We start from the raw sequence: 57,010 nt of genomic DNA, 5'->3' as shown, positions 1-57,010 counted from the left end.
CTTCGCGRCTGCCGCCGACGATACGCGGGAAAGTCTTGAAGCACTCGAAAACCTGCCGGTCGCCGACGAAGTCATGGCGATCGTCGAAGCTGGCCCCGTCACCATCCCTTCCGGGCTGACCGTTCTCTCGGAAGGCAAGCTGGTACAGATGATCGCCGAGCGGCCTTACGAGCGCGTGTCCGACAGCCGGCTGCAACTGCTGACCTCTGATGATGCGGAGGAAATGCTTGATTTGGCGATGCTGACCAAACCTGGCCCTTTCACCCTGCGCGCGCAAAGCCTTGGAACCTTCTGGGGTGTGAAGATCGATGGCCGTCTCGTCGCCATGGCCGGACAGCGCTTGCGCCACCCGGGATTTGGCGAGCTCAGCGGCCTTTGCACCCATCCCGATTTTCAGGGGCGCGGCCTCGGCACCCTGCTCTTCCGCTTCGTCGCCGGTGAAATTTCCGCCAGGGGCGACACCGTCTTCCTGCATGCCTATTACACGAACACGCCTGCCATCACGCTTTACAAGGCTCTCGGCTTCAAGCTGCGGTCGGAAATGAACCTGCGCGTCGTCAAGCGCCGCGCATAGGCTGGCCAAAACGCCACAGGTCGGTACTTTCGCCGTTTGCGCCATGATAGTGTCCCATTTGCATGATGTTGACGGCTCGGCAGTCAATTGGGGACCGCGCAGACATGCATTGGATCAATCGCTACATCGACCAACCGTTGCTCGACGGTGCGGCCAGTTCCTTGCGGGCCTGGCACATCCGGACCGGCCTGTCGCCGGAACGGCTGGAGCCGCTCTGGAACATCGCCGTGACGGGCTTGCTGATCTTTGCGACCAGCCATTTCCTCGCCGGCCCGACACTCCTTCTGTGTTACGGCGGCCTCGTTATGCTCGCCCTCCCCTCGGCCTGGACGCTGTTCACCGGCCGCGATGCGGACGGCTACAACGTCGCCGCCTACAAAAGGCTCAGAACCAGGGCCTTCATGAAGCGTGAGACAGAATGGGCCGTCCGGCTCGCCATCCTCTTCACAGCTGGCTGCCTTCCCTTCCTCACTCGCTCGGGCGATCCGTCCGCGGCCTATTTCATGATCGGCGCCAGCCTCTGGTTCGTGCTGACGGGACCAGCAAGATCCTATCTGGCGGCAGCAGAACCACCGATGCCGCGCGATGGCGACCGGTCTTTCAAGACCGATCTGCAGTTCGGCTGAACAAATTTAAATCAGCACGCAATTCAATTGTCGTAGCGGCAATGGAACGAACGGCTCACGCTTCCGTTATCCTTGCCAGCAGCAGACAAAGGAGATCGCGATGCTGTACTATGCTCTGGTATTTCTCGTCGTAGCCCTGATTGCAGGCGTCCTTGGATTTGGCGGCATCGCCGGTGCGTCCGCTTCGATAGCCCAGGTTCTGTTCTTCATCTTCCTGGTGCTGTTCGTAGTATCCATCGTCGCCCGGCTTATGCGGCGCGTATAGACGGACACTCCAACGCACATGAAAAACCCGCCTTCTCCGGCGGGTTTTTTATTGCTTATGCCTCTGACATCAGGCCGCCTTGGTTTTGGCCCGCCGCGCTAGATGCGCCACCACATTCTCGATCATCCGCATGCCTGCATCGCCGCCCAGCGTCATGATCGATTCCGGATGAAACTGCACGGCCGCGATCGGCTCCTTGGCATGCTCGATGCCCATGATCGTGCCGTCCTCACTCTCGGCGGTGATGATGAACTCCCGCGGCAGCGTCGAAGGATCGGCAAAGATCGAGTGATAGCGCCCAACCGTCACTTCCTTGGCAAGGCCCGAGAAGACGATGCCCGGCTCCAGCACGCGGATACGCGACGGCTTGCCATGCATCGGTAGCGCCAGATGGCGAAGCTCACCGCCATAGGCTTCCGCTAGCGCCTGCAGGCCGAGGCAGACGCCGAAGATCGGCAGGTTACGCGCCCGAGCCTTCTTGATCGTCGCCTTGCAATCGAAATCCTTCGGGTTGCCGGGTCCGGGCGACAACACGACAAGGTCAGGATTCAGCCGGTCGAAGATCTCTTCCGGCACTGGCGTCCGTACGGTCGAGACCGTCGCGCCAGTCTGGCGGAAATAATTTGCCAGCGTATGCACGAAGCTGTCTTCATGGTCGATCAGCAGGATGTTGACGCCCTTGCCAACAGAGGCGACATCGCGCTGGGTCTTACCGGAATTGCCCGTCTTGGCGTCACGGATAGCGGAAAGCATGGCAGAGGCCTTCAGTTCGGTTTCGGCTTCTTCTTCCTCGGGAATGGAATCGTTGAGCAGCGTCGCACCGGCGCGTACTTCGGCAATACCATCCTTGATACGCACCGTGCGCAGCGTCAGGCCGGTATTCATGTCGCCATTGAAGCCGACCATGCCGATCGCGCCACCATACCATGCACGCGGGCTCTTCTCATGGGCTTCGATGAAACGCATGGCCCAGAGCTTCGGCGCGCCAGTGACAGTCACGGCCCAGGCATGGCTGAGGAAACCGTCGAAGGCATCCATATCGTCACGCAGACGGCCTTCGATGTGATCGACCGTGTGGATCAAGCGGGAATACATCTCGATCTGACGGCGGCCAATGACCTTGACCGAACCCGGCTCGCAGACGCGGCTCTTGTCGTTGCGATCGACGTCAGAGCACATGGTCAGCTCGGACTCGTCTTTCTTGGAATTCAGGAGCTTCAGGATCTGCTCGCTGTCGGCGATCGGATCGTCGCCACGCTTGATGGTGCCCGAGATCGGGCATGTCTCGATGCGGCGGCCGGAGACACGCACGAACATTTCCGGCGAGGCGCCGACGAGATATTCCTGGTTTCCGAGATTGATGAAGAAGGAATAGGGCGACGGATTGATCGCCTTCAGCCGCTTGGAAATGTCGGAAGGCTTGCTTTCGCAGCGCTCCATGAACTTCTGGCCCGGCACCACTTCGAAGAGATCGCCCTTGCGGAAACTCTCCTTCGCCTTGACGACGAGTTCGGCATATTCGCCCGGGCGGTGATCGCTCTTCGGCGGGATGGTATTCGTGCGGATGAACGGCTCAGCGGCGATATCGCCCGCCTTGCCTTCTGTCGTCTTGCCGTCCCTGGCGAAGTCGTAACGATCGACCCATGCCTTTGCGGCGTAGTTGTCGACGACGAGAATTTCGTCCGGCAGATAGAGCACCATGTCCCGCTGATCGGAAGGACGCTGAAGCTTCAGATTGATCGCGTCGAACTGGAAGGCGAGGTCGTAACCGAAGGCGCCGTAGAAGCCGATGCTGGCATCTGCCTGCGAATAGAAGAGATCGGTGATGGCACGAAGAACGGTAAAGACCGTCGGCATCTTCGAGCGCTCTTCTTCGGTGAAGACACGGTCCGGCATCTTGACCGTCAGGTCGAGCCGGCGCGCTGTCAATGTGCCGAGTTCAAGCTCATGAACCGTCTTCAATCGCTCGACGACGAAACCAAGGATAACCTCGCCCCGCTCGTTGTAGGCTTCGATCCAGACATTGCGGCCGAAGGAGGAAATACCGAGCGGCGGATCGACAACAGCCGTATCCCAACGCGTATAACGACCCGGATATTCGTAGTTCGAGGAGAAGACGGCGCCGCGACGCTCGTCGAGCTTGTCGATATAGGAGGAGACCGCGTCGGCATAGGGAATGGCCCGCCTTTGCCGGGTGACGGTGATGCCGCCCTTGGTCTCGTAGATTTCCGCACCATCATCCCGCAGGATCGTTACCATAGTTCCACTCCGTTATCGGGCCCGGACGAAAGGCGGCCTTTGAAACAAAAAAAGCCGCCTCGAAGTTTCGGGCGGCTCGTTCGTCGTCTTTGGACACGATTGGTCGAGGCCGCCTCAGCGAGCCCACCACCAAACTGCAATGTTTACAGACTTCTTCATGGGCGAAATTGTTAGCCTGAGATTAAGCCAAGCGCAAGAGGCCATTGGCCCACGAAAAAGGGCGGCCCGAAAGCCGCCCCACCCCAGCCTTGAAAGGCTGATTTGTAATTAGAAGGTCTTGGTGACCGAGATCTTGAAGGTGCGGCCCGGCTCCGAATACCACTCCTTCGGTTGCGAAGCGGTTGCACTCAGATTGACCTCACGAACAGCGAGCGCGTTGTAGTACTCCTGGTCAAAGATGTTGTAGATCCCGCCCTGGATACGCAGACCCTTGACTTGTTCCGGCGTCCACCATGCGGTCAGGTCGACGATGCCGTAACCGGGCGCATCGAACGACGTCAGGGCATTGTCGTTGCCGGTCATCTGCGACGAGAGCGTTGAGGAGAGGTCGAAACCGTATTCGTCATTGCTCCAACCACCGCCGACGATGGCCTTGAACGGCGCGACAGAGCGCAGCCGCTCCTGCGTATCGTCGTTCCGGCCATAGGTGTAGGCAAGCGAGGTATGAAGATTGATGCCGTTGTCGAACGTCTTGATCACATTCGCTTCAAGGCCCGAGATGGAAGCAGAGGACACGTTCGTGTAGTTGAACGTCATGAAGCCAGTGGTGGGATTCCTTGTCGTCACGGTTTCGATGAAGTTCTGATACCGGGTATGGAATGCAGCTACGCGACCCTGCAGACCGCCAGTATCGAAGTTAGCGCCGATCTCAATGCCGCGGCCGATTTCCGGATCCAGATTCGGATTGCCAAGCTGCGCATAACCCTGCGTCGCATTGTAGAAGCGGCTGTAGAGTTCATCGACGGTCGGGGCACGGAAGCCGACTGCAAGCTGGGCATAGAGCTGAACATCAGGTGTCAGGTCGTAGCTTGCAAGCAGCTTCGGCGACATCCCGGCTTCCGTACGATCGTAAACCGCACCGAAGCGGGGAAGCGCCGGGTTGTTCTCGAAACCGCCGCCCGTCGACGGTCGATAGTTGAACCAATCAAAGCGGAAGCCGGGCGTCAGCGCAAAGCCGCTATTGCCGATTTCGATCTTGTCTTCGAATGTCACGCCGAGGTTCGTGCTGTCGACGTTGGGTACTTCGGACTGGTTGTTGAGCGTCGGGCAGGTTGTCGGCGTCGGGCAAAGCGCCGAACTGAATTGGTTCCAGCTCGAGACTCCGACGTCGAGGCCGACGCGAACGGAGTGGCTGAGGCCGGAATATTCGAAGTCCTTCGTTGCTGTGCCGCTGAAGCCCCAGGTTTCGTTTTCGATGCTGTTATTGCGGCCATAGGCGACATTGGCTGCAGTGCGGCCTTGGGTGCCGGATTCTTTCTTCAGATCCTGCCAGTAGAGGGTAGCTCGGGCGGTGCTGAAGAATGCATCGGAAGACTGCGCCTCGTAATCATAATCCAGCGAAACACGGTCACGATCGCCCAGTTCCCGACCGTCGTAGTCGCCGACGAGATAGCTGCGGATGGGAGGCGTGCCCTGCAGGTCCCGCAGATCGGTCTTCAGGTCGCGCCGGAAACGCTCCGCCGTCAAGCCGATGCGATGGCCGCCTTCGAGATCTTGACGCACCTTGAAGAGCAGGTTGTGCTGATCGAAATCAGCCGGATCCGCCTCGGTGCGCAAACGGCCATAGCTGTCGTTATCGCCCTTGTTGTCGCGCTCGTGACCCTTGCGATAGGCGCCCTGAAAAAGGATCGACGTATTGCCGACCCTCTTGGCGGCGGCGGCGGAGCCGGCAATGCTGCGGTCTTCGCTGTCATAGGTCGACTTGACGATCGCGCCCCAGTCGCGATCTTCCGGAATCAGGTCCTCGGGCTCGAGCGTATTGAGGACGAAGGCGCCGCCGAGCATGCCCGAACCGCCCTTGCTTGAATCTGCACCGCGCACGATGTCGAGAGAGGAAAGTGAATCGAAATCAAAGGTGTCGCCGCCGCCATTGGCGTTAGCCGGGGCAAAAGCGCCCTGGCGCGAGCTGTTGGAAATATACGGGATAGGGATGCCGTCGATGGTCGTCAGGATACGCGGGCCGGAAAGGCCGCGCAGGTTGAAGCCAGCGTCAGCGCGCGAATAGTTCACCGTCGCGTCGACGCTGCGACCGAGATCGTCGTAATTCGTGACCTGCTTCTGTTCCAGCTCCTTCTTGTCGATCTGGGTGGCAAGCGGCGTATCGGCAACACTGCCGGGCGCCACGCGATTTCCCTTGACGACGATTTTCTGAAGGACAGTTGCGCCTTCGGCATTCGTGGCTGGCGTTGCCGCCGGAGCGCTCTGTGCGAAAGACTCTGAAACTGGAAGAACAAGTGCGGCTGCTGTGCAGACCATTAGAACCGAGCGCCAATGCCGGACGATCATAACCTACCCTCAAATGGAAATTACCGGGCTGGCTGGTCGTGGCGTTTCTGGCGCTCGAGGGGCTGGCTAGGTTGCGAACGACTGCGGAGATTTCCGCCTTCTTTTTGCCGCATAAAAAACATGAGTTTTATTGTCAATATATTCGGGCGATTTATGTTGAATAATATCGTCAAGTTTTAAGGATCTCAGGAAACGTTGCGCAATTGCAACGAATTCGCCGCTCTCGCGTTTCCTCTCCGCTCGATCAACGACGGGAAACGACGTGTGAGAGAATTTCGGAAGATGGCGGTCATTCTGGCCGCACTCGCCCTGCTCCCCGGCGCAAGTCTGCCGCGAACCGGTCCGGTGCCTCAGGCAAAGCCAGAAGCAGCAATCGAAGCGCCTGCGGCCCCTCAACCAGAAAAGAAACAGGAAACCGAGCAAGCCCCCCAGCCTCAGCCTGAGGCTGCATCCGAACTGACGCCCGAAACGCCGCCGGCAGCGTCCGACGTTCCGACGCCTCAGCCTAAACCCGGCGAAACCCCTGCCACCCCACCAAGCGGAAAGGATGACTTGCCTCCTGTTCCGCCGGAAGATCAGGAGCCAGCGAAACCGGGGGAACGGACACTTGAGGAACAGCATCTCACCATCGAACGCGAAAGCGATGCGGACCATGCGGAATGTACCAAAGAGCTGCAGAGCCTCGGTGTTGTCTTCAAAGAAACGCCCCGCGTCGATGGTGGCAACGGATGCGGCATCGACAAACCGATCATCGTCTCTGAGGCCCTGCCCGGCATCGCACTGAAGCCCGAAGCAACACTACGCTGCCCGACCGCACTGGCGCTCGCACGATGGATGAAGGGAAGCGTCATTCCCGCTGCCTCGGTCGCCTTGCCGGAAAGCGGCGGCATCACCACCATCAATCAGGCCTCAGCCTACATCTGCCGGCTGCGAAACAACGCTGAGGCCGGCAAGATCTCAGAACATGCCCGCGGCAATGCCATCGATATCGCAAGCTTCAGCTTCAAGAAGGGCGAGGATATCGCCATTCGCTCACGCCGTGAGGATTCGACGCTGACAGGCGCATTCCAGCGCACGGTGAGCGCGGCAGGCTGCCTCTATTTCATGACAGTGCTCGATCCCGAGAGTGATGCCGCCCATGAGACCCACTTCCATCTGGACGTATTGCAGAGAAAGGGTGGTTATCGCTATTGCCATTAATCATTTCAGGCGCTTGCGACTGTGGCTTGAATCAGTTCCTCACATCCCCAAATCAAAGTCTGAGAATAACGAACGCGAAGTTAGGAAAGTGAATGAAGGCTATTGCAGCCTGTATCATCCTCGGGCTGCTTTTAGCTGCCATAGCCTTGCTGTTTACGGGCCACATTCTCTGGCTCATACCCATAGGTATATTGCTGAGCGGCAGCCTTGAGAGGCTCTTCATTTGGCTATTCATCGACCCTGAATTTGGGAACCGCCAACGTCATCGCCTGATCCGCGGTGTGAAAGCTGCTCCGGATCAGAACAATCCTTCGATATAACCTTGATCATTGAGGTAAATCCGCTCCGCCGACGGCGACTTCGGCAGACCCGGCATGGTCATGATCTCACCGGTGATGACGACGACGAATCCGGCGCCTGCCGACAGGCGTACCTCGCGCACCGACACCACATGCCCCTCCGGCGCCCCACGAAGATTTGGGTCGGTAGAGAAAGAATACTGCGTCTTCGCCATGCAGACCGGCAGCTTGCCGTAGCCTTGCTCTTCCCAGGCCGTGAGCTGGTCGCGCACAGACTTGTCAGCGGTGACCTCTCCGGCATGGTAGATCTTCGAAGCGACGATCTCGATCTTTTCGAGCAGCGGCAGGTCGTCGCCATAGAGGGGCTCGAACTTCGCCTGTCCGGATTCGGCAAGCTCCACTACCTTATAGGCCAGATCCTCGATACCGGCCGAACCTTCCGCCCAGTGACGGCAGAGGATGGCTTCCGCGCCGTGACGCGCGACGAAATCTTTGACGGCAGCGATTTCCGCGTCCGTATCCGAGGTGAAATGGTTGATCGCGACGACGACAGGCACACCGAAGCGGCGCACATTGGCGATGTGGCGGCCGAGATTGGAGCAACCGCGCACCAGCGCCTCCACATTCTCCGTGCCGAGATCGTCCTTCTTCACGCCACCATTCATCTTCAGCGCCCGGACGGTCGCAACGATCACCGCAGCACTCGGCTTCAGCCCCGCCTTGCGGCACTTGATGTTGAAGAACTTCTCTGCGCCGAGATCTGCCCCGAAGCCCGCTTCCGTCACGACATATTCGCCGAGCTTCAGTGCGGTCTTCGTTGCAATCACCGAGTTGCAGCCATGGGCGATATTGGCAAAAGGCCCGCCATGCACGAAGGCCGGATTGTTCTCCAGCGTCTGCACGAGGTTCGGCTGCATGGCATCCTTCAGGAGAACGGCCATAGCCCCATCCGCCTTGAGATCGCGGGCGTAGACCGGTGTCTTGTCGAAGCGGTAACCGATAATGATGTCGCCGAGCCGACGCTCCAGATCCTTGAGATCGCTCGCAAGGCAGAGGATCGCCATGACTTCGGAGGCGACAGTGATATCGAAGCCGTTCTGCCGGGGGAAGCCGTTGGACACGCCGCCGAGCGAGGACACCATGCTGCGCAGCGCCCGGTCGTTCATGTCCATCACCCGCCGCCAGGTGATGCGGCGCAGGTCGATATTCTCTTCGTTGCCCCAGTAAATGTGATTATCGATCATCGCGGCGAGCAGGTTGTGCGCCGAGGTGATCGCGTGAAAATCGCCGGTGAAATGCAGGTTGATGTCTTCCATCGGCACGACCTGCGCATAGCCGCCGCCTGCCGCCCCTCCCTTCACGCCGAAGCAAGGGCCGAGCGAGGCCTCACGTACGCAGACGATTGCCTTTTTGCCGATACGGTTCAGTCCGTCGCCGAGACCGACCGTCGTCGTCGTCTTGCCCTCGCCCGCCGGCGTCGGGTTGATGGCGGTAACAAGGATCAGCTTTCCATCCCTCTTGCCCTCCTGCGCAGCAATGAACTCGGCGCTGATCTTCGCCTTGTCGTGACCATAGGGAACAAGCTGCTCCGGCGGTATGCCGAGCTTGGCACCGATGTCGTAGATCGGCTTCTTGGTTGCCGCACGCGCGATTTCGATATCGGATTTAATGGCAGCCATGGATCAGGTTCCCGTTTGTCTGAGCGCGCGCCGGACTTGGCGTTTATTTCAATCGGATAGCGAAATATGCCTAAGCTGTGAATAGCACTGCGCCTTGCCGTCAGCCTATTCCATTGTTTATTAGGGATCAGCGATTCTAGGATTTACGGGGTAGACTATGAAATCACTCGAGCTTCTCGTCGAGCGCATCATTCTTTCCAGCCGTTGGTTGCTGGTTGTCTTCTATATCGGCCTCGTGCTGGCACTTGCCGTCTATGCCGTTTCTTTCGCTTTCAAATTCCTGAAGGTCGCCAAAAGCGTATTCGAACTCGGCGAAGCGGAAATGATCCTCGCCATGCTTGGGCTTATCGATGCGGCGCTGGTCGCAAGCCTCATCGTCATGGTGATGATCTCCGGCTATGAGAACTTCGTCAGCCGCTTCGACGAGGCCGAAGCCGATGCGGAAAACGAGGTCTCCTTCCTCGGCAAGCTGGATTCCGGCAGCTTGAAGATCAAGGTCGCCTCCTCGATCGTCGCCATCTCCTCCATCCATCTGCTGCAGGTCTTTCTCAATGTTGAACAATATACCGACGGCAGGATCATGTGGCTGACCCTCATGCACCTCGCCTTCGTGGTTTCGGCAGTCATGCTCGGCTTCCTCGAGAAGCTGATGAGCGTGACCTCGAAGAATGATTTGAAGGACAAGGCGTAAGGCGGCGTCAAGCCGGACACATCCGGCGAACGATAGCAGTGCGAAGCAACAGCGCCGCGTCGTTACGGCTTTTCACATCTGGGCATCAGTTAACCGATGCCGCAGCAGGTACGATTGCCGCCTCGGATTTTCTGGGGCATCGGACACTTTCCTTCGCATTCGGCCCGCAGAAATGAGCGCCCGGTTCTTCATCGTAAGGGATGACACCATTGATAATACCAAGCCCGATCGCCTGGGGATCAAGGATGTCCCCTCTGCCATTTGGCGGCGTGATCATCATTGTTTCGAATGTGTCGGGACTGACGCCCATTTCTTTGAAATAGGTATAAAAATCTTCACGATCAGTGTCTGTAAGCTTGTTCATCGGTCGGCTGAGGCCAAGCGCCGAATTTCCTAGAAGCCGCAACTCTCCGCCCATGAAAGCAAGAGTACAGCTCGAAAAACAGTACGCACCGCCGGCAAAGACCTCCCCTTCGGTCGGCCCGTCTTTTGCCATGCTTGATATGCAGCGCGGATCCATCATCGGACAATTCGGCAATCTCGCCCTGCCAATTGAGGTATCAAGACCCGCAGCACGGATCATGCGCCCCATCGCAAAAGCGGCATCCCTGTCGCCGCCATAGGACTGAAAGACGACGGGCAGCTTTTTTCCTCCGAGCGCCTTCAAGATCGCGCCCAGCTGAGCCGGGGTATCCGGCATAATATAGCCATCCGCAGAAATCCACTGCGTACACTCGTCCTGGCAATCGCCATGGTACATCACGAGAAAATCCATGGGATGGGTTTTAATCAGACCGCCGCCTGCATAAACCGTCGCACTCTTCACCGGGGCCTCTGCCACAGGCGCCTGCGTTACAGCTACCTCCGCCACAGGATGGCGATAGCAGACGGCGCTCGCCGCGGCGTCTTTAGGACAGAGCGGCATACCGGGCCACTCACTGAATGTCAGCACATCAGTGAGAAGACCCATTCGAACTGCGTCTTCAGGCGGTATGACTGCGATGCTTGCAGGGGTGGTCGCCATCATCACATCGACCAGATCACCACTGACGCCCATTTCCTTCAAATAGCCCGTAAGGGCAGCGGTGGCCTTCTTGCCCAGCTTGGTGGAGCTGCGCTGCCCAGCCGCCTTTCGCCCAACCTCCTTGCGGGAGACTTCCGTCTTCTTGCCGTTCACCATCTTGTATTCGATCCGGTAAGAGATACGCACCTTCTGATAGACAGTCGTGATCTGGTGGACGCCGATATAGGCCCACTGCGACGAAGCACGCGACGTGCCACCGGCCAGCACCAGAGGACACGCAGAATAGCAGAACGCACCATCCGAATAAGTATCCCCGACCGAAGTGCCATCCTTTGCGATAGCCGCAGCGCAGCGCCTATCGTCATCGGGGCAATCCTTGAGCTGCGTGCCGCCGACTGCCGTTTCAAGACCGGCCTTGCGGATCATCCGGCCCATCACATAGGCGGCATCGACTTCGCCACCCTCCGAGCGAAGGACGACAGGAACTTTCCGGTCGCCGATCTTTTTAAGAAATTTTCTCAACCGCGCTGGCGTATCGGACGTTATACGCCCCTCCGCCGAGATCCATTCAGGACAGTCTTCCAGACAGGAGAGGCTGCGCACGAGAATGAAATCCATCGGGGGCTGCCCCGCCTGTTTCTGCTTGGCAGCTTCGGAGGCAGTAGCTCCGATCGGCAAGTTCAAAAGAAACAAAATAAGTAATGATCGGAAGGATAGGCACTTCACCAAAAAAGAAACTGCAAAGCGCACGATTAGATCGCCCTAGTTGCACCTGATCATACGCTTAGCAATTGGATTAAAAGGCAGCAAGCGGGATTCCGAGGGCTTACTGCCGCCTTATTACTTTATTCTCCCATCGCAATCAGGCTGGCATTGCCACCTGCGGCAGCAGTGTTCACCGAGATCACCTGTTCCAGCGCAAAACGCTGCAGATAGGCCGGCCCACCGGCCTTGAATCCGGTGCCCGAAAGCCCTGAGCCGCCGAAGGGCTGGGTACCGACGACGGCGCCAATCATGTTACGGTTCACATAGACATTGCCGGTATCGAGCGCATCGGTGACGGTGCGGATCGTCGATTCGATGCGGCTATGGACGCCGAGCGTCAGGCCGTAGCCGGAGGCTTGGATATCCTGCAGCACCCCAGGCAAGTCCTTCGCCTTCCATCTGACGATGTGCAGCACCGGTCCGAATACTTCCTTGGTCAGCGCCGCGGCCTTGTCGAGCTCGATGATATGTGGCGCAAAGAAACTGCCTCCATCAGGCGCCTTGCCGGCATAGCGCACCTTCTGGGTCTTCTGCATGTCGGCAATATGGGCTTCCAGCATCGCCCTCTGCTTGTCGTCGATGATCGGACCGACATCGGTGGTTTCCAGCGCGGGATCGCCGAGCCGCAACTCACGTGCGGCCCCTTCAATCATCTGGGTCATGTGCTCTGCCACGTCCTCCTGCAGGAAGAGCAGGCGAAGTGCGGAGCAGCGCTGGCCGGCAGAACGGAACGCGGAGAGGATCACATCATCTGTCACCTGCTCGCCAAGCGCCGTCGCATCGACCACCATGGCGTTCAGGCCGCCGGTTTCGGCGATCAACGGCACGATCGGCCCATCCTTGGCGGCAAGCGCCCGATTGATTGCCCATGCAGTCTTGGTCGAACCGGTGAAGGCAACACCGGCAAGCGCTGCATGCGCTGTGATGGCGGCACCGACATCCGGACCACCGGGCACGAAGAGCAGCGCATCTTCCGGCACCCCGGCCTTGTGGAGCAGTTTGACCGCCTCATAGGCGATCAACGGCGTCTGCGGCGCAGGCTTTGCAAGCACGGCATTGCCGGAAACAAGGGCCGCCGAAACCTGCCCGAGGAAAATCGCCAGCGGGAAATTCCAAGGTGAGATGCAGGCAAAGACACCACGTCCGCGCCAGAGGTAACGATTGTCCTCGCCGGTCGGCCCCGGCATCTTGGTCACCGTGCCGAACAACCGGCGCGCCTCGCCGGCATAGTACCGGCAGAAGTCCACGGCCTCGCGCACTTCCGCAACGCCATCATCGAGTGTCTTGCCGGCCTCTGCGGCCAGAAGCACCAACAGCCGGTCACGATCTTCTTCCATGAGATCGGCCATGCGCTCCAGCGCCGAAGCGCGCTCTTCGACGGAACGGCGCGACCATGTCTTGAAGCCCCTGGCCGCGATGGCAAAGGCCTTGTCGATATCGGCTGCGGTGGCATTGCGAACGGAGCCAACGATCTTCGCGTGATCGGACGGCGAAATGACGGATGCTTCCGAACCGCTCGCAGCCACACCGGGGATGAGCGGCGCGGCGGAGATGGCGGCAATGCCCTTGCCGATATTGTTCATCAGCGTCTCAAGCGTCGCGCGATGGCCAAATTCCAGCCCGGCGCTGTTCTTGCGCTTGCCATAGAGCTGTAGCGGCATCGGAATCTTGCTGTTGCGGGCGCTCGCGCCGACATCGAATTCTAACTTGTCTGCCGGACGCTCCAGCAACGCCTTGACCGGCACGTTCTTGTCGCCGGCCATGGCGACAAAGGAGGAATTGGCGCCGTTTTCCAGCAGGCGACGGACGAGATAGGCGAGCAGATCCCGATAACCGCCAACAGGCGCATAGATCCGGCAGGCGATACGATCGTTGGTATCAAGCAGGTGATTGTAAAGGCTCTCGCCCATGCCATGCAGGCGCTGGAACTCGAAGCCGGAGCGGTCGTTGCCGGCAAGCTCCAGAATGGTGGAAACCGTCAGCGCATTATGCGTGGCGAATTGCGGGAAGATGCGCGCCCGCTTGTCCAGCATGTGCTGCGCGCAGGCGAGATAGGCAAGATCCGTCGCCTGCTTGCGCGTCCAGACCGGGTAGTCATCCAGCCCGCGCTCCTGTGCCCGCTTGACCTCGGTATCCCAATAGGCGCCCTTGACGAGACGCACCATCATGCGGCGGCCAAGCTTTGCGCAAAGCGCGTCGATATAGTCGATCACGGCGACCGCACGCTTCTGGTAGGCCTGGATCGCTAGGCCGAAACCATCCCAGCCGGCAAGCGACGGATCGGAAAACACGGCGGCAATAACGTCGAGCGAAAGCTCCAGCCGGTCTGCCTCTTCGGCGTCGATGGTGAAATTGAGCTGATGCGCCTTGGCCATCTGCGCAAGCTTCAGGAGGTCGGGCACGAGTTCCTTCATCACGCGGTCGCGATGGGTGGCGAGATAACGCGGATGCAGCGCCGAAAGCTTGACGGAAATGCCCATGCGATCGGGCAAGTCCTTGCCTTTAGCGTTTTTTGCCATCCAGCCGCCGATCGCCTCGATCGCCATCGCATAGGACTGCCAGTAGCGCTTGGCGTCTTCAGCCGTGCGAGCGCCCTCGCCCAGCATGTCGAAGGAGTGGCGATAGCCTTTCTCCTCGCTCTTGGCCGCACGGTTCAGTGCATCCTTGATCGTTTCGCCGAGCACGAAATGATGACCGAGGAAGCGCATGGCCTGCTTGGTGGCATTGCGCACGGTCGGCAGGCCCATGCGCTTGACGAGGCCGCGCACCACGCCTTCAGGCGTCTCGCCGGGACGGATGATGCGGGCCGAAAGGCCGAGCGCCCAGGCCGATGCCGAGACGAACCAGCTGTCGGCCTTGCCTTCATGTTCGCTCCAGCCGCCCTCCTTCAGCTTGTCCTCGATCAGCTTGTCCTGCGTCAGCGCGTCGGGCACGCGCAGCAGCGCCTCGGCAAGCACCATCAGCGCCAGGCCTTCCTTGGTGGAGAGACCATATTCCCGCAGAAAATCTTCCACGCCGCCGATCGATCCGGAATTGCTGCGGATCGCCTCGATCATGCCGCCGCCACGTTTGTCGATCGCCGCATCCTGGGAGGCTGAAAAACTCAGGCTTTTAGCGAAGCCATGCAGCAGGCGGTCATCGTCACCGGCAAATGGAGCGTTGAACGGGGCAAAAGGCGTGGAAATCTGGGTAGGCATGAAGGGTTCTCCGTGATTTCGACAACATAGCTGTTCATTCGTGGCGTTTTTCACTAAACTGTGGGCTGCCAACACGATCTTCGCCTACCGACTGCCTGAAAGGCCGCGAAAAATGAAAGAACTCGACCGTCTCGACCGCAAGATTCTCCGTGCATTGCAAAAGGAGGGACGGCTTTCCAACATCGAGCTCGCCGAGCGCGTCAACCTGTCGCCGACGGCCACAGCCGAGCGCGTCAAACGGTTGACCCGAGACGGTTATATCACCGGCTATATGGCAATCCTCTCACCGGAAAAACTCGGCCGCAATCTCCTCGTCTTCGTTCAGGTAAAGCTCGATCGCACCACGCCTGACGTTTTCGATGCCTTTGCTGCGGCAGTAAAACGCAGCGACGACGTGATGGAATGTCACATGGTCGCAGGCGGCTTCGATTATCTTGTGAAGGCGCGCATGGCGGGAATGGATGCTTATCGCCAATTCCTGTCGGAAGTGATTCTTTCCCTCCCCGGCGTACGCGAAACACATACTTATGCAGTGATGGAGGAGGTAAAAGGCACAGCTCATCTACCGGTGTAGATAAAAATCAACTTAAGCGCGTTTTTCATCTGGTTAATTTTTCACAAAATGAATTAATCAGCGTGTGCTAAGTCAATTAGGACTAGCATGTAGGCGGATTTATGTATTTGATAGCGGTAACATGGAGACTTGCGGGGGCATATAATGTCTTACATGACTACCTCTGAAAGGCAGTCATTGCTGTCGGGCGAATTGGCAGTGGCGCGTACGCGCGGCCTGTTTGCACAGGCACTGGGAAGGGTAGCGGCCGCATTCGGTTTTGAGCAGGCCACACTGCTGAACGCACCCTCGGTGGAAGATCTGCTGCTCAAGCCGCTGATCATCGAGAGCTCGCTGCCGGCTTCCTACATCAGGGATTTCGATCGCGGACATATGCTGCGCGCCTGCCCCTTTGCATCCAAGATGAGAGAATCGGCCGTACCACAGGTCTGGCACCTCAACGATCCCAGTCACGCGCAAGCTTTTCCGACCGTACTCCAGAATTTGATGCGGCAGCACGGCATGACGGCCGGCATTGCAATGCCGATCAACTCAGGCGACGGACAGCGCCTCGTCTTCTGGTTCGGCGGCGAACGTGCGCCCCTCGGACAGAGCGAGATCAACGAACTTGCAATGATCATCCTTTATGCGCTCGACACCTACAACGCGGTCAAGCGCAACGAGGGAAGCGCCCACAGCGCGCTTTCGGCGCGTGAACTGGAGGTCGTGCGCTGGACGGCGCAGGGCAAGACCTCAATCGAGATCGGCCAGATTCTGACGCTCTCTGATCACACGGTAAATGCCTATATGACCAACGCAATTAAAAAACTAGATTGCGTCAATCGCACCCAGTTGGTAGCAAAAGCCATCCGATTGAAGCTGATCAACTGAGGAATCAGAAGAGAATCAGCGCGTCATCCCGAACTGGGGAGAAACCGTGCCTCTTCGTTTCGAACAGCCGGCCATCGAGCATCGGCAGCAATCCCGCGCCCACATCGGTATCACCGATGCCGAAGCGCTGACCATGTTTGCCGCCTACCGCCTCTTCGGCTTCTGGCGGATGGACCTCGGGACAGGACATTTCTTCGCCAGTGAAGACGTCCACCAGATCTTCGATCTTCCCTACAGCGAGGGCCCGGTCAATCTGACCGAACTCATGTCGCGCATCCATGAGGAAGACCGGCTGCTGATCGCCGAAACCTTCGAGCAGGCGAGCCTTTACAGGGTCGGCTTCCACTACGTCTATCGCGTCGACAACAGGCTTGGCGGCTACAAGATGGTGCGCTCCGTCGGCCAGTTCCGCGACGATGCCAGCGGCGGCGGCATCGCCGGCATCACCTACGAATTCGTCGAAAAACTGCACATCGTCGGTTTCGAGGATGGCGGCGCGCCGCTTTAGCGGCCGGGATACAGCATTCTGCGCGGTCTAGCGGTCAAGCACCGAGCGAATTTCGACGAGGTTCGAACGCACTCTCAACATATAGAAGCCCATCGTGGCGAGATGGCTCGGCATGATCCAGCCATCCTCCCGTCCGTTGGAAATGATCGCTGGCTGGATACGAAGTGCCGCCTGGAATTGCCGTGTCGTGCCAGCCCAGATCGCCCCGAGGTTTCGCTCCGCCACAACCTGAGAGAAATCCGCCTGCGCCGCCGAAAGAATCGCGTAATAAGCGTAGAGCTGGCCATAGGCGAACCAGAACCGATCGTCGGCACGCGTATCGAACCAGCCACGATTGTGGTTTTCCGAGCGCTCGGCCAGCATGTCTGAAGTGCTGCCGAGATCGTTGGCGATGCGGTCGATGAACTGCATCAGGTTGTCGGCACGGCCGTCGAAGACCGCATTGCAGCCGGCGAGATCGGTATTGAACTTGCGCAGGCTGTTGATCGCCGCGCGATAATAGGCCGGCGTCGGCGTCTTTGGCCCAAAAGGACTGAGGCCGAAATACCAGCTAAATTCATCGAATTGCAGATTGCCGCGCGCACTTTGCAGATCATTGTTGATGCCGGACGTGCCGCGCACGCGCCCCAGCGTATCGACAAGCTCCGCCGATGTCCGACGAACCGCCTGGTTGATGCCGCGCTGGAAGGAGGCCTTGTTGTCGAGGAAGGGCGTGTGATCCCAATCCATGCCGAACAAGCCCATCTTGTAGAGCACCATCGACGATATCCAGGCATTCTGGTTGACGTTGAAATCCGTCAGATCGGCCGCGGCATCGACGATCGCCGAGCGCTGGCAGGTCTTGGCAGCAGTTCCGTCCGTCGCCGGAATTTCCTGTCCGGCAGGCACCTTGCGCTCCGAAAGGCGATACTGATCGACGAAGTTGGTGTTGAAATTCGACCAGACTTGGGTCTGCCAGATAAAATAGCCGTAGAGGACGACGAGAAGTGCCAGAAACGCGATGACCGGCAGCCGGACCATCCAGCTCCTGCGTGCATACCATCCGTGCGCGGCAAGAAACGGCCAAAAGGCCCAGGCGGCAAAAAGGCGAATCCAGCGGCTGATCGTTTGGCCGATCAGTCTGAAAAAACCGGCAATCCGGTTGAGCATCGTCGTCTCCTGTCAGGCGGCGAAAATAGGGGTACCCCCTTTCACCCACATATGCGCTCGATCGCCCAAGTACAACAACGGGAAAGGATATTTCGGCCCGAAGGGTGCGCGGGCCACACGCGACAGCCCGAAATAGGCTTCCTCGCCGCCGGTCAGGAGCGCAGCGAACGCAGGAATCCAAATCCGAACATAGGCGATTTGCGCACCACATCGATCAGCGGCGCATCGGATCGCTCCTCGGCATAGACGGGGAATTTCCGGGTAAATTCCTGGTCCGCACGGCTCTTTCGCTGGACCAGATCCTGAGGCACCAGCATGCCCTTCTCGAAAAGCGCGATGGTTTCAGCAATATTCGGAAAAAGCTCCGGCTTGATCCTCACCTTCATGCCGGGCCGGTCGGTGTCGACCTGCGCCTGATAGATGATGAGCCGCTCCTCAGTATCGACCGAAAGTTTGCGGATGAGCGCGTTGCAGCCGGCGATACGGCCGTTCAGCCTGTCGACGAAGGCCTGGAACATGCCGATGAAGCGTTCGCGCCGCTGGCTCTCGTCGCGCATCGCATGTTCCTCGACGGAAATGCGTTCGACCTCCGCCTTCAGTGCCTGACGCTCCGCCTCCATCTGCTCCCAATGTGCCTTGTTGCCATAGACGCCGATACGGCCCTGCGTGTTCAATGCCTTGGCACTGAGTTCCTTCATGCGCATCCGCGCAATGTCGATCTCGTCGACAAGCCGCCGCCGGTGCTCGACGATGTCGACGAGGCTCTGTTCAGCGCTCTTGTGACGCTCGACGAGGGATCGCCTCTGGCCGTCGAGCAGTGTCGCCAGAAGATCGGATTTCGTCAGCAGATCGAGCAGCTGTGCCACGACCGGCGCCTCGCGCACCCGTGCACTGTGCATGCGCCACATGCGCTGTCGGGAAAACCATCCGGCCATCTTTTCGCGCCGCGTCAGCCCGCGAAAACTGTCGAGATCGGCCGAGACCCTGGCCGTCAGCCGGTCGAGGGAGAAGACGAGTTCCGCAAGCAGCACATCGAGCGTCGTCGTGTCATTGAAGAAGCCCTGGAACCGCGCATTCTGCTCAAGGAAGTTCTCGTCGGACGAGCGCTCCCCGTCGCCGTCGAAGCCTGCGATGCAGGCGGCGCAATAATCCGCCTCACCTGCCATCGCCTCGGCAAGGCCGCGGGCTGCATCGTACTGGCTATCGAAAGGCGGGCTTTTGCGCACCGGGCACTCCCAGGGAATCTCCGATTTGTAGACTACTTACTCGCCGCACTAAAGAAAACAGGCATCGTTTCGTTCAGACCGGCTCGGCAATCCATTCACCATTCATTGCATCGTCCCAGTGGCGGCGGCACAGCGAAACATATTTCTCGTTTCCCCCGACATCGATCTGCGCACCCTCGTGCAGCACCTTGCCCTCGACATCGAGCCGCACGACCATGGTCGCCTTGCGCCCACAATGGCAGATGGTGCGCACCTCGCGCATTTCATCGGCAATCGCCAGCAGCTCCTGCGAGGCAGGGAAAAGCTTGCCCTGGAAATCGGTCCTCAAGCCGTAGACCATGACGGGAATGCCGAGCCTGTCCACCACGCGGGCAAGCTGCCAGATATGGTCGCGAGTCATGAAATGCGCCTCATCGACGAAGACGCAGGAGATCGGCTGCCCTTCGACGCTCAATTGCCGAACCAGCGTGTAGAGATCGCTGTCGCTCTCGAAAGGGATGGCCTCCGCTTCGAGCCCGATGCGCGAGCCAATGACGCCTCTCCCGACCCGATGGTCGAAGGCCGCGATCAACAGAACCGTGCGCATGCCGCGCTCGTGGTAATTGTAGGAGGCCTGCAATAGCATGGTCGACTTGCCGGCATTCATCGTCGAATAGTTGAAATAGAGCTTTGCCATCGGATTCTCCTTATCTGGCTTCTTGGAAGCTGGAGAACGCAAAGAAAAGCCCCGACAAACCGATAGTCACAGAAAATCCTAGCGTCGGAACCGCTAAAAGCCTTGTAAATCAGGCCTTCCCAAAATGCGGCACGTCGCAATCACATAGTCCGGAACGCCGCAAACGCGCCGAGATCGCTTGTAAAACTGGGCTATTGATGGTTGGCTTGGGAACGTAAGACTGGGAGTCTAAAATGAAAACAACAAGCGCATTCAAACTCGTCACTGTAACTGCAGTTGCAGCCCTCTCCGCTGCGACCGCTGCCTTCTCCGCAGACCCTGAAAGCTGCTCCACCGTCCATTTGTCGGACGTCGGCTGGACTGATATCACCGCCACCACCGCGACCGCATCCGTCATCCTGAAGAGCATCGGTTATCAGACCGACGTCAAGGTTCTCTCGGTGCCGGTCACCTACACCTCGCTGAAGAACAAGGACATCGACATCTTCCTCGGCAACTGGATGCCGACGCAGGAAAAGGACGTCCGGCCCTATATCGAAGACAAGTCGGTCGAATCCTTCGGCCCGAACCTTGTCGGCGCCAAATACACGCTCGCCACCAACGCCAAGGGTGCGGAACTCGGCATTGAGGACTTCAAGGATATTGCCGCCCACAAGGACGATCTCGGCGGCAAGATCTACGGCATCGAGCCCGGCAATGACGGCAACCGCCTCGTCATGGACATGATCGACAAGGACACCTTCGGCCTGAAGGATCTGGAACTCGTCGAATCCTCGGAACAGGGCATGCTTGCGCAGGTCGCCCGCGCCGACAAGTCAGGCAAGCCCGTGGTCTTCCTTGGCTGGGAACCTCACCCGATGAACACCAACTTCAAGCTGACCTACCTGACCGGCGGCGACGACATCTTCGGCCCGGACTTCGGCGGCGCCAAGGTCTTTACCAACGTGCGTGCCGGTTATCTCCAGGAATGCCCGAATGTCGGCCTGATGGTGAAGAACCTGACGTTCTCCCTCGATATGGAGAACCAGGTGATGGGCAAGATCCTGAACGACGGCAAGGAACCGGAAGCTGCAGCTTCCGAATGGCTGAAGGCGAATCCGGCAGCGCTTGAGCCGTGGCTTGCCGGCGTCACGACCCGCGACGGCAAGGGCGAAGCCCTGGCGGCCGCCAAGTCCGGCCTCGGCCTCTGATGAAATGAACGGGACGGGGCGGCTCGCCGTCCCGTTTTCATGTTCATCCCTATACCGCTCTCAACGGACAGGCGCGCGACGTGAACTGGATTTTCAACTGGCTCGTTGACGACAACGGCAAGATCCGCATCGGCGAATGGGCAAAGTCCTTCGTCGACTGGCTGACCTCGAACGGCGAATGGTTTTTCGACCGGCTGGCCTCCCTGCTGTCGCACGTCATCGACGGCCTGCTCTTCGTGCTGCAGCGGCCGCACCCGCTGATCGTTATCGCCGCGATCGCCGCCCTCGCCTTCTGGCTGCGCCGGTCGATTGCCATCACCCTCTTCACCTGCCTTGGGCTGCTGCTCATCATGAACCAGGGATACTGGAAGGAGACGACGGAGACGCTCGCCCTCGTGCTCGCCTCCACCTTCGTCAGCATGGTGATCGGCATTCCGCTCGGCATCGCGGCTGCCCGCCGCGCCTGGGTCTATTCAGCCATGCGTCCTGTGCTCGACCTGATGCAGACCATTCCGACATTCGTTTACCTCATTCCGGCGCTCATCCTTTTCGGCCTCGGCATGGTGCCGGGGCTGATCGCGACCGTCATCTTTGCAATCCCCGCCCCGATCCGGCTGACGCGTCTCGGCATCATCTCGACACCGCCCTCTCTCGTTGAAGCCGCCGTCGCCTTCGGTGCGACGCCGACCCAGGTGCTGAGCAAGGTCGAGCTTCCCTTCGCGACGCCGCAGATCATGGCAGGCCTCACCCAGACCATCATGCTTTCGCTATCGATGGTCGTCATCGCCGCCCTCGTCGGCGCTGATGGTCTCGGCGTGCCCGTCGTGCGTGCGCTGAACACCGTCAATGTCGCGAAAGGCTTTGAAGCGGGTCTCTGCATCGTCATCCTGGCGATCATCCTCGACCGCATGTTCCGGACAGCCGACGAAGGAGACGGCGCATGACCGCAGTCAATTTCAAGGACGTGAGCATCATCTTCGGCGCCCGGCCGGAAGCAGCGCTTGCCATGGTCGACCAGGGCAAATCCCGCGACGAGATCGGCGCCGAGACCGGCATGGTGCTCGGCGTGGCCAATGCCTCGCTGTCGATCGAAGAGGGTGAGATCCTGGTGTTGATGGGCCTTTCCGGCTCGGGCAAATCGACGCTGCTGCGCGCCGTCAACGGGCTTGCCCCCGTCGTGCGCGGCGATGTGGCGGTCTCGGCCGCCACCGGCCCCGTTAACCCCTATAGATGCAATGCCAGGGCGCTCCGCGACCTGCGCACCCACACCGTCTCCATGGTGTTCCAGCAGTTCGCCCTGCTGCCCTGGCGTACCGTTGCCGAGAATGTCGGTTTCGGCCTCGAGCTCTCGGGCGTGCGGGAGGCCGAGCGCAAGAGCCGGGTCGGCGAGCAACTCGAACTCGTCAACCTGACGAAATGGGCCGACCGCAAGGTCAATGAGCTCTCGGGCGGCATGCAACAGCGCGTCGGCCTTGCGCGCGCCTTCGCCACCGGCGCCCCGATCCTGCTGATGGACGAGCCGTTCTCCGCGCTCGATCCGCTGATCCGCACGCGACTGCAGGACGAGTTGCTGGAATTCCAGCGGCGGCTGAAGAAGACCATCCTCTTCGTCAGCCACGATCTCGACGAGGCCTTCCGCATCGGCAATCGCATCGCCATCATGGAAGGCGGGCGGATCATCCAGTGCGGAACACCGCAGGAGATCGTCAAGAACCCCGCCGATCAGTATGTCGCCGATTTCGTGCAGAACATGAACCCGATCAACATGCTGATGGCCTCCGACGTCATGCAGCCCGGGCTTGGCGATGCGGCAATCGGCATGTCGGTCAGCGCCACCGCGCGCCCCACGACGCCGCTTGTCGATATCCTCGACGCCCTCGCCCGCCAGCCCGGCAGCATCGGCGTGGTCGACAACGGCCAGATCGTCGGCACGATCTCAGCGCAGGATGTCGTGACCGGCCTCACGCGGCACAAGCGGAAGGAATAAGCATGTCGCGCAAAAGTGTGCAGCGGTCTTTGCGATAACTGCACGCGAAAGCGAATATGGTCGCCAAAAGCCGCTCGATCAAAACGGATACTTTAGACTTGATCCTTTAACTCCGCTTTGCCACAACGCGGGTATGAAAGAACCGTCCTCTACGCTTCGCGAAACCGACGATGAGGCCCGCAAGCTGGCGCGCACCCTGTTGCGCTCCGCCCGCTATGCGGCCCTTGCCGTTCTCGATCCTGAAACCGGCTTTCCCTTCGCAAGCCGGGTTCTTCTCGGCACCGACATAGACGGCGTGCCCGTTATCCTTGTTTCCGCGCTCTCGACCCACACGAAAGCGCTCGCCGCCGATGTCAGGGCCTCGCTCCTGACCGGCGAGCCCGGCAAGGGCGATCCACTCGCCTATGCCCGCCTGACGACCCAATGCCGCGCAGAACAGGTGGAGCGGGACACGCTCCTCCACGCGCGCATCCGCACCCGTTTCCTCGATCGCCACGCCAAGGCGAAACTCTATATCGATTTCCCGGATTTCCGTTTCTTCCGCCTCATCCCGCAATCGGCCAGCCTCAATGGCGGCTTCGGCCGTGCCTACATTTTGGACGGCAGCGATCTTGTGATTCACTCCCAGGCAAATGACGACATCGCTGAAAAAGCTGACGCTCCAGTGCAAGATTTAGTAGCGCGCCATCCGGACCTGATGTTAGCGCTGACATCGCGGCTGAAGGCACCTGAAGCAGGCCCCTGGCGCATATGTGGGGTAGATTCGTCAGGTTTTGATATGATTTCAGGTGACTTATTGTTGCGTTACGAGTTCGATATACCCGCAGAGGATTTAGATCACATTTGTTCAAACATATCTAAAATAGCATACCTGATACCTTAAATTTAGGTATATACAATCTTCAAGCCCAATTGCTAGTTTTCGCCGTCAGTCAAATAACCGTCTGACGGCCTGTGCCTGTACGGATGATGTACGTTTCGCATTAGGAAGAAGAAATATGGAAACCTCTGATTTGGCCGAGCACACCAATGTGGCGGCAGCTTTATTATCGGCCATGGCCAACCCCAAGCGTTTGCTGATCCTCACCAGCCTGGTAAAGGGAGAAGTGCCTGTCGGCGTTCTCGCCACCCAGGTCGGCCTGAGCCAGTCGGCCCTCTCCCAGCATCTGTCGAAATTGCGCGCTCAGAAGCTGGTCAAGACCCGTCGTGATGCACAGACGATCTACTATTCAAGCAACTCCGAGCCAGTCATGAAAATCCTCGCAACACTCGAGGATATCTACGTGACGCAGAACCGGAGCAGGTCTGCAGCCTGATGTCAGTGCTGACATGACGTCAGCCTGAGCAGCGTCCCGAAGGAATTATTTCCGCGGACGCCGCTTGTGCTATTTTTCAGCACGCCAAGCTTAGAGACCGGCAACTCGCAAGAGTTGCCGGTCTCGTTTGATTGAGACAAGGCAGGGTTAGCTGCCCACCACTCCGTTATTGCCGCGTGTCAGCACGACGAGCGACGGACGGGCCGGCACGCCCGGCTTGAAGTCCGGCCAGTTGGTGCCGGCATCTTCCATCGAGGTTGCGTCCTCGTTGTCGGCCATGCGCAATTCGCCCGGATGCTGGACCGAGAGGAATACGCTGGAGCCGTCGGAAGTGAAGGTCGGCGAGCAAGTCTCCGAACCGACAGGCGCGATATAGATGAGCTTCGGCAGGGCGCGCCCCGGACCTTCCGTATCCATCACATAGACGGAATCGGCAATGCCTTCTGGCGGCGGACCGTCGGTGGTCACCCAAAGGCGGCCTGCCGGATCGACAGCCAGGTTATCGGGGTCGGTGAACCAGCCGGCCGAGGTGGTCGCCGGATGGAACATCGCCTGGTCTTCGGGCTTGGCCGGATCGCCGCAGAGAACGAAGACATCCCATTTGAAGCTCTCGGCTGCGTAGTCCGGCTTGTCCGGACCGCCGGGAGCCACCAGTTCCAGCAGATGTCCATGCGGGTTGGGGCCACGCGGATTGGCGACGTTGACCTGTTCCTTCTCGTCGTCACCCTGGCCCTTCGGCAGGCGATCCTCGTTCTCGGTCATGGCGACATAGAGTTTGCCGGTGCCGAGATGCGGAATGAAGCCTTCCGGGCCGTCCATCGGCGTAGCAGCAACCAAGTCCGCTGCAGTGCGCGTGGCGAGAACGACGTCGGCCTGCGTCCTGAAGCCGGCTTCCGCCGTCAGCGGGCCTTCGCCGGCGATCAGCGGGATCCAGCGCATCGTGCCGTCGCTTTCGAACTTGGCGACCGACAGCGTGCCATGGTCGAGCAGATCCTTGTTGGCGGCGCGATCGCTAGGGTTCCACGGGTCGCGGGTGACGAAGCGGTAGATATATTCGAAATCGTCATCATCACCCATGAAGACCACGACGCGGCCATCGGGGGCGACGCAACATTGCGCACCCTCGTGCGTCATGCGGCCGAGCGACGTGCGCTTGACCGGCTTTGCCGAGGGATCGAACGGATCGATTTCGACCACCCAGTCGAAGCGCATCCACTCGTTCGGCTCTTCCTCGAACTTGAAGCGCGGCTCGACGCGGCTGACGGAATAGATGTCGTTCTCATCCTCGTCCCAGCCCTGGCGTTCGACCAGTTCCTGGTTCGGCAGTTTTTTATAGTCGCCGGCAAAGACGTCCATTGCGCCTTCTTCGCCAGAGAGCATCGTGCCCCAGGGCGTGATGCCGCCATTGCAGTTCGAGATCGTGCCGAAAACGACGGTACCGGTCGGATCAGCCTTCGTCTTGAGACGGTCGTCACCCGTCGCCGGGCCGGAAATGCCGATTTCCGTGCTCATGTGGATGCGGCGGTTATACTTTCCGTCCTTGACCACCTGCCATTGGTTGCCGTCCTTGCGCACTTCCAAAACAGAGACGCCGACAGCCGCCATGACGGCCCGGATCTGATCCTCGGTCATTTTCTCGCGGTAGTTGTCCGCTGTCAGACCCGGAAACATCAGAAAGGGCGTCGCATATTCATGACTGACGACCAGCAGGCCGTGATCGGAGCTCTTCTCACCCCACGGCAGCGGCAGGAACTGCGTGAAGTCGTTATTGTAGCCGAACTGGCGCTCGGCGGCTTTGCCGTCGAGCTTGGCGACATCGAATTCCGGGCTGTCGGCAAAGAGAGCGTCACCCCAGCGCACGAGGATCTGGCGCTCGTAACCATCAGGCCAGTGATCGGCGGTGTCGCGCACGCGCTTCAGTTCGGGGAAAGTAAGCGTCGAATCCGCAGCTTCTGCCTTCGTTGCTTCGAGCGCCGGCGCAAAAGCGGCCGCCCCCATGGCTGCAATGAAGCCCTTGAGAACGGCACGGCGACGAACGCCTTCTTCGAGAATGGTGCCGTAGCTCGGCGCAAATGCACGCCGCGGATTTGGGCGCGGCCTGGTTTTCTGGCGGTCCGTCATGACTACCTCCGGTAAAAGTGGTTGAATTTCAAGGAAATGAATGAAACGTCCTTGGCCATTGCGGCCATCGATTTTTGTAGCAATGCCGGGCGAAGGATTGATGACGCTCGAGTGTCCGGGAACGGCAGAGGCGGCGCTTCTCCGGCTTGACGCCTTGCCGGGCGCTGATAATTTGACCGGGCAGTAAAAATAAACGGCGCAAAGCCTTGAACGGGACCGACCTCCCCGACCGCCAGGAGAACAGCATGTCCAACCGCCTGAATGCAACGCCAAACGACCTTCGCGCCTTTTGGATGCCCTTTACCGCGAACCGCCAGTTCAAGAAGGAACCGCGCCTCTTCGTGAGCGCGAAGGACATGTACTACAAGACCCATGACGGCCGCGAGGTTCTGGACGGTACGGCTGGCCTCTGGTGCGTGAATGCCGGCCACTGCCGTCCGAAGATCACGGAGGCGATCAGCGAGCAGGCGGGCGAACTCGATTACGCCCCGGCCTTCCAGCTCGGCCATCCCAAGGCTTTCGAGCTTGCCAACCGCCTGGTCGACATCGCGCCTGATGGCCTGGATCACGTCCTCTTCACCAATTCCGGTTCTGAATCGGTGGAAACGGCGCTCAAGGTGGCGCTCGCCTATCATCGCGTGCAGGGCAATGGCTCACGCTTCCGCCTGATCGGCCGCGAGCGTGGCTATCACGGCGTCAACTTCGGCGGCATCTCAGTCGGCGGCATCGTCACCAATCGCAAGATGTTCGGCACGCTGCTGACCGGCGTTGACCACATGCCGCACACCCACCTGCCCGGCAAGAACAACTTCACCCGCGGCGAACCCGAGCATGGCGGCGATATCGCCACCGAACTCGAGCGCATCGTTACCCTGCATGACGCTTCCACGGTCGCTGCCGTCATCGTCGAGCCGGTCGCCGGCTCCACCGGCGTTCTCATTCCGCCGAAGGGTTATCTGCAGAAGCTGCGCGAAATCTGCACCAAGCACGGCATTCTGCTGATCTTCGACGAAGTCATCACCGGTTTCGGTCGTTTGGGCGCTCCCTTTGCCGCCCAGTATTACGACGTGAAGCCCGATATCATGGTCACCGCCAAGGGCCTGACCAACGGCGTCATCCCGATGGGCGCCGTCTTCGTGACCTCGGAAATCCATGATGCCTTCATGAACGGCCCCGAGCACATGATCGAGTTCTTCCACGGCTATACCTATTCCGGGAACCCGATCGCCTCGGCCGCAGCACTCGCGACGCTCGACACCTACAAGGAAGAAGGCCTGCTGACCCGCGCAGCCGAGCTTTCCGACTACTGGGCCGATGCGCTGCACTCGCTGAAGGATTGCCCCAATGTCATCGACATCAGAAATACCGGCCTTATCGGCGCGATCGAACTCGACCCGATCGCCGGTGAGCCGACCAAGCGCGCCTTCACGGCCTTCCTCAAGGCTTACGAAAGCGGACTTTTGATCCGCACGACAGGCGACATCATCGCGCTCTCCCCGCCGTTGATCATCGAGAAGAAGCACATCGACGAGCTCTTCGGCAAGCTGCGTACGATCCTGCAGAACAACATCTGATCTCGATAGTCCCGACTTGAATTCAAGGGCGAGGCTCCGGCCTCGCCTTTTCTTTTGATGTCGGCGACCTTGATCGCGTTATCGGTCTCCGGTGTCAGGGATTTCCTCCAGACAGGGCAAACCAACCCAATGGAGATCCCATGCCAAGACTTGTCTTTATTCTCCCCCTGCTCCTGCTGCTGGTATCGGCAGCACATGCCGGAACCGGCTTCCGTGAAATCACCCTGCCCGGCAAAAACACCGATCGTCCCGTCCATGTCAGCATCTGGTATCCGACGGCATCAGATGCCGCCCCAGTCCTTCTGGGCGAAACGCCGGCCTTTATCGGCCAGCCCGTCATCAGGGATGCCGAACCCGTGCCCGGCCCACATCCGTTGGTCGTGCTCTCCCATGGCTATGGCGGAAGCTGGCGCAACCTCGCCTGGCTCGCCGCCGATCTCGTGCACGCAGGCTATGTCGTCGCTGCACCCGATCATCCCGGCACGACCACATTCGATATGCGGAAGTCTGACGCTGTCGAATTATGGAGGCGCCCCGGCGATCTCAGCCGCACGATCGATGCTCTGCTCGACAATACGGATCTGACGGGCGGCGTGGCATCCGATCGGATTGCCGCGATCGGCCATTCGCTCGGCGGCTGGACGGTCGTCGAACTGGCAGGCGGTCGTTTCGATGCGGCTGTTGTGACGAAGAATTGCATGGCTGACTTCGGCCAGCTCTATTGCAGGATATTCGACGCACTGGGCATCGGGCGCGATGCCTCCTCCAGTGCTGCGCTGGCCGCCGATCTCAGCGATCCGAGAATCCGTGCCGTCGTGTCACTCGATCTCGGACCCGGTCGTGGGCTGACACCAGCGAGCCTCGCGGCAGTCCATATCCCCATCATGGTGCTGGGCGCTGCGGCAGATGTCGACGCGGACACGGCAACCAGGGCGGACATAGCCGCCACCAACAAGGATTCAGGCTACGTAGCCCGCTATCTGCCGCCAGCGACCACCAAATACAGCCTTATCCCGGGATCGCTGCATTTCAGCTTCATGCAGCCTTGCAAGCCCGGCGCCGCCGAGTTGATCGAGAAAGAGGCGCCAGGCGAAAGCATCGTCTGCCGAGACGGTATCGGCGCGGATCGAGGAATGATTCATCGGCAGGTTGCCAGCATGGTCACGGATTTCCTGGGAACGGCGCTCCCTCGACAATAGCGCGGCTCCTCAGCTCCAGCGCTTGCGGCGGACCAGATTCCCGCAGGCACCTGTCATGAAAACGAATTGCCTCAGGAAACGGAGGCAATCGACAAGCAGAGGGCGAATTTTTTGACGAGCCGGCGGTCGAAATGGCCCTCATTCGCCAACATCCAGGTCAGTGCCTCCTTCGCGCTCCAAGGGGCCTTGTAGGGGCGCGCTGACGTAACGGCGTCATAGACATCGCAGATCGCGGCAAGGCGCGCGTGAAGGCTGATCTCGCCGTGGGACAGCTTGCGCGGATAACCCTTGCCGTCGATCCGTTCATGATGATTGAGGCAGACGTCAAGAACGATTTCGGACATGCCCTCCTGACGCGACAGGATCGCATGCCCCTTTTCCGGATGGTCACGGATCAACTGGATCTCGGCTTCGTTCAGGCGTCCTTCCTTGTTGAGCACTTCAAGCGGAATTTCGAGCTTGCCGACATCGTGCAACAGCCCTGCCGTGCCGAGCGTCTGCACCACTTTCTCGTCCAGTCCGAGATGGCGGCTGAAAAGGATCATCAAGGCACTGACCGAGAGTGAATGGATGAAAGTCACCTCGTCCTTGGACTTCAGCCTGGTAACACTGATGAAGACGGCAGGATGGTCATCCATCGATTTCGAAACGGATGAAATGACCGGCTCGACCTGATCGACAGTGATCCCGTCCCCGCCCTGCAGCCGGCCGAAGACGTTCTCCAGCACCTCCACGGATTTCTGAATGGTCTCGCGCGCCGCCTTGACGTCGATCTCGAGCTTGCGAGAGGCGTCCCTGACATCGAGGCCCTTGGTGGTGTTGATCACGACGGCCGTGTTAGCGCAATCATTAAGCTTCAGCGTATCGCTCTCGCGCCGCAGTAAGAACCGTCGCCGAGACAGAAGAGGATCGTGCCAGATGCCCTCGACCATCTCGATAAACATTCCGGTCCGCACCTGCCTGGCTTCAATACGCTTGAGCATCCAGATATCTGTCCCGCTATATCCCTGCCTCGACAAATCGAATATTTTATTGCAATGCAACAAAACACTAGGAAATAATAGTTATACTAGGACTCTTAGAATCAATTGTTAATTGGCGTGAATACATGATCTACAACAAGGATCGTTGGCGAAATTTCCAGATATCTGCTTATCCGCGGCCATCGATATGTTCTGTCGAAGAAGATCCGCTTCGGCTTTCTGCAAAAGCCGCAAGTCACATAAGACTGAAAGCACCCTATCAGAGAACATCGCCTGATGGTCGCAGGTTGTGACTGCCGTGACACGGCCACGCCAAGCCTGTGAACGATCGAGATGAGGCAGACCGAAAATTGCGGGAAATGGACTGAAAAATCAAAAAATCGGGCGCAATCTTTCCATATCGGGCGAAAACAAACCCTATCTTGTTATCATCTTGCGGAATCCCACCGAAATTTCTAGAAATCTTGCCATGCGCCGGGCGAGCCAAACATGGCCGCGAGGTTCATTGATCGCGCAGCTTTTCCTCGTCCTTGGCACGCTCCCAAAAGGATCGCTGACAAAGGAACGGCCTGCGCGGCAAACAACCGGTGGTCGAAGACGACCCCAACCCAAGGAGACAGACCATGACTCTGAAGACTCTGACGGCGACGCTCGTTGCCTCGCTGGCATTTGCGCCGCTCGCGCATGCGGATATCACCATCGGTCTCATCGCGCCGCTGACCGGCCCGGTGGCAGCCTATGGCGACCAGGTAAAGAACGGCGCGCAGACCGCCGTCGACGAAATCAACAAGAGCGGCGGCATTCTCGGCGAGAAGGTCGTGCTCGAACTGGCTGACGACGCTGGCGAACCGAAGCAGGGCGTTTCCGCCGCGAACAAGGTTGTCGGCGACGGCATCCGCTTCGTCGTCGGCCCGGTCACGTCTGGCGTTGCTATCCCGGTCTCCGACGTTCTGGCCGAAAATGGCGTACTGATGGTCACTCCGACTGCAACCGCGCCTGACCTCACCAAGCGTGGGCTGACCAATGTTCTGCGCACCTGCGGCCGCGACGACCAGCAGGCCGAAGTCGCCGCCAAATACGTTCTTGAGCATTTCAAGGACAAGCGCGTCGCCATCATCAACGACAAGGGCGCTTATGGTAAGGGCCTCGCCGATGCCTTCAAGGCAACGCTGAATGCCGGCGGCATCACCGAAGTCATCAACGACTCCATAACGCCCGGCGACAAGGACTTTTCCGCCCTGACCACCCGCATCAAGGCCGAGAAGGTTGATCTCGTCTACTTCGGCGGTTACCACCCGGAAGGCGGCCTGCTCGCCCGCCAGCTCCATGACCTCTCGGTGAATGCCCAGATCATCGGCGGTGACGGTCTCTCCAACACCGAGTTCTGGACGATCGGCACGGATGCGGCAGCCGGCACACTGTTCACCAACGCCTCCGACGCCACCAAGAGCCCGGACTCCAAGGTCGCTGCCGATGCGCTCGCCGCCAAGAATATCCCGGCCGAAGCCTTCACGCTGAACGCCTATGCTGCCGTCGAAGTGCTGAAGGCCGGCATCGAAAAGGCCGGCAGCGCCGAAGATGCGGAAGCCGTCGCGGCTGCCCTGAAGGGCGGCGACCAGATCCCGACAGTCATCGGCAAGCTCACCTACGGCGAAACCGGCGACCTCTCCTCGCAGAGCTTCTCACTCTACAAGTGGGAAGGCGGCAAGATCGTCGCTGCCGAGTAAGTGGCAACAGTGCTGACAACGGGATCGGGCGCCTCACGGCGCCCGATTTCTATTTGCCATGCGAAGACACCGTCACTCTGGCAGCTTGGGACCGCCTCCAACATAATCTTTCAGCGTATTGTATTCGATGACCAAGGGTTGAACGTAAACGCCGTTGGAAGCTGGCCGCGGAACCTTGTTGTGGAAGTTTTTGATCGCCAGGCGCTTCAGATACTCATCATAGTCGGTGTTTCCACTTGATTGCTTCACTGTAACTTGGCTCACTCGGCCGTTCTTGTCAGTCTCAAGCTTGACCAAAGCCACCGTTGAACAGCTATTCAAGAGAAGCACGACTACACAAGCAGCTGAAATAATTGCTTTCATATCATGGCCTTGAGTTGGAACTTCGCATCTGTATGCTCGCGTCATTAGCATTGCCGATCTGCAGGCGAAAGTAGCCCGAAATACAACCGGGAAGTTTTTCCGGCATCCTGCGCCAGCAGCAGAAATCAGTTGAAGAAGGTGAAGACCATGACCGCCAAGCTCGAACGTCTCATCGATCAGGGTGTGGGTCGCATACCGGCCGATATCGTGCTGAAAGGCGGGCACTTCTTCGATCTCGTGACGGGTGAGCTTATCCAGTCTGATATCGCAATCTGCGGCGACCGCATCGTCGGCACCTGCGGCAACTATAGCGGCGAGACCGAGATCGATGTTTCCGGCAGGATCGTCGTTCCGGGCTTCATCGACACGCATCTACACATCGAATCCTCGCTCGTCACGCCGCATGAATTCGACCRCTGCGTCCTGCCTTATGGCGTGACGACCGTGATCTGCGACCCCCATGAGATCGCCAATGTGCTCGGCAAGGAAGGCATCGAATATTTCCTCGCTTCGGCGCTGGAAACGATCATGGATATCCGCGTCCAGCTTTCCTCCTGCGTACCGGCTACACATCTGGAAACATCAGGCGCCGATCTGCCGGTCGAAAGCCTTCTGCCCTATCGCAACCATCCCAAGGTCATCGGCCTTGCCGAGTTCATGAATTTCCCCGGCGTGATCCACAAGGATCCCGTCTGCATGGCAAAGCTCGATGCTTTCCAGGGTGACCATATCGATGGGCATGCGCCGCTGCTCTCAGGTAATGATCTGAACGGCTATCTCTCCACCGGCATCCGCACCGAGCATGAATGCACGAGTGCCACCGAAGCACTGGAGAAAATCCGCAAGGGCATGCATATCCTCGTGCGCGAGGGCTCGGTCTCTAAGGACCTACACGCCCTGATGCCCATCATCACTGAACGCCTCTCGCCATACCTCGCGCTCTGCACCGATGACCGCAACCCGCTCGATATCGCCGAGCAGGGCCATCTCGACTACATGATCCGCACGGCGATCGCTGCCGGCGTCGAGCCACTGGCAATCTACCGGGCCGCCTCGATCTCCGCCGCCCGCGCCTTCGGCCTGCGTGACCGCGGCCTCATTGCCCCCGGCTGGAGGGCAGACCTCGCCGTTATCGACAGCCTGGAGAATTGCCGGGCAGAGATCGTCTTCTCGGCCGGCCGCCACGTCACCGACGCGCTCTTTGCCACCCGCAAGCCCGTCTCGCCTGTCGGCCTCGACAGCGTCAAGGCACGGCCGGTCAATGCGGCCCATTTCGGCGTACCGGTCGCCGAAGGTGAAACGCCGGTCATCGGCGTCATGCCGGGCAAGATCATCACCGAGCATCGTCGCTACCGCCTGCCGGCCAGGGGCAACCAGACCACCGTCGATCTCGGCAACGATATCATCAAGGTCGCCGTCATCGAGCGGCACGGCAAGAACGGTAATCACGCCAACGGCTTCGTGCAGGGTTTTGGATTGAAGAAAGGCGCGATTGCTTCAACGGTCGGCCACGACAGCCACAATATCTGTGTCGTCGGCGTCAGCGAGGACGACATGGCACTCGCCGCTAACCGTCTTGGCGAGATCAAGGGCGGCTTCGTGGTCGTCGAAGACGGCAAGGTTACCGGCGAAATCGCGCTGCCTGTCGCCGGCCTGATGAGCCTGGAGCCCTATGAGGTGGTGCGCGACACGCTGCATCATCTGCGCAAGGCCGCCTACGCCCTTGGCACGACGCTGGAAGAACCCTTCCTGCAGGTCGCCTTCCTGCCCCTGCCCGTGATCCCGCACTTGAAGATCTCGGACAAGGGAATGGTTGATGTCGATCGCTTTATGCTGATCGGCTGATCACTCAGACGATACGGGCGCAGAAAGCGTCGAGCACGCCGAGCTTGACCGCATGATCGCGCGAAACAGCCTTGAACCCCGGCATGTTCAGCGGTTCGCCTAACGACATGCCGGCAGGGAGACGGAACTCCGCTGGCTCGCGCGTCAGGTTGAAGACGAAGAGCAGCTTCTCCCCGCCCTTCTCTCTGATAAAGGCGAGCAGATCCTGATTGCTGCCGACAAATTCCATGCTGCCGTCGAGCAGCACCGGCTGACTTTTGCGGAATTCCAGCGTGCGCCGATAATGATGCAGGACGGAACTGTCGCTGTTTTCCTGCGTGTCCACGGACAGCGCTGCCTGCTCATAGGGCACCGGCAGCCAACTCTTCTCGGCGCTGGTGAAACCGGCGTGCGCCTTGCCGGCTTCCCATGGCATCGGCGTGCGGCATCCGTCGCGGCCCTTGAAGGCCGGCCAGAAGCGAATACCATAGGGGTCGCGCAGGTCTTCGAAGGCAAGCTCCGCCTCCGGCAGCCCCAGCTCCTCGCCCTGATAGAGGCAAATCGAACCGCGAAGTGCTGCCAGCACCGAAATTGCCAGCTTGGCGATAACCGGACGTTCGTCTTCCGTCAGCGCGAAACGGCTGACATGGCGGTTGACGTCGTGATTGGAGAAAGCCCAGCAGACCCAGCCGTCCTTCACCATGCGCTGGAAGCTCTCGACACAGCCGCGGATATGATCTGCCGTGAAGTCCGGACCAAGCAGGTCGAAGGTGTAGCACATATGCAGCTTGTCGCCGCCGGTCGTATAGGCCGCAACGGTCTTCAGCGAGCGCGCACCGTCGCCCACTTCGCCGACGGTCGTGCGCCCCTCGTACTGGTCGAGCAATGCACGGAAGCGCTTGAGGAATTCGAGGTTCTCCGGCTGCGTCTTGTCGTAAAGATGGTTCTGCATGCCATAGGGATTGCTGTCGGGCGCATCGAGGCCGGGCTGATCCGGGTCTGGCTCATGCGGCGGATTGTCTCGGAGTTGCTTGTCGCAGAAGTAATAATTCACGGTATCCAGCCGAAAACCGTCCACGCCGCGGTCGAGCCAGAATTTTACGGTTTGCAGCAGCGCATCTTGCACCCGTTTGCTGTGGAAGTTCAGGTCCGGCTGCGAGGTCAGGAAGTTATGCTGGTAATATTGCCGGCGCACGCCGTCCCATTCCCAGCCAGGCCCGCCGAAGATCGACAGCCAGTTGTTCGGCGCCGTCCCGTCGGGCTTTGGGTCGGCCCAGACATACCAGTCGGCCTTGTCGTTCGTGCGGCTGGAACGGCTTTGCACAAACCATGGATGCCGGTCGGATGTATGGGAAATCACCTGGTCGATGATGACCTTTATGCCGAGCCTGTGGGCTTCTGCCATCATCGCGTCGAAATCGTCGAGCGTGCCGAAAATCGGGTCGACGTCGCAATAATCGGAGACGTCATAGCCCATGTCGGCCATGGGCGATTTGAAGAAGGGAGAAAGCCAGATGGCGTCAACGCCGAGGCTGGCAATATGTGGCAAGCGCCGGGTTATCCCCTTGATATCTCCGAGCCCGTCGCCGTTCGTATCCTGAAACGAGCGCGGATAGACCTGATAGATCACCGCGCCGCGCCACCAATCCGCATTCCCGTCTGTCTGCAATGCCATCGACCGCCGTCTCCTGCTTCATTTCGACCGCAACACTAAAGACGGTGCGGCAAAAAACAACAGCGCGATGACTTATTTGGCAACGAATACAGGCCGTCGCGATCCGGCAAAAGGGAGACGCTTATAGGCTTGTCCACACCCTAATGCTACCCACCGGTTTAGGGGTTGCAACGCCAAACCTTTGCGTTAAGGTGCCGTTGACCTGCACGTAACAGGTCTAACCGGGAACAAATGACTAAAGAAGAGGCGAAAAGCCTAGAAAGGTGGACCCATAATGTCCTTTTTTACGAAAAAATTTCTCGCGTCTGCAATGGTTGGCTCATTGCTCGCGTTTTCGGCCCACGCAGCCACGCTGAACATCCATAATGGTGGCGACCCCACTTCGCTGGATCCGCAAAAGCTCTCCGGCGACTGGGAAAACCGCATTGCCGGCGATATCTTCGAAGGCCTCGTCACCGAAGATGCCAAGGATAATCCGATCCCTGGCCAGGCCGAAAGCTGGACCATTTCCCCCGATGGCAAGGTCTACACCTTCAAGCTGCGTGATGGCATCAAGTGGTCCGACGGCCAGCCGGTAACGGCCGGCGACTTCGTCTTCGCCCTCCAGCGCCTCATCGACCCGAAGAATGCTGCCGACTATGCCTATCTGCAGTTCACCATCAAGAATGCTGAAAAGATCAACAAGGGCGAGATCACCGATCTGAACGAGCTCGGCGTCAAGGCGATCGACGACAAGACGCTTGAGATCACCCTCGAGAACCCGACCCCCTATTTCATCAACGCCCTGATGCACTACACGGCCTATCCGCTGCCGAAGCATGTCGTCGAAGCCAAGGGTCAGGACTGGGTCAAGATCGGCAATATCGTCACCAACGGTCCGTACAAGCCGACCGAGTGGGTCCCCGGTTCGCACGTCACGACCGTCAGGAACGATCAGTACTACGGCGCCAAGGATATCAAGATCGACGGCGCAAAGTTCTTCGTTCTTGAAGACCAGGAAGCTGCGCTGAAGCGCTACCGCGCGGGCGAATTCGACATCCTCACCGACTTCCCGACCGACCAGTACGAATGGATGAAGAAGAACCTGCCGGGCCAGGCGCATGTCGCCCCCTTCTCCGGCCTCTACTACTACGTCATCAACTCGACGAAGCCCCCCTTCAGCGACAAGCGCGTGCGCCAGGCTCTGTCCATGGCGATCAACCGCGAAGTCATCGGCCCGCAGATCCTCGGCACCGGCGAACTGCCGGCCTATTCCTGGGTCCCGCCGGGCACGGCAAACTACGGCGAACCTGCCTACGTCTCCTGGAAGGATCTCCCTTACAAGGACAAGGTCGAAGAAGCCAAAAAGCTGCTGAAGGAAGCCGGTTTCGGTCCGGATCATCCGCTGACCACCGAGCTCAAGTACAACACCAACGACAACCATAAGCGCATCGCCGTCGCGATCGCCTCCATGTGGAAGCCGCTTGGCGTAAACGTCGAACTCGTCAACGCTGAAACGAAGGTCCACTACGATCAGTTGCAGCGCGGTGAAGTGCAGATCGGCCGTGCCGGCTGGCTTGCCGACTACAATGACCCGGACAACTTCCTGAACCTTCTCGTGACGGGCGTCCAGATGAACTACGGTCGCTGGTCGAATGCCGATTACGACAAGTTGATCAAGGAGGGCAACGCTCAGACCGATCTGACGAAGCGCGCCGAGATCTTCAAGAAGGCCGAACAGCTCGCGCTGGACGATACCGCCGCGCTGCCGATCTATTACTACGTCTCCAAGAACGTCGTCTCGCCTAAGATCGAAGGCTTCGTCGACAACGTTCAGGACATCCACCGCACGCGCTGGCTGTCCATCAAAGAATAAGGATGAAAGGCTCTTTCCGGCAGGCCCGGAAAGAGCCGTTCCACGCCCATGATCAAATATGCACTCCGTCGATTGCTGTCGACGATCCCCGTCCTGTGGATCGCCGTCACAGCCTGCTTTTTCGTTTTGCGCCTTGCTCCCGGCGGCCCCTTCGATGGCGAAAGGCCATTGCCGCCGGTGATCCTGAAAAACCTTGCGATCCACTACAATCTGGATAAGCCGCTTGTTCAGCAGTACCTGATCTACGTTGGCGACCTGCTGAAAGGCGACCTCGGCCCCTCCTTCGCAAGCGAGGACTTTACCGTCGCCCAGCAGATCATGATCGGCCTGCCCTACACTTTCACCATCGGCACGGCTGCGTTCCTGATTGCCATCATTGTTGGCATTGCTGTCGGCTGTCTTGGGGCGCTCTATCAGAACAAGGCACCGGACTATATTCTGAGTGCCCTCATTCTGGTGGGCGTCGTCCTGCCGAACTTCCTGATCGCGCCCATCATGCAACTCGTCTTCGGCATCCATCTCGCGTGGTTTCCGGTCGGCGGCTGGGGTGACGGCTCGATCAAGTACCTCGTCCTGCCCATCGTCGTTCTGGCCCTGCCACATGCGGGCCGCATCTCGCGTATCACCCGCGGCTCGATGATCGAGGTCATGAACCAGAACTTCATCCGTACCGCCAAGGCCAAGGGCATTGGCCCGCGCCTGACGGTAATGCGCCACGCGCTGAAGCCCGCCCTGATGCCTGTCGTTTCCTATCTGGGACCGGCGGCAAGTTACCTTCTCACCGGCTCGCTGGTTGTCGAAAGCATCTTCGGATTGCCCGGCATCGGCCGCTATTTCGTCAACGCAGCGCTGAACCGCGATTACGGCATGGTTCTCGGTACGGTCATCTTCTACATGGTGCTGATCGTGTTCCTGAACCTTCTGGTCGACATCGCCTATGCCTGGCTGGACCCGAAAGTGAGAAACAGATGATCCTCAATCCCGCGAAAAGAGAGCTGCTCGCAGCCGAACTGCTGGAGGCCGAAGGTCTGTCTCCGGAAGGCCGCTCTCTAACTAAGGATGCGCTGCGCCGCCTCTCTCGCAACAAGGCGGCAGTCATCTCCATCGGCGTTCTGGTGGTGCTGATCCTTGCCGCCTTCCTTGGCCCGAACTTCATTCCCTTCAGCTATGAAGACCCTGATTGGGCCGCCTTCCGCGCCCCACCCTCCTTCGAAAACGGCCACTATTTCGGCACCGACCCGAACGGCCGCGACCTGCTTGCGCGTGTGCTCTACGGCACGCGCATTTCGCTTGCCGTGGCGCTGACGGCAACCCTCGTCTCCGTGGTCATCGGCGTGCTCTACGGTGCGGTATCCGGTTATATCGGCGGCAGGCTGGATGCCATCATGATGCGCTTCGTCGATATCATGTACGCACTTCCCTACATCCTCTTCGTCATCCTGCTGATGGTGATCTTCGGCCGCAACGTCTACCTGCTCTTTGCAGCGATCGGCGCACTCGAATGGCTGACCATGGCCCGCATCGTGCGCGGTCAGACCCTGTCGCTCAAGCACCGCGAATTCGTGGAAGCTGCCCGCGCCTCGGGTCAGAAGCCTTTCAAGATCATCACCAAGCACATCATCCCTAACCTCGTCGGCCCCGTCGTCATCTTCGCGGCGTTGACCGTGCCTGAGATCATCGCGACCGAGAGTTTCCTCTCCTATCTCGGCTTTGGCGTTCAGGAACCGCTGACCTCGCTCGGCACCCTGATTGCCGAAGGCACCGATGCCATGGAAAGCATGCCCTGGCTGCTGGTTTTCCCGGCAAGCTTCCTCGTGGCCCTGCTGCTCAGCCTGCTGTTTATCGGCGACGGGCTGCGCGATGCATTCGACCCGAAGGATCGATAAGATGTCTCAGGAAAAACAGAACGATACCCTTCTCGAACTGAAGGACTACTCGATCACCTTCGAGACGCCCGAAGGGCAGGTGAAGGCGGTCTCGAACATGAACCTGACGGTTCGCCGCGGCGAGCGCATCGCCATCGTCGGCGAATCCGGTTCCGGCAAGAGCCAGACCTTCCTCGGCATCATGGGCCTGCTTGCCAAGAACGGCAAAACGACCGGCCAGGCCTTGCTGGAAGGCAAGAACGTGCTGGCGCTGAAGCCGCGCGAACTCGACCGTGTCCGCGGCAAGGACATGGCCATGGTCTTCCAGGATCCGATGACTGCGCTTAATCCGTCGCTCCGGATTTCCCGGCAACTGACGGAACAGCTTGAGATCCATCGTGGCTTTACCGCCAGGGCGGCATCCGCAGAGGCACTCGACATGCTGAAGCGCGTCGGCATTCCTGATCCCACGCGCCGTTTCGGCCTGTATCCGCATGAACTTTCGGGCGGCATGCGGCAGCGCATCGTCATTGCCATGGCGCTGCTCACCAAACCGAAACTGCTGATCGCCGACGAGCCGACAACAGCGCTCGACGTCACCATCCAGGCGCAGATCCTCGATCTCTTCAACGATCTGACGGCGGAGATGAACACCGCACTCCTGATGATCACCCACGACCTCGGCGTCGTCGCCGGTCTCGCAGACAGGGTGGCCGTCATGTATGCCGGCCGTATCGTCGAGGAAGCTCCTGTTGACGAGCTCTTCGAGAACCCGGCCCACCCCTATACAGCAGCCTTGCACGCTTCGATCCCGCGCCCTGACCAGGATGTCGACGACCTCGTCGTCATTCCCGGCCGTCCGCCGAACCTGCAGCATCTGCCGAAGGGCTGCAATTTCTCGCCGCGCTGTTCGCAGGTTCAGGACGATTGTATCGACCGTCCGCCGCAACTTCAGCAGCAAGGGGCAAACCATTGCGCCGCCTGCTTCCATCCCTTCCCCCGCCGCGAGGAGTTGCTGATCCATGGCTGAGCGCTCGCTTCTGAGGGTCGAGAACCTGACGACCCAGTTCGAGATCCCCTCGAAATCCTTCTTCAAACCGCCGCTGATGCTGACCGCCGTCAACAATGTCAGCTTCGATCTCGCCGAAGGCCGCACGCTTGGCATTGTGGGCGAATCCGGCTGCGGCAAATCCACGCTCGGCCGCTCGATCCTGCGTCTTCTGAAGGCACAGAAAGGCCGGATCCTCTGGCAGGGCCGCAACCTTCTCGATCTCTCGGATGAGGAAATGCGCGCCGCACGCCGCGACATGCAGATCATCTTCCAGGATCCGATCGCGTCACTCGACCCGCGTATGACAGTCGGCGATATCATTGCCGAACCGCTCACCGTCTTCGAGCCGAAGCTGAACAGGGCTCAGAGGCTTGAGCGCGTGCGCGAGATCATGACGGCCGTCGGCCTCGTGCCCGAGATGATCAATCGCTACCCGCACGAATTCTCGGGCGGTCAGGCTCAGCGTATCGGCATTGCCCGCGCTGTCGTCACCCGGCCGAAACTCATCATCTGCGACGAGCCGGTCTCGGCTCTCGACGTATCGATCCAGGGCCAGGTCATCACGCTGCTCCGCAAGCTGCGCAAGGAGTTCGGGCTGACGCTGATCTTCATCAGCCACGACCTCTCGGTCGTGCGCCTGATTTCGGACGACGTGCTGGTTCTTTATCTCGGCAAGGTGGTCGAAGCCGGCGATTGCGCCACGGTCTTCGAACATCCGGCACATCCCTACACGCAGGCACTCTTCTCGGCGGCTCCGATCCCCGATCCGAAGCTTGCGCGTCAGCGTAGCCGTATCCGCCTGCAGGGAGATCCACCCTCGCCACTCAATCCGCCAAAAGGCTGCGTCTTCTCGCCGCGCTGCTGGAAGGCGACGAATATCTGTCGCACGGAAATGCCGCCGACGGAACTCGTCCGCCCCGGCCAGACGGCCGCCTGCTACCATATGGATGAGTCCTGATCTGATATTCGCCATCGCCCCGGCACCGGGGCGATGGACTTTCAACTCTCCTTGACTTGTCTCCTCCGGCCTCTTCGCGTATCCGCAAGAGCAGAAAAAATCCGGGAGGAAAGCTTGAGCGGACGGTTTCTGTCGATCGGCGAATGCATGGTGGAGCTCTCGCAGGCGGGTGAAGGCCTGCTGCGCAAAGGCTTTGCCGGCGATACTTTCAACACCGCATGGTATGCCCGTGCCTGCCTGCCGCCCGCCTGGTCGGTCGATTATTTCACCGCGCTCGGCGATGATCCGATGTCGGACGAAATGGTCGCCTTCATGGACAAGGCCGGCATAGGCACGGACCTCATCTGCCGCATCAAGGGCAAGACGCCCGGTCTCTACATGATCAATCTGAGGAACGGCGAACGCTCCTTCAGCTACTGGCGCGACAACTCGGCTGCGCGCAGCTTGGCCGCCGATCCGGACCAGCTGCGTGAGGCGGTGGAAAGCGCCGAGGTGGTCTACTTCTCCGGCATCACGCTAGCTATCCTGTCCCATGACGACGCCGAGACGCTGCTTGCGGAAATCCGCCGTGCCAAGGCAGTCGGCAAGTTCGTTGTCTTCGACCCGAACATCCGCCCTCGCCTCTGGTCGAGCTACGACGTCATGCACGCGACGATCAGTGAAGGCGGGCGTGCCTCTTCGCTCGTTATGCCGAGCTTCGACGACGAGGCTGCCCATTTCGGCGATGCCTCCATCGAAGCCACCATTGAACGCTATCGCGGACTCGGCGCCTCGCATGTCGTCGTCAAGAATGGTGCGGAAGGCGCAACGCTGAGCTTCGCCAACGAGCAAACCTATGTGCCTGCGGAAAAGGTGGACACGGTCGTCGACACGACCAGCGCCGGCGACAGCTTCAACGGCGCTTTTCTTGCGCACTATCTCGAAAACCGGGATGCCCCGGCAGCCGCCCGCTTTGGAGCGAAGATCGCCGCCCGCGTTGTGAGCGAGCATGGCGCACTGGTGCCGAAGGAAAAGCTCGGCCTCTGATCATCTGATTGAAGCCTGCGCATGTTGCTTCTCAAGCAGCCACGCGCAGGCTCGCCCCCGCCTCAGCGGTCATTCATGTCGATCGTCAGATCAGGAATTGGGCTTCTTGTCGTCGGTCCGAACGGCCTCATCGTGATACCAGCAGCTGTCGAGCGCATCGCACACATCGGCAGCCTCACGCTCCATCATCCGAAAACGCTCGAAGCGGTTCGGCGCCTGAACGGCCCTGATGGGAAACTGATAGATCGTCGCGGATTCGCGATGGAAACCGATTGCCATGAGATAGCCTTTCTTCAGCTCGGCCTATCAACATTTACGGTCGCTACAGTAGCACAATGCACATAGTTTATGCAAATTGCACAAAATATCGGCAGCATTGCCGTCGCGGACCGTTTATGCAGCATTTTCCGATAAAGCCGGCTCTGAATTGTCTAAAACTTCATCCATTTCTCCGAACGCCCGACTTCGGCTCTGGTTCCAAGCCGAAAATGGCGGCCTGAAAGGCCAATAGAGATGAACCGGCTTTGACCTCCCTCGTACGGCGTCGTACCGAAAACCGGCTCGGCCTCGTGATTCGTAAATTTTTTATGTCGGCTCACCGAACTGGCACGCTACGTGCATTTGCATAGGCAATCCCTGACGGGACGACGCACTCTTGCGTCTACCGCCGCAGGGTTCAGTTCGCAGCAGAGAGAGTCGCAGATGACAAAGTATAAGCTCGAGTATATTTGGCTCGACGGTTACACCCCGGTACCGAACCTGCGTGGCAAGACACAGGTCAAGGAATTCGATAATTTCCCGACACTCGAACAGCTCCCGCTTTGGGGCTTCGATGGTTCGTCGACGATGCAGGCCGAAGGCCGCAGCTCGGATTGCGTGCTGAAGCCGGTTGCCATCTATCCCGATCCGGCCCGCACCAACGGCGTGCTCGTCATGTGCGAAGTCATGATGCCGGACGGCGTCACGCCGCATGCAAGCAACGCTCGTGCAACGATCCTTGATGACGAAGATGCCTGGTTCGGCTTCGAACAGGAATATTTCTTCTACGAAAACGGCCGTCCGCTCGGCTTCCCGGAGAGCGGCTACCCGGCTCCGCAGGGTCCGTACTATACCGGCGTCGGCTATTCGAACGTCGGCTCGGTTGCCCGCGAAATCGTCGAAGAGCATCTCGACCTCTGCCTCGCTGCCGGCATCAACCACGAAGGCATCAATGCCGAAGTGGCCAAGGGCCAGTGGGAATTCCAGATTTTCGGCAAGGGCTCCAAGAAGGCCGCCGACCAGATCTGGATGGCGCGCTACCTCCTGCAGCGCCTGACCGAGAAGTATGGCATTGATATCGAGTATCACTGCAAGCCGCTCGGCGACACCGACTGGAACGGCTCGGGCATGCATTGCAACTTCTCCACCAAGTATATGCGCGAAATCGGCGGCAAGGCCTATTTCGAGGCACTGATGGCCCAGTTCGAAAAGAACCTGATGGACCACATCAATGTCTACGGCCCCGACAACGACAAGCGCCTGACCGGCAAGCACGAAACGGCTCCGTGGAACAAGTTCTCCTACGGCGTTGCCGACCGTGGCGCCTCGATCCGCGTTCCGCACTCCTTCGTCAAGAACGATTACCGTGGCTACCTGGAAGACCGCCGCCCGAACTCCCAGGGCTGCCCTTACCAGATCGCGTCGCAGGTTCTGAAGACGATATCGGAAGTTCCGATTTCCGGCTCCGCTTCGGCAGCAGCCTAAGTTTTATTGCGGCGCCGGCCTCCCCGCCGGCGCCGTTCTTTTTTAAGGCGCCTCGCTTTCCGCCTTTCACTTGCCGACATAATTGCCGGTCACCACGGCTGTAAGCTCCTGTAAATACTCATACAGGGCTGTAATATTTCCATCATGCACTTCCGCCAGAATAGAGCCGCGGGAATCGCCATTCCGGAAACCCGCCAGGGGTTGCGCGTTGCCAGAACTATGCGGCGCTGATGGAAATGGGGATATGCTGCAACGTCCGTCTAATTCGTATAGCGGCGAAAGCTGGGCTAGTGCGGCTGGAGCCGTGCCCGAACGGCTGGTGATCGTTACCGATGCCTGGCACCCACAGGTCAATGGCGTCGTCCGCTCCATCGAGAACACCAATCGCGAACTGGCCAGGATGGGCGTCGAAGTCTCGATGGTGACGCCCGAGCGTTTCGCAAGTATCCCCTGCCCCACCTATCCCGAGATCCGCCTGTCGGTCGCCTGGTACAGTCGCGTTGCCCGCGAGATCGGAAAGCATAAACCTTCCTACGTCCATATCGCCACGGAAGGCCCGCTGGGGCTGACGGCGCGCCGCTGGTGCCTGCGGAAGCGCATGCCGTTCTCCACCAGCTATCACACCCGTTTTCCTGAATATGTCTCGGCCCGGCTGCCGATCCCCGAAAGCTGGCTCTATGCTTTCGTGCGCTGGTTCCACAATGGTGGCGCCGGCTGCATGGTCGCGACCCCGAGCCTTGCCCGCGAGCTCTCTGCAAAAGGCATCAAAAACCTCATGCCATGGAGCCGCGGTATCGATGCCACCCAATTCCACCCGATGCCGCTGGAGGAAAAGCCCTTCGGTCTTGCCCGCCCGATCTTCATGACGGTGGGCCGCGTGGCGCTGGAAAAGAACCTGCCGGCGTTCCTCGATCTCGACCTGCCCGGTTCGAAGGTGGTCATCGGCGACGGCCCGGCGCGCGCAGAGCTGGAAGAGCGTTATCCGGATGTGCATTTTACCGGTGTGAAATTCGGTGAGGATCTGGCGAAGGCCTATGCGCAGGCCGACGTTTTCGTCTTCCCGTCGCTGACGGATACGTTCGGCAACACCATTCTGGAAGCACTGGCATCAGGCGTCCCGGTCGCCGCCTATCCCGTCACCGGGCCGCTGGATATTATCGGCGAGGAAAGCCTCGTCGGCGCGCTGGACGACAATCTGCAGACTGCCTGCCTTGCCGCCCTGTCCGCTTCGCGGGAGAAAGCGCGCGAGCTTGCCATGCAATATTCCTGGGAAGCGGCGACACTGCAGTTCATCAACAATATCCGCGCCGCCAACGGCATCATCACGCCGAAATGGAAGAAGGCATGGCAATATGCCACCAAATCCCTTCCAAGAAGAAAGCCCGGCGAACCTGCCGGGCCTCTTCCATCCGCGGATTGACCCTTACTTGTGAAGGGCAGCGCGCAGCGTGTCGTTGGCGACAGAGATGGCGCCGCGGACGGCCGGCGTCTCGGCAATCGCATTCAAGAGCACGAAGTCGTGGATCGTGCCGTTGTAGCGGATCGAGGTAACCCTCACGCCTGCCTGGGTGAGCTTGCGGCCATAGGCTTCGCCTTCATCGCGCAGCACGTCATTTTCGTCGGTGATGATAAGTGCCGGCGGGAGGCCGTTCAGCTGGTCGAGCGAAGCCTGCAGCGGTGAAGCGGTAGGATCCTTGCGCTTGGCTTCGTCAGGCAGGTAGGCGTTCCAGAACCACTTCATGGCTTCCCTGGTCAGCCACGGGCCATTGGCGAACTGGTTGTAGGAGCCGGTCTCGAAATTGGCGTCAGTAACAGGGTAGAACAGCACCTGCTGGTCGATAGCAGGACCACCGCGCTCCTTGGCAAGCAACGTCACGACGGCTGCCATATTGCCGCCAACGCTGTCGCCGGCAACGGCAAGCCGGCTCGCATCCACATGGAATTCCCTGGCGTGTTCGGCGACATATTTCGTCGCGGCATAAGCCTGCTCGATAGCGATAGGGTAACGCGCTTCCGGCGAACGGTCGTAATCGACGAAGACGACAGCAGCCTTGGCACCATTGGCGATTTCGCGCACTAGCCGGTCATGCGTATCGGCATCACCCAGCACCCAGCCGCCACCGTGGAAATACAGGATGACAGGCAGCGTGCCCTTTGCGCCTTCCGGACGAACGATGCGCAGCTTGACGCTGCCAGTCGGGCCGACCTTGATGACCTTGTTTTCTTCCTGGGCGGCCAGCTTCTTCACCTCGCCCTTCTGGGCACCGGCGAGAATGTTGCGGGCGTCAGCCGGCGAGAACGTATAGATCGGCTTGGAACCGGCCAGACTGTCGATGAATTTCTGTGTTGTCGGTTCCAGTACCGGATCGGCAAACGCTCCAATGGCGGAAGTTGCCAGGATTGCTGCTGCGGAAACTGCGGTCTTGATGGTCGACATTGTCGTGTCCTCTTGGGTTTGTTGCGTTCGTCCTGAACACGTTTTTTATATCGCACACGACTATTTATCACGCGATAATAAATTTAGCATACCTGCCATGCATTAAAAGCGGCTACGATTATTTATCGCACGATATAAACCTTGGTTGTTTTGGAGATTGCGTCATGTCGGACCAGCTGAAACTCGACACCTTCATCTGCTTTGCAGTCTATACGGCAAGCCACGCGTTCAACCGTGTCTATAAGCCTCTGCTCGACAAGCTCGGCCTTACCTACCCGCAATATCTGGCAATGGTCTGCCTCTGGGAGGAAGACGGCCTGACCGTCGGCGGCCTCGGTGAAAAGCTCTTCCTGGAATCGAGCACGCTGACCCCTCTCCTCAAGCGTCTGGAAACGGCAGGCTACATCCGCCGCGAACGCAGCAGGCAGGACGAGCGCGTCGTCGTGCTGCGCCTGACGGAAAAAGGCAAGCGCCTAAAGGACAAGGCCGAGGCCGTGCCGGGGTGCATCGTCGACTCCAGCGGCCGCAGCACTGACGAGCTTGCAAGGCTGCAGGCCGAAATCATCGCTTTGAGGGAAGCGCTGAATAAAAACGCGTCTGAGGCTTATTGACCTGCCTAGCAAGGCCTATACCGAGCATTGACGGTTCGGGAATCCGGCAAGCGACGGGAGCGGACTAGGTCCGCCTCTTCTTGCCTTCGAACGGATTGTCCGACGACCGATAGTGGATCCGGATCGGCACGCTCGGCATGTCGAAATCCGCACGCAACCCGTTGATCAGGTAACGCGTATAGGATTCCGGCAGGGCGTCCGAGCGGGTGCAGGACACCATGAAGGCCGGCGGGCGGGCCTTTACCTGCGTCATATATTTGAGCTTGATGCGGCGGCCGGACACAGCCGGTGGCGGATGCTGGACCTGCTGTTGCTCGAGCCAGCGATTGAGCTTGGCGGTCGAGATACGCTTGTTCCAGACACGGTCCGTGTCGATGATCGCCTGCATGAGCTTGTCGAGGCCCCAGCCGGTCTGGCCGGAGATCGGCACGGCGCGGATGCCGCGCGCCTGCGGCAGCAGCCGGTCGGTCTTTTCGCGCAGGTCGGCAAGCACGGCCTGACGATCCTCGATCATGTCCCATTTGTTGAAGGCGAGCACGGCGGCGCGGCCTTCGCGCAGCACGAGGTCGACGATGTGCAGATCCTGCTTCTCGAAGGGGATCGTCGCATCGAAGACGATGACGACCAGTTCGGCAAAGCGGATGGCGCGCAGTGCATCAGCGACCGAAAGCTTTTCCAGCTTCTCGATCACCCTGGCCTTGCGGCGCATGCCGGCCGTATCGAACATCTTGATGGTGCGTCCGCGCCAGTCCCATTCCACAGAGATGGAATCGCGCGTGATGCCGGCTTCCGGCCCCGTCAGCAGCCGGTCTTCGCCGAGGAAGCGATTGATGAGCGTCGACTTGCCGGCATTCGGACGACCGACGATTGCCACGCGAAGCGGCTTGGTCTCGTCATAGGCGGGCTCTTCGTCTTCCTCGCTCTCTTCACCTGATGGTTGCGGCAGATCGACGTCGGTGACGGCAACATCGTCTTTCGACGGATAAGCGACATCCTCGCCGAGCGCAGCAACGATGGCGTCGCGCAGATCGAGCATGCCCTGTCCGTGTTCGGCCGAAATCGGCACGGGTTCGCCAAGCCCCAGCGAATAGGCATCGTAGAAGCCGCTGTCGGAACCGCGCGCCTCGGACTTGTTGGCAACGAGCACGACCGGCTTGCCGCGACGGCGCAGCATCTCGCCGAGCGCCGTATCGACTGGCGTCAGCCCGGTTTTGGCATCGACGACGAAGAGCGACAGATCGGCCTCGTCGATTGCCGTTTCCGTCTGCTGGCGCATGCGGCCTTGCAGGCTCTCGTCCGTCATCTCTTCGAGGCCTGCCGTATCGACAATCGTAAAACGCAGGTCGATAAGCCGCGCGTCACCCGGACGGCGGTCACGGGTCACGCCGGGCGTGTCATCGACAAGCGCAAGCTTCTTCCCGACCAGACGGTTGAAAAGCGTCGACTTACCGACATTCGGGCGTCCGACGATGGCGACCGTAAAACTCATTATTTTCCCTTAAGCCTCAGCCCTGCGCGGCGGGCGCCTTGCCGGATGCGGTGATGAGATCGAGCATCATATGGGCACGATTGGAAACATTGCGCGGACTGTCCACATCGTCGACGATCGACTGGAACCACTGGCGCGCCTGCGCCATGTTGCCAGCCTTGTAAGAAGCAAGACCGAGTGCCTCACGCGCGGAATGACGGAAGGCATTGCCCGGTACGGCCATTTCTTCGACTGCGGCGGAAACCTGTTCATAGGTGCCGTTCTCGATCAGCAGCCAGCCGGCGCGCATCTTGGCAGCATCCTGCACGGCAGCCGGAACGGACTTATCCTTGGCGATCGCCTGGAAAGATGCGATCGCGCCGGCATTGTCGCCCTTCTGCGACAGGACGGTCGCTGCACGCATGCGCGCCAGAACCGGATAGGCGCCGTGGCCTTCCTTTTCCAGCTTGTCGAGTGCGGCGAGCGCTTCATCCGTCTTGTTCTCGTCGGCAAGCTTCATCGCCGCCAGGAACTGGTCGCCGGCGCCGGAGGACGCGTTATTGTCCCAATATTCGTAGGCGACCTTGCCGATGGTTCCGAGCACGATGAGAATGGCAATGGCAATGATATAGCGGCCAAACCGGCGCACTGCGCCCTTCATCTGGTCGGAACGCAGTTCCTCGTTGACTTCACGAATGAAGCTGTCGTCGTTGAATGCCATTCTCGTCTCCGGTCGCGGATACCCATACACAGTGCAAAACGCACATTGTCGGGCCTTCTACTCCATTTTGCGGCCGTTGTAAGGGGGATATCGCAGAATCGTCACGAAGCAAGCATCGGCAGAGGTGCAACGCCGATCAGCCATTCATGAACGCGCCAGATCATCAGCGCCCAGACGACCGCGCCGATGATGACGGCGTAGAGGTCGTATTTGGCCGATACGAAGGTCGGCAATGTGATCTCGCCCCGCCTCTGGCGCCGCTTCAACGAAATGCGCAGCACCACGCCCCAGGCGAGAAAAGCGGCAAAGAGCAGTACGGAATAGGCTTCGCCGTTCGACAGAAGATGGGCAAGCGCCCAGATCTTTACCGACAGCACGATCGGGTGCTTGGTCTTCGTCCTGATGTGGCCGGCCGGCAGGAAACCGGAGACCAGACAGACCATCGCAATCAGCATCAGCGTGACGGTCAGATGCGCCATGCCAACTGGCGGGTTGTAAAGCAGACCGATCGGCTCGCTACGCGCTGCGCCGAAGGCATAGATCACGAAGATCAGCGTCAGGATGCTCGCAATCGCATGAACGGCGACCCAGGCGGGCTTGCCGATCCCGTCTATCATCGCCTGCCGGAAGCCCGGAACAACGACGCGGATCAGGTGGAGGCCGAGGAAGAGAATGAGGCTGAGGGCGAGCAGAACCATGGTGATCCGGTTTTCCTGTTTGACGGTCAGCCATGAATTACCGGCAGAAGAGGGAAATTGCCAGCAAGACCGTAGCTTCGCCGCAATTCTGTAACAGGAAAACCGCAATGCAAATTGTCGCGGTGCCCATGTTTCGTTCGATTGTTCCGGCCTCCCTCGCCCTGTCTCTGATTTTTCCCGCCGTTGCTGAGGCCGCCGACAAGCCGAAACAGCTTGTCATCGTCTCTTTCGACGGTGCTCACGATAATGCGCTCTGGCAGAAGAGCCGCGAAATGGCAGCCCGGAATGGCGCGCACTTCACCTATTTCCTCTCCTGCACCTTCCTGATGAATGAGGCAGCGAAGAAAGCCTACCAAGCCCCTCATCAGAAACGTGCAAAATCCAATGTCGGCTTCGCGCAGAGCGACGACGAGATCCGCGAACGCCTCGGCAATATCTGGCACGCCCATCTCGAGGGCCACGATATTTCCAGCCACGCCTGCGGCCATTTCGATGGCCGGCAATGGAGCGAGGCAGACTGGTCGGCCGAATATGCGACCTTCAAGACGACGCTGAAGACCGCCTGGAAAAGCGTCGGTCTGGACGAACCGGCCGGCTGGCGGGATCTCGTCGACCATGGCATCAAGGGTTTCCGTGCTCCCTACCTGTCGACCGGCGGTGGAGCCGACATGATTACGGCCGAGAAGAAGGCCGGCTTCGCCTATGATGCAAGCCTCGTCACCAAGGGACCTGCCATGCCGGTCGAAGAAGACGGCATCATCCGCTTCGGCCTGCCGCTCATTCCGGAAGGCCCGGCTGAAAAGCCAATCATCGGCATGGATTACAATCTCTTCGTCCGTCACTCCAAGGGCGAAGAGGATTCCGCCGACAGCGCCGCCTTCGAGGCGCGCGCCTATACGGCCTTTAAAGAGGCTTTCGACAAGCAATATGCCGGCAGTCGCATTCCCCTGCAACTCGGCTTCCATTTCGTGGAAATGAACGGCGGCGCATATTGGCGCGCGCTCGACAGACTGGTGAGCGACGTCTGCCATAGGGCCGATGTCGCCTGCGTCAGCTACTCCGAAGCGATCCCTCTCATCGAAAAGCGCGGGGCGCTGCAGCAGACATCTGGGTTGTAAAGCACTCCTATGTGTTAAAAACACTGGATATTCAACTACGGCCTGCACCTATTGATTGCATCCACCTTACGCTTTGATAAGCATTGCATCATGAATGCGCGCAAACGTGGGTGGTGCGTCGTGACAGCTGTTGTGGACCTGGAGTGTCTGACTGACAAAGACGAATTCCGCAATTGTGAAACCGGCTTTTTCATATGGGATATCGTTGCCAATCTTCTTTACGGCGACGGAGCGGTTGCCGAAATGTTTGGGCTCGACTCCGCGGAAACGGCACGCGGCCTGCCGCTCGAAGTCTATGTCTCCCGCATCCATCCGGAGGATCAGCCGGCCGCCGCCAGGATCATCCATGATACGATCCTTACGCAAGAGCCGGAGCACCAGAGCTACCGCACTCGCCGCGCCGACGGTGCCTTCCATCAGGTGATGGCGTTCGGACGATGCTTCCGCGACAGGACCGGCATTCCATCCCTCTACGGCGGCATCGTCTTTCCCCTCCCCGAGGAAGCGCCGGTGGCGACACCGCTGCTCGACCATTGCCTCGCCGCCTACGACATCGCAGTCAGGGAGGGCAACACGGCCGCGGCCGACCATATCCTGGAGGCATTGATGGATCTGGACTGGAAAAATCCGGGCTCCAGCCGTCCGAACTGACGATCCGCCGGCCTCTCAAAAAAGAAGGGCCACCGCTTCGGTGGCCCTTTCTATTTCTGTCAGCCGTCGACGTGAACAGCACCGGCTTCGCGCTCCAGATAGCGCTGATCGATATCAGGCAGCGGCTCATCATCGATAGCAGCCTCGAAGGCCTTGAGACGCTTGTGGATGGAGAGCAGTTCGATGATCGTCGACCAGGAATTGACGAGATACTGGAAGGAATTGCTGACCTGGCCGAAGGCGGTCGCGATCTGTTGGAAGATACCATAGGTGATGGCGCCGGCGACGAGGGTCGGTGCCATGAAGAAATAAACGAAAAGATTGTCCGCCTGCAGGTAAAACGAGCGGGCGACATTGAAGTACATGTAGTGAAAGTACAGCGTGAAATAGTTTCTCCGTACCCTTGAGAACAGTTCCTGGACCGTCGGCGGCTGCGCTCTGTCGGCATGGTCCTCGCCGTAAACCAGTTCCTTGCGGTAGGCCGCTTCCACGCGCTGGTTCTTGAAATTCAGCCCAGGCAGTTTGATACCCGCGAAAGCGAGCAGGACGGTGCCGAAAGCCGACCAGAAGATAGCCAGCCAGAAGAGGGAATTCGGCACTTCGCCGAGTATCGGCAGGCTCGTCACGTAATGTGACAGTGCCAGCATGATCGGCAGGAAGACGACCAGCGTCATCACCGAATTGATCAGGTTGATGCCGAGACCTTCCAGGGTGCTGGAAAAGCGCATCGTGTCTTCCTGTACACGCTGGGATGCGCCTTCGATGTGACGCAGCTTTTCCCAATTCGCCATGTAGAAATTGTTCATCGCCGTCCGCCAGCGGAAGATATAATGGCTCGTGAAGAAATCGGTCATGATCGATACGAACATGGCGAGGAAGGCGATCTGCGCGAAAACCAGAAACAGGTCGTAAAAGTTCTCGACTGTAATACCCGGCTTCTTCGCCAGCGCGTTCTGCAGCAGGTCGCCAAATGGCCGCCGCCAATTGTTGATCACGACCGAGATCTGCACACTAAAATAGGTCACGAAGATGATCAGCGCCGACCCCCAAATCGACCATATCTTCCAGGGGTGGCTCATCGCCTTGATGTGCCAAGCGCCGCAAAAGATCAAAGCGCTCGCCAGGAAGTAGCCGTAAAACCAAAGGTTCTCCGGCAACAGGAAAAACGAGAGATCGATCGGCTGTTGCTCTTCAGGAACCGGCGCAAATCCAAGCGAAGCACCGAGATCGGCGGCGAAGAAATACCAGCCTAAAATCGCAGCCAGCGTCCAGATTGTGAGCGAAGTAAAGAACGCCTTTGGCTGGGGAAAGAAGGAATGAAACACGGGGAGCTTTGCTTTCCTGAACTGGAGTCACGGAAGAGTGGCGAACCACTGATTGCCCGGAAATTAAGGCAGTTCGAAGAAAGCGGCAATGGGTTCAACCCATTGTTACGCACTTGTAACCACTTATGGGATTTTCTTCATCACCGGCATGACCAGCAGTGCGCAGAAAACCAGCACGATCGCTGCAATAACGGTCGGCAGCACGAAATTTCCCGTTGTCTGCGCAATCCAGCCGGCAACGACAGGACCGATGATCTGGCCGACGCCGAAGGCCGCCGTCATCAGCGCCAGGATGCGGCGCGGGCTTTCGGGTGACAGTCTGCGGCCGATCTGCAATCCATAGGCAGTGATGGCAAGAAACGTTGCGCCGAACAGCGCGCCGCCGATCAGCGGCGCCACCGAATGCGGCAGTTCCACGGTTGCGAGCACGCCGATCGCCTCGATGATGAGCGCCGCGACATAGACGCCGCCAAGCCCAAGCAAGCGTACGAAGGGCCTCCAGATGAACAGCGCGACCGTGGCCGTCAGCCCCGCAATGAACCAGCAGAGGAACTCGACGATCGGCCCGGACGCGCTCGCGCGTGCGATGGCGACAAGGAAGGTGGCGGTAATGACATAGCCGAAGCCGAACAAGCCGTAGGACAGCGTCAGCAGCACCATCGGCCGGCTCCAGATCAGTGCCGGCTCCTTCGCCTGCCCCGCATGCACCGGCGACTTCGGCAGCAATGCCCAGACGATAACAAGGCTGACCAGGCAAAAGAGCGCTCCACCGATCCAGTCTGCGCGCCAGCCGCCGGCTGCATCGTTGAAGACATAGCCGAGCGCAAGCACCATGACGGAGGAAATCGCGATCCCCGCCCCTGGCCCACCGAAATGTATTGCCTGAACGTGATCATTATTCGCAGCCGCCCCATGGCTCAGCACGATTGCCGAACTGAAGACCAGCGTGAAGGCGCTCGCCACGCCCGCCAGGAAGCGGATGACGGCAAAGAGCAAGACGGAATCCGTCGCCGCCATGGCCGCCAGCAGGATTGCAGTCGCAAGCAGCGACAGAAGCGCCACCAGCCGCTCGCGCCCCGCAGCCCACCCATAGGCGGCGAGAACAGCGCCGACGAGATAACCAACGAAATTGGCGGAAGCGATAAAACCCGCATCGGCAGCCGAAAGAGGCACGCCGACCATCATGCCCGGCAGGATCGGCGTGAAGGAAAATCGCCCGAAGCCCATGGCCGCCGCCATTGCAATGGCGCCTGCAAGCGCGGCGGTGAGGAGATTGACCGGGCGGTCGTTATTCGGAGCCAACATGGCGCGTTTATCGCGCTGCAGCATGACCGCCACAAGTGAGTAATTCTGATGGATGCTTCAATTTCGCGAACAGGATTTCCGCACTCTCTCTTGAAAGACATATCTTACGATATATATTTACGACATAGTGAACGATACATCTGATACGAAGGAGTATGTCATGAGAGGCTTTCGAGGCGGTTTCGTCGGTGAGGCGATGCGCATGGGAATGGGCCGCAGGTTTTCCGCGGGCGAATTGCAGGTGATCCTTCTGGCGCTGCTGGAAGAGCGTCCGCGTCACGGATACGAGTTGATCAAGACGCTGGAGGAGCGCTCCGGCGGCTTTTACGTGCCGAGCCCGGGCGTCATCTATCCGGCCCTCACCTATCTGGAAGAGACCGGACTGGCGGAAGTGGAAAACGAAGGAACGAAGAAGCTCTACAAGATCACCGAGGCCGGCCGTCAGAAGGTGGAGGAAAACCGCGCCATGATCGACCAGGCGCTCGCCAAGCTGGAGCGCATTGCCGAGGGCATGGCCTTCGTCAATCGCATGTTCGACCCCGATCAGCATCAGGGTGGAGGCGGCGGCCGACACCGTCGTGACGAGGAGGATGACGATTTCGGCCGCGACGACGGCAACATCCGCGCTGCCCGCCAGCTGCTGCGTTCTGCACTGCGGATGCGTCATCCCTGGTCGGCAAGCGAAGCTATCAGGATTTCCGGGATTCTGGAGCGTGCGGCCATGGAAATCCTGCAAGGCGGCAAGACCGACCCGCAACGGGATTGAAGCCACATCGACGATTGGCGGCGTGAACCGCCGCCTCGTCACCGTCAGGTCTTGAGCAGACCACTCGCGAGACCGCGGAAAACCTCGACGACCTTCGCAAGAAGGCTGTGCGGATCCTCCGCGGCGGCGATCCAGAGCGCGGCACTGAGCGACGCTCCATTGAGCAGGCGGGCAGCAGCTTCAGCATCGACAGGCTTGACCGTGCCTTCGTCGATCAGCGCCTGGATGGTCTGGGTTGTCGTGCGAAGGCAGGCATTCTGACTGGGCCACTGCGAGGGATCGCCGAGCACCGCCGGCCCGTCGAGCAGCATGATGCGCTGGATTTCCGGCTCCAGAGCCATTTCGATATAGGCGGTATATTCCGCCAGAAGGCCAAGCCAGATCGTTTCGGCCCGGTCGCGCTCGATGCGCAACCGCTCCCCCATTTCGCCGTCGATCTGGTCGATCACGGCCTGCAGCAAACCCTTCTTGTCACCAAAATTATGGTAGAGCGCCCCGCGTGTCAGCCCGACATCGGCGGTGAGATCATCCATCGAAGCTCCCGCATAGCCTTTGACGGCGAAAGCCTTCCGGGCAGCCTGTATAAGCTTCGCCCTCGTCTCCTCCATCATCTGCGCCCGGGTCTTTGCGGCCATCACCATCTCCCAAAATACACATACGTTGCGTATGTGTATTGACATACGTTGCGTATGTCTGATTATATCCGCATACGGAGCGTATATCAATCGCTCCGGATAGTGGGCAGCCCATTCCCATAAATGCTCACCTCTTTCGACGAACGAGAGTTCGGAGACGGTGTCGTTTGTCTAGACAGGAGTAAAACAATGACCAAAAAACGTGATGCAATCTTCCCCGCAGGCCGGCAGGCTCTTTACGAGATCAACCGCTACTCTGCGGCGATCCGTTCAGGCGATCTGCTCTTCGTCTCCGGCCAGGTCGGCAGTCGTGAAGACGGTTCTCCCGAGCCCGACTTCGAAAAGCAGGTACAGCTTGCCTTCGACAATCTGAAAGCAGTGCTGAAAGCTGCAGGCGCCACGTTCGACGATGTCGTCGATGTCACCTCCTTCCACACCGATCCCGAAGCGCAGTGGCCGACGATCTCTGGTATCAGAATGAAGGAAATCGGCGAGGCGCCCTACCCGAACTGGACGGCCGTCGGCGTGAACTGGCTGGCCGGCTTCGACTTCGAGATCAAGGTCATCGCCCGCTTGCCGCAAGCCGCCTGATCTCAAGGCGGTCAACACGAGTGCCGGGCGTCGAGCACGCGCGGCGCTTTAGGAAATCTCGATAATCTCAAGCTCCTGATCGCCGACAGCAACGACATCGCCGACGGCCTTGCCCATCAGAATGCGGGCCACGGGAGCGA

The 57,010-nt window shown here is 59.5% G+C and carries 52 protein-coding genes (2 of these 52 cut by a window edge); 31 read left to right on the top strand and 21 right to left on the bottom strand.

The features are described from left to right. The 3 genes from AC1DUP_RS01645 to AC1DUP_RS01635 form a co-directional block, all read left to right on the top strand. Window positions 1-574, top strand: partial view of a GNAT family N-acetyltransferase gene (locus tag AC1DUP_RS01645; protein WP_477831919.1) — the 3' portion only. Its footprint begins 107 nt before the window's first position; only the last 574 of its 681 coding nucleotides appear in the window; the start codon falls outside the window, past its left edge; it ends in the stop codon at window positions 572-574. A 104-nt stretch (window positions 575-678) separates the two neighbouring features. Continuing rightward, window positions 679-1,200: a hypothetical protein gene (locus tag AC1DUP_RS01640; protein ID WP_477831918.1), complete on the top strand. Its 522-nt coding sequence runs from the start codon at window positions 679-681 to the stop codon at window positions 1,198-1,200. 100 nt (window positions 1,201-1,300) lie between these two features. Further along, the gene (locus AC1DUP_RS01635; RefSeq protein WP_007824505.1) at window positions 1,301-1,465 is read left to right on the top strand and encodes a DUF1328 domain-containing protein; all 165 of its coding nucleotides are present in this window, start codon (window positions 1,301-1,303) and stop codon (window positions 1,463-1,465) included. A gap of 69 nt (window positions 1,466-1,534) precedes the next feature. Here AC1DUP_RS01635 and AC1DUP_RS01630 read toward each other — a convergent pair whose 3' ends face one another. After that, window positions 1,535-3,724 (bottom strand): anthranilate synthase, encoded by a 2,190-nt coding sequence (locus AC1DUP_RS01630; protein WP_477831917.1) that lies wholly within the window; start codon window positions 3,722-3,724, stop codon window positions 1,535-1,537. A gap of 267 nt (window positions 3,725-3,991) precedes the next feature. Continuing rightward, a complete protein-coding gene (locus AC1DUP_RS01625) occupies window positions 3,992-6,229 on the bottom strand; it encodes a TonB-dependent hemoglobin/transferrin/lactoferrin family receptor (RefSeq protein ID WP_113297528.1) in 2,238 nt (745 codons plus the stop codon). 282 nt (window positions 6,230-6,511) lie between these two features. Here AC1DUP_RS01625 and AC1DUP_RS01620 point away from each other — a divergent pair, with 282 nt between their 5' ends. Continuing rightward, complete coding sequence (locus AC1DUP_RS01620; RefSeq protein ID WP_477832133.1) at window positions 6,512-7,429, top strand: extensin-like domain-containing protein; 918 nt, start codon at window positions 6,512-6,514, stop codon at window positions 7,427-7,429. Between the two features lie 92 nt (window positions 7,430-7,521). Beyond that, a complete protein-coding gene (locus AC1DUP_RS01615; RefSeq protein ID WP_113297526.1) occupies window positions 7,522-7,749 on the top strand; it encodes a hypothetical protein in 228 nt (75 codons plus the stop codon). Here the strand turns inward: AC1DUP_RS01615 and AC1DUP_RS01610 are convergent. Further along, window positions 7,728-9,407, bottom strand: coding sequence for a formate--tetrahydrofolate ligase (locus AC1DUP_RS01610; RefSeq protein WP_113308782.1), 1,680 nt, complete (start codon window positions 9,405-9,407; stop codon window positions 7,728-7,730). The genes AC1DUP_RS01615 and AC1DUP_RS01610 overlap by 22 nt on opposite strands. Window positions 9,408-9,564: 157 nt before the next feature. On the opposite strand from AC1DUP_RS01610, the gene AC1DUP_RS01605 reads away from it, so the two are divergent. Continuing rightward, window positions 9,565-10,098: a TIGR00645 family protein gene (locus tag AC1DUP_RS01605; protein ID WP_113308781.1), complete on the top strand. Its 534-nt coding sequence runs from the start codon at window positions 9,565-9,567 to the stop codon at window positions 10,096-10,098. An 85-nt stretch (window positions 10,099-10,183) separates the two neighbouring features. On the opposite strand, the gene AC1DUP_RS01600 is transcribed toward AC1DUP_RS01605, so the two are convergent. Together AC1DUP_RS01600 and putA are read right to left on the bottom strand one after the other, a co-directional pair. Continuing rightward, the gene (locus AC1DUP_RS01600) at window positions 10,184-11,872 is read right to left on the bottom strand and encodes a COG3904 family protein (protein WP_477831916.1); all 1,689 of its coding nucleotides are present in this window, start codon (window positions 11,870-11,872) and stop codon (window positions 10,184-10,186) included. A 95-nt stretch (window positions 11,873-11,967) separates the two neighbouring features. Then, a complete protein-coding gene (gene putA / locus AC1DUP_RS01595; RefSeq protein ID WP_477831915.1) occupies window positions 11,968-15,084 on the bottom strand; it encodes a bifunctional proline dehydrogenase/L-glutamate gamma-semialdehyde dehydrogenase PutA in 3,117 nt (1,038 codons plus the stop codon). Window positions 15,085-15,196: 112 nt separating this feature from the next. On the opposite strand from putA, the gene AC1DUP_RS01590 reads away from it, so the two are divergent. The 3 genes from AC1DUP_RS01590 to AC1DUP_RS01580 all read left to right on the top strand — a co-directional run bounded on the left by AC1DUP_RS01590 (window position 15,197) and on the right by AC1DUP_RS01580 (window position 17,036). Further along, window positions 15,197-15,658 carry an Lrp/AsnC ligand binding domain-containing protein gene (locus tag AC1DUP_RS01590; RefSeq protein WP_113297521.1) on the top strand — a complete coding sequence of 154 codons (462 nt, stop codon included), beginning with the start codon at window positions 15,197-15,199 and terminating at the stop codon, window positions 15,656-15,658. A 144-nt stretch (window positions 15,659-15,802) separates the two neighbouring features. Then, window positions 15,803-16,528, top strand: coding sequence for a helix-turn-helix transcriptional regulator (locus tag AC1DUP_RS01585; protein ID WP_113308778.1), 726 nt, complete (start codon window positions 15,803-15,805; stop codon window positions 16,526-16,528). Window positions 16,529-16,574: 46 nt separating this feature from the next. After that, on the top strand, window positions 16,575-17,036 hold the full coding sequence (locus tag AC1DUP_RS01580; RefSeq protein ID WP_113308777.1) for a PAS domain-containing protein: 462 nt from the start codon (window positions 16,575-16,577) through the stop codon (window positions 17,034-17,036). Window positions 17,037-17,063: 27 nt separating this feature from the next. Here the strand turns inward: AC1DUP_RS01580 and AC1DUP_RS01575 are convergent, their stop codons facing one another. The 3 genes from AC1DUP_RS01575 to AC1DUP_RS01565 all read right to left on the bottom strand — a co-directional run bounded on the left by AC1DUP_RS01575 (window position 17,064) and on the right by AC1DUP_RS01565 (window position 20,087). Further along, window positions 17,064-18,185 (bottom strand): DUF2333 family protein, encoded by a 1,122-nt coding sequence (locus AC1DUP_RS01575; protein WP_113308776.1) that lies wholly within the window; start codon window positions 18,183-18,185, stop codon window positions 17,064-17,066. 152 nt (window positions 18,186-18,337) lie between these two features. Then, window positions 18,338-19,411: a hypothetical protein gene (locus AC1DUP_RS01570; RefSeq protein WP_113297517.1), complete on the bottom strand. Its 1,074-nt coding sequence runs from the start codon at window positions 19,409-19,411 to the stop codon at window positions 18,338-18,340. A 73-nt stretch (window positions 19,412-19,484) separates the two neighbouring features. Then, a complete protein-coding gene (locus AC1DUP_RS01565; protein WP_113308774.1) occupies window positions 19,485-20,087 on the bottom strand; it encodes a thymidine kinase in 603 nt (200 codons plus the stop codon). Between the two features lie 233 nt (window positions 20,088-20,320). Here AC1DUP_RS01565 and AC1DUP_RS01560 point away from each other — a divergent pair, with 233 nt between their 5' ends. The 5 genes from AC1DUP_RS01560 to AC1DUP_RS01540 all read left to right on the top strand — a co-directional run bounded on the left by AC1DUP_RS01560 (window position 20,321) and on the right by AC1DUP_RS01540 (window position 24,580). Then, window positions 20,321-21,277: a choline ABC transporter substrate-binding protein gene (locus tag AC1DUP_RS01560; protein ID WP_477831914.1), complete on the top strand. Its 957-nt coding sequence runs from the start codon at window positions 20,321-20,323 to the stop codon at window positions 21,275-21,277. Between the two features lie 89 nt (window positions 21,278-21,366). Further along, window positions 21,367-22,221, top strand: a complete 855-nt coding sequence (gene choW / locus AC1DUP_RS01555) for a choline ABC transporter permease subunit (RefSeq protein WP_113297645.1) — start codon at window positions 21,367-21,369, stop codon at window positions 22,219-22,221. Next, the gene (choV, locus tag AC1DUP_RS01550) at window positions 22,218-23,264 is read left to right on the top strand and encodes a choline ABC transporter ATP-binding protein (protein ID WP_113297514.1); all 1,047 of its coding nucleotides are present in this window, start codon (window positions 22,218-22,220) and stop codon (window positions 23,262-23,264) included. Before choW ends, choV begins: the two co-directional genes overlap by 4 nt. 133 nt (window positions 23,265-23,397) lie before the next feature. Continuing rightward, window positions 23,398-24,147 carry a HugZ family pyridoxamine 5'-phosphate oxidase gene (locus AC1DUP_RS01545; RefSeq protein WP_477831913.1) on the top strand — a complete coding sequence of 250 codons (750 nt, stop codon included), beginning with the start codon at window positions 23,398-23,400 and terminating at the stop codon, window positions 24,145-24,147. Window positions 24,148-24,262: 115 nt separating this feature from the next. After that, entirely contained in the window at window positions 24,263-24,580 is a 318-nt protein-coding gene (locus AC1DUP_RS01540; protein WP_113208129.1) for an ArsR/SmtB family transcription factor, read from the top strand. A 147-nt stretch (window positions 24,581-24,727) separates the two neighbouring features. Here the strand turns inward: AC1DUP_RS01540 and AC1DUP_RS01535 are convergent, their stop codons facing one another. Continuing rightward, window positions 24,728-26,701: a PhoX family protein gene (locus AC1DUP_RS01535; RefSeq protein ID WP_477831912.1), complete on the bottom strand. Its 1,974-nt coding sequence runs from the start codon at window positions 26,699-26,701 to the stop codon at window positions 24,728-24,730. A gap of 245 nt (window positions 26,702-26,946) precedes the next feature. Between AC1DUP_RS01535 and aptA the strand changes: the two genes are divergently transcribed. Together aptA and AC1DUP_RS01525 are read left to right on the top strand one after the other, a co-directional pair. Then, entirely contained in the window at window positions 26,947-28,275 is a 1,329-nt protein-coding gene (aptA, locus tag AC1DUP_RS01530) for an omega-aminotransferase AptA (protein ID WP_477831911.1), read from the top strand. A gap of 140 nt (window positions 28,276-28,415) precedes the next feature. Continuing rightward, window positions 28,416-29,474, top strand: a complete 1,059-nt coding sequence (locus tag AC1DUP_RS01525) for an alpha/beta hydrolase family protein (RefSeq protein ID WP_477831910.1) — start codon at window positions 28,416-28,418, stop codon at window positions 29,472-29,474. 71 nt (window positions 29,475-29,545) lie between these two features. Here AC1DUP_RS01525 and AC1DUP_RS01520 read toward each other — a convergent pair whose 3' ends face one another. Continuing rightward, the gene (locus AC1DUP_RS01520; protein ID WP_113297509.1) at window positions 29,546-30,457 is read right to left on the bottom strand and encodes an HD-GYP domain-containing protein; all 912 of its coding nucleotides are present in this window, start codon (window positions 30,455-30,457) and stop codon (window positions 29,546-29,548) included. 623 nt (window positions 30,458-31,080) lie between these two features. On the opposite strand from AC1DUP_RS01520, the gene AC1DUP_RS01515 reads away from it, so the two are divergent. Continuing rightward, window positions 31,081-32,184, top strand: coding sequence for a branched-chain amino acid ABC transporter substrate-binding protein (locus AC1DUP_RS01515; RefSeq protein WP_113297507.1), 1,104 nt, complete (start codon window positions 31,081-31,083; stop codon window positions 32,182-32,184). Between the two features lie 72 nt (window positions 32,185-32,256). Here AC1DUP_RS01515 and AC1DUP_RS01510 read toward each other — a convergent pair whose 3' ends face one another. After that, on the bottom strand, window positions 32,257-32,547 hold the full coding sequence (locus tag AC1DUP_RS01510; protein WP_162747109.1) for a TonB C-terminal domain-containing protein: 291 nt from the start codon (window positions 32,545-32,547) through the stop codon (window positions 32,257-32,259). Window positions 32,548-32,694: 147 nt separating this feature from the next. Between AC1DUP_RS01510 and ade the strand changes: the two genes are divergently transcribed. After that, the gene (gene ade / locus AC1DUP_RS01505; RefSeq protein WP_477831909.1) at window positions 32,695-34,392 is read left to right on the top strand and encodes an adenine deaminase; all 1,698 of its coding nucleotides are present in this window, start codon (window positions 32,695-32,697) and stop codon (window positions 34,390-34,392) included. Window positions 34,393-34,396: 4 nt separating this feature from the next. On the opposite strand, the gene bglA is transcribed toward ade, so the two are convergent. After that, window positions 34,397-36,046 carry a beta-galactosidase BglA gene (bglA, locus tag AC1DUP_RS01500; protein ID WP_477831908.1) on the bottom strand — a complete coding sequence of 550 codons (1,650 nt, stop codon included), beginning with the start codon at window positions 36,044-36,046 and terminating at the stop codon, window positions 34,397-34,399. A 274-nt stretch (window positions 36,047-36,320) separates the two neighbouring features. Here bglA and AC1DUP_RS01495 point away from each other — a divergent pair, with 274 nt between their 5' ends. The 6 genes from AC1DUP_RS01495 to AC1DUP_RS01470 all read left to right on the top strand — a co-directional run bounded on the left by AC1DUP_RS01495 (window position 36,321) and on the right by AC1DUP_RS01470 (window position 42,801). Next, window positions 36,321-37,901, top strand: coding sequence for a peptide ABC transporter substrate-binding protein (locus tag AC1DUP_RS01495; protein WP_113297504.1), 1,581 nt, complete (start codon window positions 36,321-36,323; stop codon window positions 37,899-37,901). 48 nt (window positions 37,902-37,949) lie between these two features. Beyond that, window positions 37,950-38,873: an ABC transporter permease subunit gene (locus AC1DUP_RS01490; protein WP_113308766.1), complete on the top strand. Its 924-nt coding sequence runs from the start codon at window positions 37,950-37,952 to the stop codon at window positions 38,871-38,873. Next, a complete protein-coding gene (locus AC1DUP_RS01485; protein ID WP_113297502.1) occupies window positions 38,870-39,787 on the top strand; it encodes an ABC transporter permease subunit in 918 nt (305 codons plus the stop codon). Before AC1DUP_RS01490 ends, AC1DUP_RS01485 begins: the two co-directional genes overlap by 4 nt. 1 nt (window position 39,788) lies before the next feature. Further along, window positions 39,789-40,796: an ABC transporter ATP-binding protein gene (locus tag AC1DUP_RS01480; RefSeq protein ID WP_113297501.1), complete on the top strand. Its 1,008-nt coding sequence runs from the start codon at window positions 39,789-39,791 to the stop codon at window positions 40,794-40,796. Then, a complete protein-coding gene (locus tag AC1DUP_RS01475) occupies window positions 40,789-41,775 on the top strand; it encodes an oligopeptide/dipeptide ABC transporter ATP-binding protein (protein WP_113308765.1) in 987 nt (328 codons plus the stop codon). The genes AC1DUP_RS01480 and AC1DUP_RS01475 overlap by 8 nt, the downstream gene beginning before the upstream one ends. 114 nt (window positions 41,776-41,889) lie before the next feature. Beyond that, on the top strand, window positions 41,890-42,801 hold the full coding sequence (locus AC1DUP_RS01470; protein WP_113297499.1) for a sugar kinase: 912 nt from the start codon (window positions 41,890-41,892) through the stop codon (window positions 42,799-42,801). 90 nt (window positions 42,802-42,891) lie between these two features. On the opposite strand, the gene AC1DUP_RS01465 is transcribed toward AC1DUP_RS01470, so the two are convergent. Continuing rightward, entirely contained in the window at window positions 42,892-43,080 is a 189-nt protein-coding gene (locus tag AC1DUP_RS01465) for a DUF2735 domain-containing protein (RefSeq protein WP_113297498.1), read from the bottom strand. 423 nt (window positions 43,081-43,503) lie between these two features. Between AC1DUP_RS01465 and AC1DUP_RS01460 the strand changes: the two genes are divergently transcribed. Further along, the gene (locus AC1DUP_RS01460) at window positions 43,504-44,544 is read left to right on the top strand and encodes a glutamine synthetase beta-grasp domain-containing protein (protein WP_113308763.1); all 1,041 of its coding nucleotides are present in this window, start codon (window positions 43,504-43,506) and stop codon (window positions 44,542-44,544) included. A gap of 244 nt (window positions 44,545-44,788) precedes the next feature. Then, window positions 44,789-45,964, top strand: coding sequence for a glycosyltransferase family 4 protein (locus AC1DUP_RS01455; protein ID WP_477831907.1), 1,176 nt, complete (start codon window positions 44,789-44,791; stop codon window positions 45,962-45,964). A gap of 3 nt (window positions 45,965-45,967) precedes the next feature. Here the strand turns inward: AC1DUP_RS01455 and AC1DUP_RS01450 are convergent, their stop codons facing one another. After that, window positions 45,968-46,981, bottom strand: coding sequence for an alpha/beta hydrolase (locus AC1DUP_RS01450; RefSeq protein WP_477831906.1), 1,014 nt, complete (start codon window positions 46,979-46,981; stop codon window positions 45,968-45,970). Window positions 46,982-47,145: 164 nt separating this feature from the next. Here AC1DUP_RS01450 and AC1DUP_RS01445 point away from each other — a divergent pair, with 164 nt between their 5' ends. After that, entirely contained in the window at window positions 47,146-47,592 is a 447-nt protein-coding gene (locus tag AC1DUP_RS01445) for a MarR family winged helix-turn-helix transcriptional regulator (RefSeq protein WP_477831905.1), read from the top strand. Window positions 47,593-47,656: 64 nt separating this feature from the next. Here AC1DUP_RS01445 and der read toward each other — a convergent pair whose 3' ends face one another. The 3 genes from der to AC1DUP_RS01430 form a co-directional block, all read right to left on the bottom strand. Beyond that, window positions 47,657-49,081, bottom strand: a complete 1,425-nt coding sequence (gene der / locus AC1DUP_RS01440) for a ribosome biogenesis GTPase Der (RefSeq protein ID WP_477831904.1) — start codon at window positions 49,079-49,081, stop codon at window positions 47,657-47,659. 16 nt (window positions 49,082-49,097) lie between these two features. After that, entirely contained in the window at window positions 49,098-49,781 is a 684-nt protein-coding gene (locus AC1DUP_RS01435; RefSeq protein ID WP_113297492.1) for a tetratricopeptide repeat protein, read from the bottom strand. A gap of 101 nt (window positions 49,782-49,882) precedes the next feature. Further along, window positions 49,883-50,479, bottom strand: coding sequence for an NnrU family protein (locus AC1DUP_RS01430; protein ID WP_477831903.1), 597 nt, complete (start codon window positions 50,477-50,479; stop codon window positions 49,883-49,885). Between the two features lie 128 nt (window positions 50,480-50,607). Between AC1DUP_RS01430 and AC1DUP_RS01425 the strand changes: the two genes are divergently transcribed. Both AC1DUP_RS01425 and AC1DUP_RS01420 read left to right on the top strand, forming a co-directional pair. Further along, window positions 50,608-51,597: a polysaccharide deacetylase family protein gene (locus AC1DUP_RS01425; RefSeq protein ID WP_477832132.1), complete on the top strand. Its 990-nt coding sequence runs from the start codon at window positions 50,608-50,610 to the stop codon at window positions 51,595-51,597. Between the two features lie 120 nt (window positions 51,598-51,717). Then, window positions 51,718-52,248: a PAS domain-containing protein gene (locus AC1DUP_RS01420; RefSeq protein ID WP_477831902.1), complete on the top strand. Its 531-nt coding sequence runs from the start codon at window positions 51,718-51,720 to the stop codon at window positions 52,246-52,248. Window positions 52,249-52,307: 59 nt separating this feature from the next. On the opposite strand, the gene sbmA is transcribed toward AC1DUP_RS01420, so the two are convergent. Both sbmA and AC1DUP_RS01410 read right to left on the bottom strand, forming a co-directional pair. Then, complete coding sequence (sbmA, locus tag AC1DUP_RS01415; RefSeq protein ID WP_113297488.1) at window positions 52,308-53,573, bottom strand: peptide antibiotic transporter SbmA; 1,266 nt, start codon at window positions 53,571-53,573, stop codon at window positions 52,308-52,310. A gap of 123 nt (window positions 53,574-53,696) precedes the next feature. Continuing rightward, window positions 53,697-54,878 carry a YbfB/YjiJ family MFS transporter gene (locus tag AC1DUP_RS01410; protein WP_477831901.1) on the bottom strand — a complete coding sequence of 394 codons (1,182 nt, stop codon included), beginning with the start codon at window positions 54,876-54,878 and terminating at the stop codon, window positions 53,697-53,699. Between the two features lie 160 nt (window positions 54,879-55,038). Between AC1DUP_RS01410 and AC1DUP_RS01405 the strand changes: the two genes are divergently transcribed. Beyond that, window positions 55,039-55,644, top strand: a complete 606-nt coding sequence (locus tag AC1DUP_RS01405) for a PadR family transcriptional regulator (RefSeq protein WP_113297487.1) — start codon at window positions 55,039-55,041, stop codon at window positions 55,642-55,644. A 44-nt stretch (window positions 55,645-55,688) separates the two neighbouring features. Here AC1DUP_RS01405 and AC1DUP_RS01400 read toward each other — a convergent pair whose 3' ends face one another. Continuing rightward, a complete protein-coding gene (locus AC1DUP_RS01400; protein WP_113308758.1) occupies window positions 55,689-56,279 on the bottom strand; it encodes a TetR/AcrR family transcriptional regulator in 591 nt (196 codons plus the stop codon). 189 nt (window positions 56,280-56,468) lie between these two features. On the opposite strand from AC1DUP_RS01400, the gene AC1DUP_RS01395 reads away from it, so the two are divergent. Beyond that, window positions 56,469-56,870 (top strand): RidA family protein, encoded by a 402-nt coding sequence (locus tag AC1DUP_RS01395; protein WP_113297485.1) that lies wholly within the window; start codon window positions 56,469-56,471, stop codon window positions 56,868-56,870. A gap of 48 nt (window positions 56,871-56,918) precedes the next feature. On the opposite strand, the gene greA is transcribed toward AC1DUP_RS01395, so the two are convergent. Further along, a protein-coding gene (gene greA, locus AC1DUP_RS01390) for a transcription elongation factor GreA (protein WP_113297484.1) crosses the window boundary here: on the bottom strand, window positions 56,919-57,010 show its 3' end. The gene runs 391 nt beyond the window's last position; the window shows 92 of its 483 coding nt (coding positions 392-483); the start codon falls outside the window, past its right edge; it ends in the stop codon at window positions 56,919-56,921.

It is taken from the genome of Rhizobium sp. 01L419 (assembly GCF_056400025.1).
This window is presented reverse-complemented; position numbering and strand designations above follow the sequence as displayed.

Bases quoted from the DNA above. Each gene is read 5' to 3' on its own strand.
- AC1DUP_RS01640 (WP_477831918.1), top strand. From the start codon at position 679: ATGCATTGGATCAATCGCTACATCGACCAACCGTTGCTCGACGGTGCG.
- AC1DUP_RS01635 (WP_007824505.1), top strand. From the start codon at position 1,301: ATGCTGTACTATGCTCTGGTATTTCTCGTCGTAGCCCTGATTGCAGGC.
- AC1DUP_RS01630 (WP_477831917.1), bottom strand. From the start codon at position 3,724: ATGGTAACGATCCTGCGGGATGATGGTGCGGAAATCTACGAGACCAAG.
- AC1DUP_RS01625 (WP_113297528.1), bottom strand. From the start codon at position 6,229: ATGATCGTCCGGCATTGGCGCTCGGTTCTAATGGTCTGCACAGCAGCC.
- AC1DUP_RS01620 (WP_477832133.1), top strand. From the start codon at position 6,512: ATGGCGGTCATTCTGGCCGCACTCGCCCTGCTCCCCGGCGCAAGTCTG.
- AC1DUP_RS01615 (WP_113297526.1), top strand. From the start codon at position 7,522: ATGAAGGCTATTGCAGCCTGTATCATCCTCGGGCTGCTTTTAGCTGCC.
- AC1DUP_RS01610 (WP_113308782.1), bottom strand. From the start codon at position 9,407: ATGGCTGCCATTAAATCCGATATCGAAATCGCGCGTGCGGCAACCAAG.
- AC1DUP_RS01605 (WP_113308781.1), top strand. From the start codon at position 9,565: ATGAAATCACTCGAGCTTCTCGTCGAGCGCATCATTCTTTCCAGCCGT.
- putA (WP_477831915.1), bottom strand. From the start codon at position 15,084: ATGCCTACCCAGATTTCCACGCCTTTTGCCCCGTTCAACGCTCCATTT.
- AC1DUP_RS01590 (WP_113297521.1), top strand. From the start codon at position 15,197: ATGAAAGAACTCGACCGTCTCGACCGCAAGATTCTCCGTGCATTGCAA.
- AC1DUP_RS01585 (WP_113308778.1), top strand. From the start codon at position 15,803: ATGTCTTACATGACTACCTCTGAAAGGCAGTCATTGCTGTCGGGCGAA.
- AC1DUP_RS01575 (WP_113308776.1), bottom strand. From the start codon at position 18,185: ATGCTCAACCGGATTGCCGGTTTTTTCAGACTGATCGGCCAAACGATC.
- AC1DUP_RS01565 (WP_113308774.1), bottom strand. From the start codon at position 20,087: ATGGCAAAGCTCTATTTCAACTATTCGACGATGAATGCCGGCAAGTCG.
- AC1DUP_RS01560 (WP_477831914.1), top strand. From the start codon at position 20,321: ATGAAAACAACAAGCGCATTCAAACTCGTCACTGTAACTGCAGTTGCA.
- choV (WP_113297514.1), top strand. From the start codon at position 22,218: ATGACCGCAGTCAATTTCAAGGACGTGAGCATCATCTTCGGCGCCCGG.
- AC1DUP_RS01545 (WP_477831913.1), top strand. From the start codon at position 23,398: ATGAAAGAACCGTCCTCTACGCTTCGCGAAACCGACGATGAGGCCCGC.
- AC1DUP_RS01540 (WP_113208129.1), top strand. From the start codon at position 24,263: ATGGAAACCTCTGATTTGGCCGAGCACACCAATGTGGCGGCAGCTTTA.
- AC1DUP_RS01535 (WP_477831912.1), bottom strand. From the start codon at position 26,701: ATGACGGACCGCCAGAAAACCAGGCCGCGCCCAAATCCGCGGCGTGCA.
- aptA (WP_477831911.1), top strand. From the start codon at position 26,947: ATGTCCAACCGCCTGAATGCAACGCCAAACGACCTTCGCGCCTTTTGG.
- AC1DUP_RS01525 (WP_477831910.1), top strand. From the start codon at position 28,416: ATGCCAAGACTTGTCTTTATTCTCCCCCTGCTCCTGCTGCTGGTATCG.
- AC1DUP_RS01520 (WP_113297509.1), bottom strand. From the start codon at position 30,457: ATGCTCAAGCGTATTGAAGCCAGGCAGGTGCGGACCGGAATGTTTATC.
- AC1DUP_RS01515 (WP_113297507.1), top strand. From the start codon at position 31,081: ATGACTCTGAAGACTCTGACGGCGACGCTCGTTGCCTCGCTGGCATTT.
- AC1DUP_RS01510 (WP_162747109.1), bottom strand. From the start codon at position 32,547: ATGAAAGCAATTATTTCAGCTGCTTGTGTAGTCGTGCTTCTCTTGAAT.
- bglA (WP_477831908.1), bottom strand. From the start codon at position 36,046: ATGGCATTGCAGACAGACGGGAATGCGGATTGGTGGCGCGGCGCGGTG.
- AC1DUP_RS01495 (WP_113297504.1), top strand. From the start codon at position 36,321: ATGTCCTTTTTTACGAAAAAATTTCTCGCGTCTGCAATGGTTGGCTCA.
- AC1DUP_RS01490 (WP_113308766.1), top strand. From the start codon at position 37,950: ATGATCAAATATGCACTCCGTCGATTGCTGTCGACGATCCCCGTCCTG.
- AC1DUP_RS01485 (WP_113297502.1), top strand. From the start codon at position 38,870: ATGATCCTCAATCCCGCGAAAAGAGAGCTGCTCGCAGCCGAACTGCTG.
- AC1DUP_RS01480 (WP_113297501.1), top strand. From the start codon at position 39,789: ATGTCTCAGGAAAAACAGAACGATACCCTTCTCGAACTGAAGGACTAC.
- AC1DUP_RS01475 (WP_113308765.1), top strand. From the start codon at position 40,789: ATGGCTGAGCGCTCGCTTCTGAGGGTCGAGAACCTGACGACCCAGTTC.
- AC1DUP_RS01465 (WP_113297498.1), bottom strand. From the start codon at position 43,080: ATGGCAATCGGTTTCCATCGCGAATCCGCGACGATCTATCAGTTTCCC.
- AC1DUP_RS01460 (WP_113308763.1), top strand. From the start codon at position 43,504: ATGACAAAGTATAAGCTCGAGTATATTTGGCTCGACGGTTACACCCCG.
- AC1DUP_RS01455 (WP_477831907.1), top strand. From the start codon at position 44,789: ATGCTGCAACGTCCGTCTAATTCGTATAGCGGCGAAAGCTGGGCTAGT.
- AC1DUP_RS01450 (WP_477831906.1), bottom strand. From the start codon at position 46,981: ATGTCGACCATCAAGACCGCAGTTTCCGCAGCAGCAATCCTGGCAACT.
- AC1DUP_RS01445 (WP_477831905.1), top strand. From the start codon at position 47,146: ATGTCGGACCAGCTGAAACTCGACACCTTCATCTGCTTTGCAGTCTAT.
- der (WP_477831904.1), bottom strand. From the start codon at position 49,081: ATGAGTTTTACGGTCGCCATCGTCGGACGCCCGAATGTCGGTAAGTCG.
- AC1DUP_RS01435 (WP_113297492.1), bottom strand. From the start codon at position 49,781: ATGGCATTCAACGACGACAGCTTCATTCGTGAAGTCAACGAGGAACTG.
- AC1DUP_RS01430 (WP_477831903.1), bottom strand. From the start codon at position 50,479: ATGGTTCTGCTCGCCCTCAGCCTCATTCTCTTCCTCGGCCTCCACCTG.
- AC1DUP_RS01425 (WP_477832132.1), top strand. From the start codon at position 50,608: ATGTTTCGTTCGATTGTTCCGGCCTCCCTCGCCCTGTCTCTGATTTTT.
- AC1DUP_RS01410 (WP_477831901.1), bottom strand. From the start codon at position 54,878: ATGTTGGCTCCGAATAACGACCGCCCGGTCAATCTCCTCACCGCCGCG.
- AC1DUP_RS01405 (WP_113297487.1), top strand. From the start codon at position 55,039: ATGAGAGGCTTTCGAGGCGGTTTCGTCGGTGAGGCGATGCGCATGGGA.
- AC1DUP_RS01400 (WP_113308758.1), bottom strand. From the start codon at position 56,279: ATGGCCGCAAAGACCCGGGCGCAGATGATGGAGGAGACGAGGGCGAAG.
- AC1DUP_RS01395 (WP_113297485.1), top strand. From the start codon at position 56,469: ATGACCAAAAAACGTGATGCAATCTTCCCCGCAGGCCGGCAGGCTCTT.